Below are 54,252 nucleotides of genomic sequence, written 5' to 3' on the forward strand. Positions count from 1 at the left end.
CGGGTTGCTGGCCGCGATATGCTGTTTCAGCAGATTGTCGGCATACGCTTTCACCTCAATGACGGCATTATCAACATATTGCCGTGTCGCCAGTACGACCGACGGGTCGATTTTCAGCGTGACGGCAGCGGTCGAGGACACAATCAGCACCATGCGGATGGTCTGCGTGCGCCCGCTCCCCTCCTGCAACTGCGGCTTATAGGTCTCCGGGCAGTTGGCAACGGCAATCAGTACGCCATTATCGTCATAAAGCCCGATTTCACGTATCCAGAAACCACCCTCATTTTCCGGGATAACCTGCTCGGCGATAATCTGACTGGCGTTGTTCGCGTCAACGCTCAGCATATTCAGCGGCGCAATGCGTTTCTGGTTAACCAGCTTCGTTTGCGTGGCGTCCGGTGTTGGCAACGTGCCGTTGCCGTCCCCCACGGCCATTTGCGTGATGTTGAGCTTTGTCCCCAGCGCGGTGGCGTTTGCCAGCAGTGCCGCGCCCTGACTGGTCAGAATGGCAAAGAATTTCGCGGTCATGCGATTACTCTCATGTTATCGATGAAATGAATGGCTGAGGCCGGGAAGTATTCCCCGCCGCCGGTAATGTCTTCGGGCAGATACGGATAAACGACCAGGTCGTCACCGGCATAGCTTCCCGCTTCGACGTAACACTCGCCCGATGTGCTCAGGCTGATGGCGAGGCCGGTCAGATGGCGGCTGGCGGGTCTGGCGTCATTGATGAGTCGCTCAAGCTCCTGATACATCTCATCGGTGATGCCGCCATCCAGCACCCCCACCACCAGGCGAAACGTGCCGGGCTCCTCGTTGAACTCCCACCATTCGCGCACCTCGATAAGAAAACCGAGCGGCTCCACCACACGGCGTAATGCGCTGATGGTGCCCTTGTGCTGATGGACGAAAAACGCGGAGGCAATCACCCGGCGTTTGGTGGCTTCCGGCCAGTCAGCATCCCACCGGTCAACAGACAGCGCCCACGCCAGATAGGGCAGCAGGTCAACCGGGCAGGACTGCGGGTTCCATAACGTGCGCAGCGGAACCGGGACGCGGATAATCTCCGCCGCTGCCTGCGCGGCGGCCACCTCCAGCGGCGACGAACCGACGGGTAACAGCCGGTCACTATTCATCATTCCCCCCGACAGTGATGCTGTATCCGGTGCAGAAAGAGGCCTGATGTTTGCCGAGCACGATGTCGCCCTGCGGGGCGCTCAGCTCCACGCGCTGGACACCTTCAACATGGAGCGCGGCATAAATGGCCGACTGGCGAACGTCACGACCAAGCCGGTGCTGGGCGGTGATATAGGCTTTGAGTTTCTCTTCGGCAGCGGCGCGGATGGGCTCCGCTTCGGGGCCAGGGTAAAAATACAGGGTGGCGGCCACCTCATACGGCATAATTTCAGCCGCCTGCACCGTCACACGGTCGCCCACCGGGCGCACGTCCTCAGCGTTGAGCGCCTTTTCCACCACAGCGAGCAGGTCACCGGCTGCGGTGCCGTCACCCTCGCGGGCAAGCACGGTGATGGTCACACAGGCCGGTGTCGGGCTCTCGACAGAAATATCCGCGACACGCCCGTCGGCGCTGCGTCCGTGGTATTCATAGGCACCGACCGGCCCGGCCACGCTCAGCCCCTCAAACGCCTGTTGCGCGCGCAGGCGTAAATCGGCATCGGACTCCATCACCGCCGCTACCGGCGGGATGGCGGTATCGTCTGCCGGGGTGATGGTCAGCCGTGTGGTGTTGTTATTCGCGGCAATAACATCGAGGTCAGTCCCGGCAGCGCTTGCCAGCGTCACCGCGCGGGCGGCTTCATTCACCCGCTGGCGCCACAGCACCTCACGATACGCGTTCTCCTCAAGGAACCTGGTCAGCGGCTCGGATTCCAGCGCCAGCGTGCGGGCAACGGCATCCTGCTCATCAGCAGGGAACAGCGAAACCAGTGTCGCCTTGCGCTCAGCGAGGATGCTCTCGTAATCGAGCTCCTCAACCACATCCGGGGCGGGTAACTCGCTCAGGTCAACAATCGGCATGGGTTCAACTCACAGGAATGGTTAACGAAAGGGTTTCACCGGTGCTGACGAGCTGGCCGGTCACATTGACAGTCATCCGGCCTTCGCTTTGCTCCGTGGTGATTTCACTCAGCGTGATGCGCGGCTCCCACTTCAGCAGCGCCATATAACAGGCCACGCGGATTTGCAGCGTGAGCGCCGGTGTCTGCGGCTGGTCAATCAGCGTGGAGAGCAGCGAGCCATATTCCCGGCGCATGACGCGGGAGCCGACCGGCGTGCGCAGAATGTCGCCCATGCTCTGACTGACGTGCTGTGAATCGGTAAGCGTGCGGCCATTTACACGGTTCATGCCTGTATAGTTCACTGTCACAGGGGGGCTCCTGTTGTGCCGCCGCTGTCGCCGGGGTGCTGATGGGTGTGAAGCACCTTGCCGTTGGACGACAACGCGCCGCCGCTGTGCTCGATATCGCCGCGCATCGTGCCGCCTTTCTGCACCTCCAGCGTGCCGGTAATGAGCCTGTTAGTGCAGATCACTTCCGGCGTATCAAGGGTGATACGCGAAGACGCTTTAACCAGCACCAACGGCACGGTGGCGGTGAGGGATTCCGATGCGGTAACGTCGGCGGTTTTGATGCCGCTGACGGTCAGCGCGCTGGCCGCCGGTTCGTATTCGATAACCGCGCCATCCGGGAATGCAATATGCAGGGCATCAGCCGAGGCTGACGGCGCAGGATGGTCATCGGAGAAAATACCGGGCAGCACAAACGCGGTATCGAGCTCGCCGCCCACGGCCAGAATTAACACCTGTTCACCGACAGAGGGAGCCCACCATGTACGGGAGTGACCGGCGCGCTGCGTCAGCCACTGGAGCCAGTCGGTGATATTGCCGCCGGTCTGCACGCGACAGCGCCCCGCGTCCAGGTCAGTTTCGACAATGACGCCGGTGCGAATCATGTTGCGCAGCGTGCGTGCGAGATCATTAATGTTTGCGAGTGTGTTCATGAACAAAAGACTGCCTAAAACATTAAAGATATGGTATCGAAAGCCGTTATATGGATAACTACACATCATCTGGAGGGGAATTATGTTTGCGGCATTAATTGAAAAAAAAGAAACAATTATTGATATCCTTTGCATCGGATTATTCCTTTTCGTAATGAGCCGGGCTTACGGAATAGCTAATTTGTTAAGATTTTTATTTCGCTACCTGAATATTGGTTATTCAGATAAAAAACTGAAATCTCTCGATGAAAAATGGTTTGACATTCAGCTTTTCAAAATAATAAACAGAATAAATGTCACAAAAATAGAGGATGCAAGGATAATTCAAAAAGGTTTAAACGACGGAGTCTTAAAAACATCAAGCTTTCATTTCACAAGTTCATGGGGAGAGATAACCACTCCAATGTCTTTACCGAGAAAAATCTGTGCTTTTATGATGGGATTAACTCTGATTATTCTTGGTTCTGTGGCATGGTATGCACAAGAACCTATTATTGAAGGCTATGCCAAATTTAATTATAAAGAGTTCAGTTATTATATATCAAAAGATAGATTTTTTATCACCGATGAACATTCCAAAAACGTCCCTCCAATGATTCACAGCAAAGAAGATTGCAGAAACACATTAAACCTCATTGATAAGACATCAATCTTTGCGATAGTCTGCACGAAATTTCTTGATGAAAGCGAATCATATCAATGGTGGCTTGCTGATGAAATAAGATCCGTTAACGAAGCCAAGTACTCTTTAACGATACTGATGTATGTTTATCTTATACTTGGTGCAACATGGCTGCTTTCATTACTACAGTTTATACAGGCAGGAAAAAAAGTGCGGGAATATAAATCATCGATTGAAAACATCTGAATAATTTGAAAACAAAAACTGCGTAGCCTTTGATTTCTTAGGCTACACAGGACATCAAGGGGGGCGACAATAACGCCAGTTCAAATCATTCTGCTCATTTGTATGCGCGAGAGTATTAGTGTTTGCAAAGACATGCGTTACAACAGAATGAAGGTTTGGATCACTTAATTCCAACAATTCTTATTCTGCCGTATTTCATACAGCCTGAAATCAGGATCTCAACCAGACTTGTAGTCGACGGAATTCTTGCTTTTTATCCATAAACTCCAAATCCTTCAACTCCTCATCTACAGCCTGAAAAATACTTTTCCTTTCTTCCTCTGTAACCCCATCAATATTATTGATTGCATCGACCGCTATTTCATAAAGTCCGGTCACATTAGGGTCATAAAGCCGTGACCGAATTTTCCCTCCCGCATAAGAGTATTTATTTAAATAATTATCAAATTGATAATCAGTCATTTCAGGAAAGCCATTCCCATTAGTTTCTCGCTCGTGACGTAATTGCTTTATTTTATTCCCGAACCACTCTTCTATTTTTCTCTCAACCTCGGCAGCCATCATAACAGACACTATATAATAGTAATCTTTCTTTGCGACTTCTATTTGTATTTGGTCGATCCCGAGATCTTTCAGTTGCTCCGTTATTCGTGTTATATACTCATATTGCCCCACACGTGATAATAACTGATTCGTTCCAGAACGGGCCATCACAGTGAAAAGCATTTCAGTAAGTGGCAAAGATATTTTTCTAAGGCGCTCAATCAAATCATTAGCTTCAACAAGTTTGGAATGAAGCTCTGCTTTTAATCCAAGAGCAGAAATACTTTTGAGATATTCAATCTTAGTAAATAACAATAAAAAGAAACCAGCGACAAAACTTATGGTTGCATCAGCAGATTGTCCATTTATTATTTTAATAAACCCCAACACCATTAAAATAACCGCTCCCCCGAATGCAAATTTTTTTGCGCGCTCATCAAACCTCTTAGAAGCATCATCTTTTTCATTCGAACTTTTATTGACTGACATATGTCTCTCACAATTATTAGTTTGATGACAAATGTTCTATAACCAACTTTTCAATTTGTCTAAGGTTTTCTTGCACGAAACCCAGAAGCTGGCGAGCGGGGTATTCTATTGCAACACTGTTGCGCCCCGGTCTGTCTTTTAATCCCAACTGGTGAACCTGCGCGATGCGCTGCACCTTCCCGGTAAATTCGACTACGGCCGAGCTGTCATTACCGCTCGCTTTCATATAGCGGTTGGTGCGCAGCTTCGTGAACATTTCCCGCTTAATCCGGCCTTTCTTTGCGCGCAGTGGCTGCGGTTTTCGTTTTGCGTATGGCGAGCCATCCGGGTTTTTCTGAGCATTAATGCGCTGTTGTTGCTGCTGGCGCAGCTTCTTCGCAATATCGACAGTAAGACGCCGACGGCCAGCGGGGGACAGCGCCGCCAGCAGCCCGGCAAGCTCATTCTCAAACGGTTTAAATTCAGTCATCCCATTTACTCACCAGTTCGCCATTGATGTACATCTCCACCGGACGCGTGACCGGCTCCGGCAGAGGCGGTTCCGGGAGGCTCCGGACGTGAAGCGCTGAGCCGACCTCGTTAACCAGCGTCCGCTCGGTCAGGGCAAGACTGATGCTGATATCAAAACTGCTGTCATTGTTGAGATCGGCCTCAAAGGTGAAGCCTTTCGCCCGGCCTGCGTCGGTTTCCATAATGTCGGGCTGGTTCTCGCGCAGCCATGCCAGCACCGGCACAAGCAGTAAATCCGCGTCGCCGGTGAAGTCGGTCACCACCACATTCAGCGTGTAACGCTTTTCGAATGACAGCGAGGCGGCGAGCGTGGCGACAAGGTTGCCGCTGTCCACAAACAACCGCAGCATCTCAGGATTGGTTTTCAGCACCGGCACGGCATCAGCCAGGGCTTTTCTCAGGCTTTCGGGCTTCAGCATCTGTATCATCCTGGCATTGTTTAACGGCTTCGACCTGGAGCGCACAGCTTTCTAACGCGCGCTCAAGGTTGCGGATATCGGCACTTAAATCACCGTTCGTGTGCGGATCGCTGCCCGGCATCGGGCAAAGGCTGACTTTCGGGCAACCGTTGTAAACAGTCACCGGCACTGGCGCAGGCGGCGCGTTTGTGCAACCGGCGCACAGCATCAGGCAGATCAGCGCTGTACCAGCGGCGAAAGGCGTCATTTTCATTGAGTAACCTCGTTATGGTTTGTTCCCGCCGGGCTTCCCGCTCACCGGCGGCATTCAGCTTCTGGCGCAAATCCACCTGCGCCCGTTCGTTTTTATCTGCCCGGTAGCGGGCAACAATGAGCTGGTTTTTCAGCATGCCGATCGTCAGCTTTTGCTCGCCCGCGACACGGTTCGCTTTCTCAAAAGATTCGCGCAGGGTGCCATTCTCATGACGCAGCCACAGCAGCCCCACCACCGCAAGCGCCAGCACCACCATTAACGTTTTCATCGCGCCCCCTTCAGGCAGTAATCCCGCTCACGCTTGCGCCGGTTTTCGAGCCCGGCATTTCTGGCACCGTTGACGTAAACCCAGCGCGGGAGCTGGTCACAGGCCTGTTGCCACTTTTTCTGGTTCAGGAAATAAACCAGTGTCGATTGACAGGCCGCACCGGTGCCAACATTAAAGGCGAAACTGACCACCGCATCGTAAACGGCGGGCGGCATCGCAACCGGCGCGCAGACCGCAAGACGACGCTCAACCGTCAGCACGTCGGAAACCAGATTTTGTGCCGCGTCCCGCTCCGTGATATCGCGTTTCGGCACCACCCCGGCAGTGTGGCCGATACCTGATGTCCATACGCCCGCGCTGCACTGGTAGGGACGCAGGCGGCACCCTTCGAGGTCGGCAATCAGCGCGAGCCCCTGTTGCGAGGTATGGAGTAAACGAAAATCAGGCACCAGTGCCGCCAGCGCCAGCACGGCGGCCACACTGCAACGTTTAACGATTGATGACATTGCTCATTGCCTCCCCGGAAAGACGGCTCTGCTCAAGCTGGAGCGCCAGCAGGGCGTAGCTTTTGCGCCGGTAATACCAGTTAACGCCGACCGTCAGCACCACGCCCAGCGCGCCAAAGTACGCGGCGAAATCCTGCGGTGTCATTGCCCCGAAAAAGGTCAGCGCGACGCTAATCCAGTAGGCCAGCGATGAGGTGATTTTCTCCATGCTCAGTCCCATAAGTTCACCGTTTCGGCAGCGGGTGCGGTGTCAGTGTCCGGCAGCTCAATCGCCGTGCCATAGGGCAGCACCGCGCCGAGTTCGGCCAGCCCCGGATTGGCAGCGAGCACCGTTTCGACCACGCCCTCTGTGCGCCCGTAATAGCGGGCGCAAATCACATCCAGCGTGTCGCCCTGATGCGCATAAACCTTCATCAGATTTGCCCCACGATGCAGCGCGGTTTGTCCTGAATACGGGCGACCGACCAGCGCATGTCCCGCCACAGGTCATCGACCGTGGTGTCGATGCTGTCCGCTTTTTTGTCGCCTTTCGCGCTGGCATCCACACCGCGATAGCGCTCATAAAGCGTGGCGGCCGTCATCGCACACACCGCGCTCAGATAGTGAAAAATACGCATGCTCTCGCCGTCGATATCATCCGCCGGCACATCAGCGAGGCGCGCAAAACCGGCTTTCATCTGGCTTGCGCGCCAGTCGAAAAGCTCCGCGTTGGTTTCGGCTATCCCGGCTTTGATGGCATGGCGCAGCCGCGCCGGGGCGATGGTCTGCTCAAGGCGCATCAGCTCGCGCACGCGCTTCGGCTCGATGTCAGGAAAGAAAAAGGTGTTTTTAATCACCGGCTCGTCACTGACAGGCGGCGGAATGACCACCGTGCCGCGCTCCGGCTGCTCGTTATTTTTTTCAATAATCAGTGTCGTCATGACTGCCTCTGAAAAAGGGTGGGCGGTGGACGCCGGTCGCAGATACGGTGAAACACCCTCATTGACCGGCGTGCCGCCCTGGCGCGGGGCGCATTCGGTTAACCGGCAGCTTTACGGGGGCGACCCCGCCCGCGTTTCGCCGGTGTGGCTGTTTTTTTCTGCTGTGCGGTTTTCGCGGGTGTCTTTGGCGCAGGCTTCGCGACAACATGCTTCGGATTCAGTTCGCGGGTAAGGCGCTCAATGTCCTTGCGTACCCCCGCGTTACGGTCGAGCTGGTTCGCACGTTGCAGATGCGTCATGGCGTCAGCAGGCTGACCGGCATCACGCAGCGTCAGGCCAGCGACCTTATGCAGCCGGGCGCGTACCTCGTCGGGCATGTCGGCAGTACGGGTCAGGGCGAGGGTCTCCAGAATGCCTGCCATATCAACCGGCTCACCGGCATCACGGGCGCGCAGCACAGCAAGTGCCACCTCTTCGGCCAGCATGTAAGGCGCAGTGCGGGTGTGGGGCTCCGGCATCGCGAGGTTGTGGCGCAGGGCGTAGCGGGCAATCTCCAGCGCGCCGGGAATATCGCCCGCATCGAGACGCCACAGCATCACGGTCATCAGGATGTCATCCTGCGTGCCGGTGCCGTTTTCCAGTGCGCCCGCCACCCACGGCAGGTACAGCGGCAGCAGCTCACGCTTTTTCTCTGCCTTGCGCTCTTTTGAGTGGATACCTTTCAGCGTCCGGCGGTCTGCGGCCAGCTTAACGAGCATCTGCTCATAAGCGGTGGCATGGCGCAGCGGGGCGTTATCCCGCTGCGCGGCCAGCATGGCCGAGACCCGCATCGCGTGACGCTGTGCGGGGCTCGTCATCGGTTACGCTCCTTCGCCGGTGCTGGCCGGGGTTGTGGAGGCGGTTGCCAGTGTTTTCATGGCTTCAGCCAGTTCAGCGGCGAACACTTTCGCGATATCCGCTTCCGGGGTATCGCCCTCAGCCTGTTCAAGGATCTCGATGTTTTCAATCAGGCAACCGGCTTCGTAATCTTCAATCACGAAATCGACTTTCACCTGTTCGTAGTTTTCCACCTGGTCGAGCTTCGGATTTTCGATGATGTGGCGGCGGTGGCCGTCTTCGTAGAGATAAATCGAGATGTTATCGAGCGTGGTGATGAAAATACTGTTGGCCGGGAAGAACGGCGCGCGCACCGCCTGCAACTGGCCGATGGTTTTCTGGCTGATAATCAGCTCACCGGCGAGCTGTTCACTGTTCGCCTGGAATTTGTTGATCATCGGGAAATATTTGTCGGTCAGAATACGGCGACCACAAATCACCACCATTTCCGGGTTTTCGCGGTGAATCTCTTCAATCAGGGACTCATGCGCATCCATGACCAGCGCGTCGAGGTTTTTGTAAACGCCGTTTTTACCGACGGTGATTTTCTCCGAAACCACGTTTCCGTCTTCGTCGACAACCCTGCTCATGACGCGCTCCGGCGCGTCGTTGCGGTATTTCTGCAACCAGCCGACAGCGACATCCTGCAACAGGGGATTGGCCTTGCGGTCAGAGGTGGCCGCACGGCTCACGCCGTTAAAGCCAATAGTGATGTAGTCCAGCGCCTGGCGTTTGATGATCGCGTTACGGATGCGGATCTGAAAATCCTGAAAACGCGCCCACAAATCGAGTTTGTTATAGCTCAGGTGATAATCGAAGTTCACCGGATGGCAGAAATAGCGGTACGCGTCCAGCTTCGAGAAATCAGCGGTTTTACGCTCGACGCCGTTGGCCGTGTCGGCAGTGCTGGCAATGGTGCCGTTGACGTCGATACCGACTTTTTCCTCGGTCAGCTCGCGTACCACGACCATATTAATCTGTTGCAGGAAGGAGGAAGACTGCTGGACTTTGTCGAACAGCGTCTGAGTGACCGACGGCTCGACACTGAATTTCTTGCTCAGGTCTTCCACGCCGACGCCGTTCAGCTCTGCGAGGCGGCTCAGGTAGGCATTAAATTTAAAACGGGTTTCTTTACGCATTGTCTTTATGTTCCTGTTCTGAAAAGGGAGGCCGGTCAGCAGTCGGTCAGGGCTGCACCCGCGCCATCGCCGCCGGTGCTCAGTTTCCGGCGCGGCTGCGTCTCGCTGGGGGTTTTGTCCAGGGTGGCGGTGATCGCGCTGAATTGCTCAGTCGTGGACAGGGTTTGCGCTTCAAGCCCCTGTTTAACCTCCGCAAGCTGGCTTTCGAGTGCGCTGAAACGGGTATCAATGCCGTCACCGCTGGTCTGGACACGTTCAGCAATCGCCGTCACGGCTTCATGCACATCGTTAAAACGCGCGTCGGTGCTGGTCTGCTGACGGCTGAAAATGGCCTTAACAGAGTCGGTCAGCCGGTTAAGCAGGGTGTCGGGCTCCTCTTCAAACTCAATTTCCGCCAGCGTGGCCGCCGAGAAGAAATTCTCGGGGCTGGCTTTACGGGAGCTCAGCGGGTTGTGTTTTGCGGTGCGGCAGAATTCCAGATATTCGGTGCCGAGGCTTGCCGGATCATCGGTCACGGCCAGGCCGGTGAGGTAGCACTTGCCGCTGTTGCCAAAATTCGGCTGGATCTCCATCGAGGTGTAAACCTTCTGAAGCGCCTTATTCATGGCGACCAGTTCATCGGTCGGGGTGATTTTCGCGAACAGCGCCAGCTTGCCCTTCAGCGCGGAATCGTCTTCGATTTTCTCCGCTTTCAGCTCCACCACATCGCCATAGCGTTTAAACGGACTGTCCGGCATAAGTCCCTTGATGTGCTCAAGGTTGATGCGGCAACCATAGACACGCGGATCAAACGTGTCGGCCATTTCCTGAATTTCCGTCGCGCCAATAATGCGACCGTCGCAGGTGTCACCCTCGACGCCGATGCGAAACCATTTTGAAACTACTTTTTTTGCCATCGTCAGGAGTCCTGATTGTCTGTGAAGGATTCACGGTTTTGTCAGGAGGTAGTTTCCCGGCTCGTCCGTTGCTTCGCCATCAGTCACGGATGGCTTGACCCCGACACATCAGTACTTTAGCGAATCGCTGACCGCGCTTAAGTAGCCTTGCCCTGTATCCATCACGGCGAGGTATGCATGACCATCACCACCGACACCACACTTTTAAACGACCCGCGACGACAGGCGGCGCTGTTGTACTGGCAGGGCTTTTCCGTGCCGCAAATCGCGGAAATGTTGCAGACCAGACGCCCGACAGTGCAGAGCTGGAAACAGCGCGACGGCTGGGACGAAACCGCCCCGTTAGACCGTGTGGGAAACACACTGGAAGCGCGTTTAATCCAGCTTTACGCCAAGCCGGAACTGACCGCGCACGACTTCAAGGTCGCTGACTTTCTGGCGCGCCAGATGGAGCGCTTTGCGCGTATTAACCGCTACAGCCAGACCGGCAACGAGGCCGATCTCAATCCGAACGTGGCGAACCGCAACAAAGGCGATCGCAAAAAGCCGAAAAAGAATTTTTTCAGCGAGGAGGCGGTCGAAAAACTGGAAGAGATTTTCTTTGACCAGTCATTCGCCTATCAGCTCGGCTGGCATAAAGCCGGGCTTGAACACCGCATCCGGCACATTCTCAAATCCCGCCAGATTGGCGCGACGTTTTATTTCGCCCGCGAGGCGCTGTTACGCGCCCTGAAAACCGGCCATAACCAGATATTTTTGTCTGCCTCAAAAACGCAGGCGTATGTGTTCCGCAAATACATCATCGCGTTTGCCCGGCTGGTTGATGTTGACCTCACCGGCGATCCGATTGTCATCGGCAACAACGGTGCTGAATTGCTGTTTCTTGGCACCAACTCCAACACCGCGCAGAGCCATAACGGCGACCTGTATGTCGATGAGATTTTCTGGATACCCAACTTCCAGCGGCTGCGCAAAGTGGCATCGGGCATGGCCTCACAAAAACACCTGCGCACGACCTATTTTTCGACGCCCTCCTCGCTCGGGCATGGCGCGTATCCGTTCTGGTCAGGCGAACTGTTTAACCGGGGGCGCGCCAGTGCCAGCGAACGGGTTGATATTGATATCAGCCATGCGGCATTAGCGCGCGGCGTGGCCTGCGCGGACGGGCAGTGGCGGCAGATTGTCACCATTGAGGACGCACTCGCCGGGGGCTGTACCCTGTTTGACCTTGACGCGCTGCGACAGGAGAACAGCGCGGACGACTTCCGCAACCTGTTTATGTGTGAGTTCGTCGATGATAAAGCGTCGGTATTCCCGTTCGAGGAGCTGCAGCGCTGCATGGTTGACAGCATGGAGGAGTGGGAGGATTACGCGCCGTTCGCCGACCGGCCATTCGGTCAGCGCGTGGTGTGGATTGGTTACGATCCGTCGCACCGTGGCGACAGCGCCGGTTGCGTGGTGATCGCGCCGCCGCTGGTTGCCGGGGGGAAATTTCGCATTCTGGAGCGCCATCAGTGGAAAGGGATGGATTTTGCGACACAGGCCGAATCCATTCGCGCTCTCACGCAAAAATATAACGTCGAATACATCGGGATTGATGCGACCGGACTCGGTCAGGGCGTGTTTCAGCTTGTGCGTTCGTTTTACCCGGCAGCGCGCGACATCCGCTACACCCCGGAAATGAAAACCGCAATGGTGCTCAAGGCAAAGGACACCATCACGCGCGGTTGCCTTGAATATGACGTCAGCGCAACCGACATCACACAGTCGTTTATGTCCATTCGCAAAACCATGACCAGCAGCGGGCGCAGCGCCACCTATGAGGCCAGCCGCACCGAAGAAGCCAGTCACGCCGATCTCGCCTGGGCGACCATGCACGTACTGATTAACGAACCGCTGACCGCCGCGAGCGGCCAGCCTTCATCCTCAATTCTGGAGTTTTATTAATGGCAAAACGCAACAAACGCCACCACACCCAACCGCGCCAGCATACCGCCGCACCCGCGCAGAGCATGGAGGCATTTACCTTCGGCGAGCCGGTGCCGGTGCTCGATAAACGCGACATTCTGGATTACGTGGAGTGCATCGATAACGGCCAGTGGTACGAGCCGCCGGTCAGCTTTTCCGGGCTGGCGAAAAGCATGCGCGCCGCCGTTCACCACAGCTCGCCGATTTACGTCAAACGTAACATTCTGGTATCGACCTACATCCCGCACCCGCTGTTATCGCGGCAGGATTTTACCCGCTTCGCGCTGGATTACATGGTGTTCGGCAATGCGTTTATTGAGCTGCGCCGGAGCGTGACAGACAGGCCGCTAAAATATGAAACCTCTCCGGCCAAATACACGCGTCGCGGGGTGGAGCAGGACACCTACTGGTATATTCAGAACTACACGAAGCCACATCAGTTTGCGCCCGGCTCGGTGTTCCATCTGCTGGAGCCCGATATCAACCAGGAGCTTTACGGGATGCCGGAATATCTGAGCGCGCTTAACTCGGCCTGGCTGAATGAGTCGGCGACGCTGTTTCGCCGCAAGTATTACCAGAACGGCGCGCACGCGGGTTACATCATGTATGTAACCGACGCGGCACAGAGCAGCACCGATGTTGAGGCGCTGCGCAAGGCGATGCGGGATTCGAAAGGACTCGGCAATTTTAAAAACCTGTTTTTCTATGCGCCGAACGGAAAAGCTGACGGCATTAAAATTGTGCCACTGAGCGAGGTCGCCACCAAAGACGATTTTTTCAATATCAAGAAAGTCAGTGCCACCGACCTGCTGGACGCGCACCGCATCCCGTTCCAGCTCATGGGCGGCAAACCGGAAAATGCGGGCTCGATCGGCGACGTTGAGAAGGTGGCAAAAGTGTTTGTGCGTAACGAGCTGATGCCGCTACAGGCCCGCTTTCTTGAGCTCAATGAATGGGCGGGAGAGGAAATCGTAAGATTTAAAAGTTATTCACTTGATACCGATAATTGATAGAGGCCGCCAGCTAGGCGGCCTTTTTTCTTTAACCTTTAGATTTTTTAGGGTCATCTTTGCGAGGGTAAGTACGTTCCTCCTGGAACTTACCATCTTCGGTATGAATTTTAACTGACCCTTTCTTATCGGCCATATAATCACGCATTAATTCAATGATTTCAGCTTTAGTGTCCGCCGTTTTACTGGGGCGCTCATTCCCTTCTTTTTGAAACTTCCACTTATCGCCATCTTTCGTAATGTGATAATTGTCCATTGAAAGTCCTGTGTTCAAAAAAAGCGACATTGCTTCAAGTAAATCCTAACTTAAGCGAAACCGCTGAATTGTGCTGATGGTCTATATTTTTGCATAAATCACCCCGCTCAGCGCGCAGTGCTTTCCCCGCCTCGCCTGCCCGCTTCATAAGTCGGTTTTAATGCAGTTGCATGACCGTTCTGGATCCGCACCAGCTCTGGCGGCGCACGGCCAGAACGGGCAAACCTGATGCAGGCAAAACCATGCACGTGATGCATGCACAGCTAAAAAACGGGAAAATCTCGGGAAAATGGCATAAAAAAACCGGCATCTAGGGAGCCTGATTTGGCTCCGATTTTATTGAGGTTACGGGCTAAGCAATGTGCCAACAATGCTGTTGAGTCACATGCTGGTAACAATCAGAAGAAAAATCGTCGTCTACAGATTTTCATAACCGAGAGATAATGTATTGATATAGACACTATTATTTGTGCATTCTGATGTGATTCAACAGGTGTTTGATAACGACATTGAGCTCATCCTTGCTGGCTTGTTCGACTATTTTGGCAGTGTAGCTTTCCACCTCGCGAGAGCTCAGGTCGTTATTTAAGGCCATTACTGTCAGGTTCTTTGCCCAATCGGCAAATGGGTCTTTACTCGATGAAAGGGAATTATGCATGTCCAAAAACCTCGAATTATTTAACCAGCAGACCGCGGAAATCTTTGCGGTGCTATGGGATAACTTTCCGGTACCACAGGTCATTACCTACGGGAAATTTAACGCCGCGCTACCCGATGACTACTTTGACAAAGTTAACTCACCGGAAATGAAAGCATTAAATCAATTACGTAGTGTGGTTGAGGGTACATTCACTTTTCTCAGCGAAAACGGCTACATCCAGTACGAAACAGATTACCAAACATATTTCCGTGATGTACGCCTGACCGAGAAAGCACTCGCGGTACTCAACAAAAAGCCCGAGGCACTTGGCGGCAATGAAACAATGGGCGATAAAATTATCAGTGCAGTGAAAGACGGGACGCCGGGAATCATTGCCAGTGCGGTGACGAACCTGCTGACCCTCGGTGTTAATCTTATGACGTCAGCAGCATAGCTAACTCCCCGAAGGACTAACAGTTCAATCCCGCCAGCACCAAAAGCACGCTTCAGCACTGACGGGATTAAGACAAAAATGTTAAACGCACTGATTTCATGTTACATTTATGAACTTCGTTTACTCTGACCTTAGAAAATGAAACATAAAAAAGTCAACATCGTAAAGAAAAGAGGTGACTTTTCCCTGAGCCTGCTCAGCTTCGATATTGTTCACATAAAAAAAACCAAAGAGCACAAAAGAAGCATCAATTATTACTGGAACACCCGTACTCAGGAAATCATTGCTGGCTCTGGAACCCTTCGCAAGCGACAAAACATCCCATCAGTGGCGCATCTCTTTAACTACAAAAAAAAGACGTGTGACTTAAGCAGAGAAGAAATTCAATTAGGTGATTCAGTCTGTGTACTCCTTAATACTACAGCCGCGCTTTTTCTCTTTGGCTCGATCGTTGGTGTTGACAAGTCCAATAAAGGGACCTACTTTCACATTCTCCCACATGATAAAGCCTTTCCCTTTCAGCTAAACAGAGTCATTAAAGTTAAACATCAAAAAAGCAATATCTTCCTTCTAAGGGATGGTGTAAATGAACGATACGAATATATGGCAACCAAAAACCTTGCATTCGCCAAATATAAATACCAAGTTGAATTTGCCGAATTTATCATGTCGTATATTAAAAGTTCGCACTTGATAATCAGTTATGCTTCGGACAAAAATAAAACCATAAATGAAAAAACGGTATTACAATGCCATAACGTTCTTTTTGAACACATTTATGAATGGGCAGGGAAATACAGAACTCACCCCGTTGTTGTGGGGGATAAAGAACGACCAACAATGGAGCACGAAGAAGTACGTAAATCGCTAAAAGCGAGCCTGAGAGGCTGTACAAAAAAAGAATTAGAGAAAATACAGACCAAAGAACAACTTGTGATTAAATTAGCAACTCTTCACGCAGAACTGGCATGGATTCACCCATTTGAAGACGGTAACGGCCGTTCAATACGGTTATTCCTTCAAATTTTAGCGGCTACAATGGGATATGAATTCGATATGGAAAAACTTGATGGAAGTGTGAAGAATAAACGTGCATATCACTACGCTGTACGCCGTGCAATTCACCAGAATAAACGAAACTTGATTGCCCTTATGTCAAGGGCAATCAAGGAGCTTTAAGCCACTGCAACTCTTGTCAGAAATCGAGCTGCCTGCTCCATTTTTGACCATGATGTGTCGGTAATACGGTTACCTTCCAGAGAAAACGAAGCACGCAGGGAACGATTAACACTTTGTTCAAGCCTTGAACGACGTACAGGCTTTGCATCACTATGCTCGCCTCTTACTTGTATCGTGATAATCTTTTTGCTCATTTTAGTCTCTCTAGTCTTTCAGGAACATCACAAATCACCTCGGCAATGATAGTCATTATCAACTAAAAACCATAAAGCCGGATGGCGATTCTACGCCCAATTGGTCACATCTACAACAGTTTCTTCCCGTCATCCTTTTGAGCTTTAAATCGAGTATAGAATGACTCAACATTAGATACTATCAATTATAGCCCGCTCATAAGCCACCGGATATAAGGAACTTTTATCGCTCAAGCAAATGTTAGTACCCCCATATCAGCACTTCATACTCCCATCACTTCAGCGTAACGCCATTGTGTGCGAGCTTAGAGTGGATACGGGGGACTTGCGCGCATTCGAATATTCCCAGCCAACCTGATGGTGTGACATCATTTGGTTTGTGCAGTTCACTGCTTCTTTGTTGTCTATTTTTTTGCTGCGGCGCATCGTATTTTAGCGCATGCCTGAGGGCCGTCACGACCTCAACATCATTCCAACCGATAACCCTGCTATCAACCAGATTTAACACCGCTGCGGCATGCTCAGACGGTGTGGGGGTCATAACTAGATCGCCACCGCCGGTGAGCTTTCCACAGTTATTGACAGGACTCCGAGGCGCGGCGATGCCGCTTTTTAAAGTCAAAGGCTCAACGGCCAAAAGTTTTGGAACAATGCGCCATTCCGATGATCGGGTGACGTGGACATGACGCGCGCCGAGATGTGGCGCGTAAATTCCCACCACCCGCTCAATATCTTCCTCGTATGCGTTGACCACATTAGTCACACTACGGGCTACGCGCACAGTCTGACTATCTCGCGGGATATTTGCCCCACCCTGTGCGGCGATATATAAATCAAAATCACCACTATCCGCAGCAGCGCGAGCCGCTTCGACACGCTCATCAAATTCATCAGCAACGCTAACGCCGCGAGGTAATTTTCTCAGCTCGCGATACGCGCCCATTGTCGGCAGGCCAATCGGTTTAAATTGAGGAATACGCCATGTAGACGCCCAGGCTGTTACAGCGGCAGCCGTATCTTTTAACGGCTTTCCAGTATCATGATCGAGCTCGCCATCAAGCGCGTAACCATCGATATTTTTAGCAATGTATTTTGCAATGTAGCCCGCTGCGCCGCCTTTATTCAGGTGTTTAGACTGAAAGCGGTTACGCTCTGCTCCGCGTTCGTCGCCATCCTCTTTGAGAGCGTAGCGGCGCATAATTTCAGTAATTTCTTTGCGTTGTTCTTGTTTGCAAAAAAGCATCATATGCCAGTGCGGCGTGCCATCATGATGCGGTTCGACGACGCGCATACCGTAAACCTGCAAATCGTTATCTTTGAAAGCGGTACGCATCAGGCTCCATATACGGCATAGGTAGCGCTGCCCATCTTTCGGGGTAAAAGCCTCATCATTCCAGCCGTGATTAAGCTGCACGGTCTTATCTTTACCCTTACCGACCTGACGCGTCGGGTGATATTTCGACGGTGCGGTCAATGTAATAAACATCCCGACATCGCCTTCGCCAGCGGCGTAACGCTCAATTCCGGCAATAGTATTCATCAGCTCCATGCGTCGTATCTCAGGGTTAGAAATACTCCCCATGACTTTGCTAATGAGATCGATACGCTCGCCCGTCACCTTATTTTCCAGATCACAGGATTTGAGGTATTCAAGGTTAGCCAGGCGGCGTGTATGTACATCGCGGATTGCGTTTTTGCTGGCATACGGCGAACGGTCTTTATTAACCTCACCGGCAGCAATTAAAAGAGCTTCATGCCAGCGCATACGTTGCGCTTTGAGTTGGTTAATCCACCATTCATCGTTAATCAGCCGAGACACAGCGGAAAAAGCCTGGCGGATTGTCATCTGACCTTTGCGGTACTTCTTCCAAAAAAGCGGGGAGATATTGAAAGCACGAGCTGCCCCAGCAACATGACCATAAAGATGCGCCTGCGCCTCATCGGTAAAAAGCGATTCTTTACCACCGTGCGCCTCCGCCCATGCATCGCTTAACTCCTCGTACATAACGAAAAAATGCGAGGCGATACGCGCCGCGAATTTTTTCAGCTCCTTATCGTTCATTCCCGGCAAGCGCGCATAATTTTCGCTTTCCGCCAGAAATAATAGAGACGCCTGAGTGTTCATTTCGTTGCGCTGGTTTACTCGCTCAATGCGCGGCCATAAACGGCGTAAAAATGTCGACTTGAGAAAATAGAGCCCGTGAACCGGGCTTTTGTTGCGCCTGATGTATTCATAGCGCGATGTGAAAAGGGAGCGTAAAAAATAAGGCAGGCGGTCAATCCTGGATAAAACGCCTTGCACCTGACGCAACTCGTCACGTGTAAGGGGTCTATCGCGCCCAATAGCATCACGCGGCGCGTTCCATGAGTAAGCACCGGCAAACTCTTTAGCGGTGCCTTTTGCGAATGGTGGTGGCGGTGTAGGGGCGTAACGCCCCCGAACTTCAACGCCCATTTGAGCCAAAAGCCGTTAAGCATTGCTGACTGAGGCGCTCAACCTGCGTACTTAGTGCCTCAAACGAGCTGGCGTCACCAGTCAAGAGATCGTGGTGCACCAAGCCGGAAACGAGCTGGTTTAATTTGGGGTAATAGCCGACAACATCGAGCCACTCCTTACCGGCATTCTTGCCTATTTCAGCGGTCTTTTTTTCCTGCAAAATAAATTGAAAGCGATCACTGGTGACGACATAACGCTCGCCAATATCGATACGAATGCTCATGCGCGCCCCCGATAGTGCTTTGCTTTCGCCTCATGCGCTGACTGACAGTAAACACAGCGAGTAGCAGATGGATAAACTGCACGGCGATCAGCAGGAATCGGAGCGTCACATTCTTCACAAACCAACGCAGCAGCGCCGCAGGGTTTTACCCGCGCGGCGTTGACCTGGCGAGCCAGTGACTCGGACTGCCGTTCTTGAATGTGATCCATATAATCTGGCATTGATTTAGCTCCTCTATCTGTTCAATTTTTTAAACTCACTGGCGCAATAACCAGTTAGCTCGATGGTTAATTTCGATAATTCATCAACGGTGGTGATTTGCTTATGAAAAACGGCGCGTTTCACAAGCAAACTGACCACATCCGTCAGGAGGTTTAATTCACTCGAATAAATAGCGATAATTGACTCTGTCATCGCTCCGGTTTTTTTATCGCGCTTAAGATCGGTAAGCGATAATTCACCGTTTTTCATAACCGCAATCTTTAGCCAGTTATTAAGTAATACGGAGTGCATCAGAGACATTAAAGAGACTCTCCGCGAGAAAGGCCGATATTATGAAACTTGATAGATTCCTGACTGAGTAACTCAACAATCTCAACGCGCGATAACTCAGCGCCAGCTATATGACGGATTAAGCCGTCAAGGTGAGAGGAAAAGCGCGTAGCCGCATCGGCCTGTGCTTCGGCTCTGGCCTGCTGCAACATTAATGAAAATTTACCGCACTGCTTTCCTATTACTGTATGCATGACTTTCTCCAGACAAAAAGAAGCCCCGCACAATTAAGTGCGTTAAAATTTAACCGTTAATTATTTAATGCAGATATTGCTCGGGTTTTACCGAGGTTAAAATTGTTGGCGCATATTCGAATAAATTAAATAGTTCACGCAACGCGCGAAACAATGCATCACGCCAATAACAGGAGTCTTCATTAATACGCCAGTAAGGTTGATTAAATTCTTCCTCTGTTAATCCCGCATGCATAAACAATGTGCGACGCTGACTAATGGTTAATCGGCCAATATATTTAACCAGGCTAATCCCAACCTGACGGAATCTTGAAAATGCAGAGCGTAATTCATCAATAGCAGTTATCAGACGTTCACGATCAACATCGTTCATTTCTTCAAAACGCATCGTAGCGTGATGCTGTTTTAACTGAGCATGGAAGCAGACTGTTAAGCGCTCACGCTCCATCATCTGATTATAAAAATCACAAGAATCCTGCCAGCGAGGTGCGGCCAGATATTTGCTGACCAGACTGCGCAAACCGGCAGGCTGTGCGGACACGATACCGAGTGTCATTACAGGCATTTCCAGAACCTCCACGATTTCAGGAAAGCAAAAATAGCGCTTAAGGCACTCGTTTTTTTAGTGCGAATGATGATGCCCTTTCGCCCTCTGCCGTGGGTTATAGTGAAATCTATCGCCCCTGTGCTTTCATTACGCAATAACTGAGCTATGCAACTTGGTTCGTTCATAATCAAAGCCCCATCCATAACAGCCAAGCATCACGTTGCTCAACCGGTCGGTTGTAAAAAGCTTCGCGTACTGCTCGGTTAAACTCAGGGATAAAAACCCACTTTTCACCGGCACGGGCATTCGGTTTATTCGGATCCCGAAGCTCGATAACCGGCAACTTGTTAGCCTTAACCATTTCGGCAACTGCCGTTTTAGGTTTGCCAATCAACTCAGCGAATTTCTCGGTATGTACCGCATCAAGCGGGTACTGAATCACGTAATCATGAATTTCCATCTATGGTACCCTTATAGGATCCAGCCCCTTTTAAACCGTTCTAAAACGCTTAAAGCGGCTGGTAGCTATTGTCTTGTTGGTTCCCAAATAGGCACCAACAAACGCATCCTAGTTCCTAAATAGAGTCCAGTCAAATGAAATTAAGTGAGAAAGTTAGGGCTATACGAGAGGCCGAAGGGTTAAGTCAAACCCAGTTTTGCAAGGTATTAGATCTATCCATCAGTACATTAAAGAAATATGAATCAGGAGCTTACGAGCCGAGCGGTCTTAACTTGGTTAAGCTCACTCAACACCCGCTGTTCTATAAGTACACTCTGTGGCTTATGACCGACAAGATATCCCCGCAAGCTGGTCAAATAGCACCGGCTATCGCACACAATGGGCAAGAATCAGCAACCTCGACCCCCTCAGAGAAACAGACTGGCTAACTATTTATAAACATTACATTTTCACTATCTGTTTTCAGGACAGTGAAAATCGCGCCGGAGGGCTTTCTTATGGCAATTAAGAAGCTCGATGATGGTCGCTATGAAGTGGACATTAGGCCGCGCGGGCGCGAAGGACGTCGCATTCGCCGGAAGTTTGAAAGAAAAGCAGAAGCTATCGCATTTGAGCGCTACACGCTTGCGAACGCTTCCCAAAAGGAATGGGCAACCCAACGGACTGACAGACGCACTCTAACCGAGCTGTTAGAGGTATGGTGGCAATACCACGGGCAGAACCACGAACACGGAAAAAAAGAGCAAGGGCATTTGCTCAAAACTATTAATGGGCTGGGAGATCTGCCAGTCAGCAGGTTAAGCAAGAAATGCCTAATGGATTACCGCTCATTGCGTTTACGGGAAGGTATCAGCGCGGCAACGATAAATCGTGACATGTATCGGCTATCGGGCATGTTTACTAAGCTGATCCAGTTAGAGGAATTTGCCGGGCAACACCCCATTCATGGTTTGCCGCCACTGGCAGAAGCTAACCCGGAAATGACGTTTCTGGACAAGTCAGAAATTGAAAGGCTGTTAGGAGTATTGACCGGAGATGCTTTGCTCGTTGCTCTCCTCTGCCTTAGCACTGGCGGAAGATGGACAGAGGTAGCCACTCTAAAACCGGCGCAGATAGCCAGTTGCAGGGTTACCTTTTTGAAAACTAAAAACGGCAAAAAACGAACCGTGCCTATCTCAGCGCAGCTTGAAAAGAAAGTGAAAGAGGAAGCCAGCGGGAAGCTGTTCAAAGTTGATTATGAAAAATTTTGCGGAGTCTTACGCAACGTGAAACCTGATATTCCACCCAATCAGGCAACACATATTCTGCGTCACACTTTCGCAAGCCATTTCATGATGAACGGGGGAAATATTATTGCCCTGCAACAGATTCTCGGGCATGCAAGCATTCAGCAGACAATGGCCTATGCGCACCTTGCTCCTGACTACCTGCAAAATGCTGTCGCATTGAATCCTCTTAACGGAGGAGTGACGGTATAAATCATATCTCTGAGTGTCCACATTGTGTCCACACTCAGAGGGTTTTAAAACCGTTCCATACCGTTACAGCTTTTTCTAAGTTGCTGTTTTATTTAGAATGATGCGTAAGTGATTGATAAAAAAAACCCCCACGTCATGTGGGGGAAGACAGGGATGGTGTCTATGGCAAGGAAAAACAGGGTTTGTTACCTGGTACTACTGCTACTTAACTCGGTCACCGGTGAACTTTGCTGCATTTGCGCTACGCTGCGTAACTGGTTCATCCGTTGTTGATGTTTCTGGTTCAAAACCGCTTGCTGCTCCGGCGTGAGCAGGTTGTACATCTGGTTGCGCACTCTGGCCATTTCAACCTGACGAGCTACCTGTTCCTGCGCCATTTTTTCTGCCTGAGCGCGCACAGCGTTTTCATCAAATTTTTCTGCGATGACAAGGCGATGCATTGTCTCCATTTCGCTAACATTAACAGGAGGCTGATCGTGCCGTGCCTGTCGCATGAGATCCCGCATCTGTTGACGCTGGTGTTCCGTTAAATTAATACCGTCGAACATATGGCTCTGAACACTGCGCTGCGCGAATCCCTCAGTCGGGTGCCAGTTATCGCCTGTTTCAACGTCAGCAGCACGACTAACCGTGCTTAACGCCAGCGTTGAGGCCATGACGGCAGCGGTAACGATGCGCATCATTTGCTCCAGTAACCTTTTCATCTCTCGATTCAACGATAATCAGTCTACGATTCAGGCTGCAAACATGCGTCAGGGGGTGTAAAACAACGTAAAGTCATGGATTAGCGACTCTTGATGACGTAATTTCTGCCTCGGAGGTAGTTAAACAATGAATAAAATCCTTTTAGTAGATGATGACCGAGAGCTTACTTCCTTGTTAAAGGAGCTACTCGACATGGAAGGTTTTAACGTGCTCGTTGCCCATGACGGAGAGCAGGCGCTCGACCTCCTCGACGACAGCATCGACTTGCTTTTACTTGATGTCATGATGCCGAAGAAAAACGGCATTGACACACTTAAAGAGCTACGCCAGACACACCAGACACCGGTAATTATGTTAACTGCGCGCGGCAGCGAGCTCGATCGCGTCCTTGGCCTTGAGCTGGGCGCGGACGACTATCTGCCGAAACCCTTTAACGATCGTGAACTGGTCGCACGTATTCGTGCGATCCTGCGCCGTTCCCACTGGAGCGAGCAACAACAAAGCAGCGACAACGGTTCACCCACGCTGGAAGTGGATGCCCTGAGCCTCAATCCGGGCCGCCAGGAAGCCAGTTTTGATGGGCAATCACTGGAACTTACAGGCACTGAATTCACCCTGCTCTATCTGCTGGCTCAGCATTTAGGCCAGGTGGTTTCACGTGAACATCTGAGCCAGGAAGTGCTGGGTAAACGCCTGACGCCATTCGATCGCGCCATCGACATGCACATCTCTAACCTGCGCCGCAAATTGCCGGATCGCAAAGATGGGCATCCGTGGTTTAAAACCCTGCGTGGTCGCGGTTATCTGATGGTCTCTGCTTCATGATTGGAAGTTTGACCGCCCGCATCTTTGCCATTTTCTGGTTAACGCTGGCGCTGGTACTGATGCTGGTGCTGATGGTGCCAAAGCTGGATTCCCGTCAAATGACGGAGCTTCTGGACAGCGAACAGCGCCAGGGCGTGATGATTGAACAGCATGTTGAAGCGGAGCTGGCAAATGACCCGCCGAACGACCTGATGTGGTGGCGCAGGCTGTTTCGCGCTATCGACAAATGGGCGCCGCCGGGTCAACGCCTGCTGCTGGTCACCAGCGAAGGGCGCGTCATTGGCGCCGAACGCAACGAAATGCAGATTATCCGCAACTTTATAGGCCAGGCGGATAACTCAGACCATCCGCAGAAGAAAAAGTATGGCCGGGTTGAGATGGTAGGGCCGTTCTCCGTTCGCGACGGAGAAGATAACTATCAGCTCTATCTCATCCGTCCTGCCAGCAACTCACAATCTGACTTTATCAATTTGCTGTTTGACCGCCCGTTACTGCTGCTGATCGTCACCATGCTTATCAGTTCGCCGCTGCTGCTGTGGCTGGCATGGAGCCTGGCGAAACCCGCACGTAAACTGAAAAACGCGGCGGATGAGGTTGCACAGGGCAACCTGCGACAGCATCCGGAGCTGGAAGCCGGGCCGCAGGAATTCCTTGCCGCCGGGGCCAGTTTTAACCAGATGGTGACCGCGCTGGAACGCATGATGACCGCCCAGCAGCGCCTGCTATCTGACATCTCCCATGAGTTGCGTACGCCGCTGACGCGTTTACAGCTTGGTACTGCGCTGCTGCGTCGTCGCAGCGGTGAAAGTAAAGAACTGGAACGTATCGAAACGGAAGCTCAGCGGCTGGACAGCATGATCAACGATCTGCTGGTGATGTCGCGCAATCAGCAGAAAAACGCGCTGGTCAGTGAAACCGTGAAAGCCAATCAGATGTGGAATGAAGTGCTGGATAACGCCGCCTTCGAAGCTGAGCAGATGGGCAAATCGTTCACGGTGAATTTCCCGCCAGGTCCGTGGCCGCTGTACGGTAACCCCAGCGCGCTGGAAAGCGCGGTGGAGAACATCGTGCGTAACGCGCTGCGCTATTCGCACAGTAAAATCGAAGTAAGCTTTGCGGTGGATAAAGACGGCATCACCATTAACGTGGACGATGACGGCCCCGGCGTCAGTCCGGAAGATCGGGAACAGATTTTCCGCCCGTTCTACCGCACCGACGAAGCGCGCGATCGTGAATCCGGCGGCACGGGCCTCGGGCTGGCGATTGTCGAAACGGCTATTCAGCAGCATCGCGGCTGGGTGAAAGCGGACGACAGCCCGCTTGGCGGGTTACGCTTAACGCTCTGGCTACCGCTGTACAAACGCGCCTGATAAACGCCCTCTCATCGCAGAGGGCGTTTTTTTATTTTCCCCACAGTCGGCGCGACTGATCCTCAATCTTGCCGTGAGTGCGTCGATTCTGCATAGTGCGCGTCCAGCTTGCCGACAGCCCCGCAGCCGAAAGCAGACGGTGATATTGTTCATCATCAAACGGCTGAAACCACGCAATCGCCGCCGCGTCATACACGCTGACATCGCTGACCCGGGAGAGCAGTTCAAGCGGCGCTTCTGCCGATACTTTCCCCGCAGCAACCATGCGATAAAGCCAGCCGACGCGGCCGCTGGCCTGCATCTGCGCGGAGATGTCGCCAATGCCGAAATGGAAGTTAAGTTTGAAGCAGGGCGAGCGCGGTTGCGTCACCTGAATCAGCGTATCGCCCCAGCGAAAAATATCGCCGATAAACACGTTCTGCTCGGTCAGCCCTTCCGTTGAGAGATTCTCGCCAAACGCTGGCGCGCAAAACAGCGCGGCCTGCTCCGGGAACATCTGCGCCCAGTGAGCATAGTGTTCACGAGGATAGTGGCACAACGCGCGATCAGTGCCGCCGTGGTAACTTTTTTCCGCCTGCTCGTCACCCGCGATGCCCAATTCCGTGAGGATTAGCTCGCCTTCCACCTGCAATTTAGCAATCGCGCTTGGCCGACTGCCGTCATAATCCCTTATTTTTCCAGTAAAAACGTCTACCTGATATTGCATGTTCCCTCCGGCCGCTCGTCGTCATCACGCTATTACATCACATTTGTTTGCTGACCTAACCTGCAAAAATGCGACATTCATGCCGATCCGCACCGGTCGGGCGTGCTATCACTTAACACAGTATTTGAAACGCAATTTCATTAATCAAGGAGGTTACAACGTGATCCGCGAAACATCTTTCTCCGGTGTCTGGTGCCCTTCCATCACGCCAATGAACAACGAAGGGAAACCTGACCTTAGCGCGCTGAGCCAGCATATCGCCCGGCTGGCAGCGGCGAAAATCGATGTGGTCTTGCTGATGGGCAGTATCGGCGAGTTTGCCTCCTTCTCGCTGGAAGAGCGGCTACTGTTGATTCGTGAAGCGCGCGGCATGTCGCCGATAACCATGGTGGCCAACGTCTCTTCAACCTGCTTTAACGACATTCTGTGGATGGCTGATGAAGCCTGGCGTACCGGCTATGACGCGGTCATGGTGCTGCCGCCTTACTATTACGGACAAACGCAAAATCAATTGTTGAGCTACTTCCGCGCCCTGGGCAAAGCGATAAGCGGCAAATGGTTCGCCTATAACTTTCCGGCGCGTACCGGCTGCGATCTGACGCCGGAGCTGGTCGCCACGCTGGCCGCCGAATTCCCGGATTTTGCTGGCATCAAAGAGACTGTCGATTGCCAGTCGCATACCCGTAATATGATTCAGGCCACCGCACAAGTGCGTGAGGATTTTGCCGTGCTGTGCGGCTACGACGAGTACTTTATCCCCACTCTGCTGGCAGGCGGCGCGGGCGTTATTTCCGGGTTGAATAATGTGATGCCAGAACTGTTTGTCCAGGCGCGGGAGGCGTGGCGACAGGGCGATTTGCCGACGTTGCATGCAACCCAGCAGGAAATTGGCAAATTTATGGCGATCTACGCGATTGGCGACGACTTCGTTACCACCATCAAAACAGTGGTTTCACGCAAGTTTGGCTACTGCACGCCCGTATCACGTAACTTTGGCGGCACGCTGAATGAAGCGCAGTGCCAAATTATCGATCGGGTATTTGGAATTCAATAATTGCCGGATAGCGCTACGCTTATCGGGCCTGCAAAACGAACATGCCCGGTAAGCATTTCGCCACCGGGCAAACCGTTATTTCACCGCATTACGCATCACCACTTCCGCCTCTGCCGTTTTCACCTTGCGCGACCAGACGGACGTTAAAATCGGCACCAGAATTGACGTGACAATCACCGAGGTCGCCACCAGCGCAGTTGCGGCTGGCGCCATCGGTTTAAAGTCCGGCACCATTTCGGCGATCAGCACCGGCGTTGCCACTGCCGCGCCCGCAGAACTGGAGGCCGCCAGCCCTGCTGTACCATCACCGCCGCCAATCAGTTTATCGGCGATAATCAGCGGAATACCGGTAATCACAATCACCGCCACCCCCAGCAAAATCCCCAACAAGCCGGTCTGCGCAATCACGCTTAAATCAATCGTGTTACCCAGTGCGAAAGCAAAGAACGGAATCAGGGTTTGCACCGCTTTGCTGAAAAACTCCCGTAATTCCGGGTCCAGATTCCCCAGCGCGAACCCGACCAGGAACGGCAGCACCGCACCAACAAACACGTGCGGCTCGAACGAGGCAATTCCCGCTGTGCCGAGGATAATCATCGTCATCAGCGGGCCGGATTCCAGCGACATCAACACGAACGCACCGGCTTCCTCTTTGGTGCCGTACTGCTGCATGATTGACGCATACAGCCCGCCGTTAGTCATATCCATCGATGCTACCAGCGCCAGCGTCGATAACCCGGCGAAAAAACCCGCCTCCACACCGTGTTCAGGGATCAGCCGTGAGGCCACGGCCGCCACCACCCAGGCAACCGCAATTTTGGTCACCACCAGCGTGCCGGACTTACGCAACACCGTGCCGGTGGCGCTCAGTTTGATGGAAGCGCCCATACAGAAAAACCACACCGCCAGAATCGGCACCGTGCCAGTAATCATGCCGTTAGTGAACGAGCCAAAGTACTTTCCCGCGCCGGGCGCAAAAGTATGGCAGAGAGCGCCGATGAACAAAGGAACCAGCATCATCCCGCCAGGGATTTTTTCGATTGCACGCTTGATTTGCATATCTTCACCTGTCAAAAAACGTCCGATTTTTTGAGCGCCGACCCGCTATGTTTTCGGGACAACAGCAGCGCGGATGAAGAGAGGGTAGACCGGGTTTCGCGGAAGAAAAGTGATCAGACAATCATAACAAAACAATATTTCATTATTTTTAGATCATCGTTCCTGTTAGTTTTTATCTGAAGAAAGGATATAAAAAACCCCCGCAGACTAAGCCTGCCGGGGGTTCTGGCTCACGCTAACGCGCGGGGGAAAGCAAACTTATTTTTTCGCAGCGAAACGAGCCGCTGCTTCGTCCCAGTTCACCACGTTCCAGAACTCTTTGATGTAGTCCGGGCGGCGGTTCTGGAATTTCAGGTAGTAAGCGTGTTCCCACACGTCCAGACCCAGGATCGGGAAACCGGACGCGCCAGAGATCGCTTCACCCATCAGCGGGGAATCCTGGTTAGCAGTAGAAACCACAGCCAGTTTGTCGCCTTTCAGCACCAACCAAGCCCAACCGGAACCAAAACGCGTGGCGGCTGCTTTTTCGAATTCAGCTTTGAAGTTGTCTACGGAACCGAAATCACGCTCGATAGCCGCTTTCAGATCGCCCTGCAGGGTGGTGCCTTTTTTCAGGCCTTTCCAGAACAGGCTGTGGTTAGCGTGACCGCCTGCGTTGTTACGCAGAACGGTTTTTTTGTCTGCCGGCAGTTGATCCAGTTTGGTGATCAGTTCTTCAGCTGACAGGCTGGCGAACTCCGGCAGGCTTTCCAGCGCGGCATTCGCGTTATTTACGTAAGTCTGGTGATGTTTAGTGTGATGGATTTCCATCGTCTGCTTGTCGAAATGAGGCTCAAGGGCATCATACGCGTACGGCAGAGCGGGCAGTGTATAGCTCATTTTCATCTCCATTATTGTCTGGCGGCATATATGTTAATGCCGCGTAAGCAGTCGGATCATTATAGTTAATTAAATGATATTGAAAATGTTTATCAATGCCGTAGTTTTAATAAGGTTATAACTTTTGGTTATGTTATTGAAATTGTGAAGCTGCTCACCTCCATCACGCGCTCATTGCCAGTTCGCCATCTATCGCGGCAAACGCCTCAAGGTTAATCTCCTGACTGATTTTTACACTCCTCAGGTCGGCTGCTCGTATTCCGACGATAAAAACAAAGAGGATGAGAAAATGAGTAACGCGATTACGATGGGTATTCTTTGGCATTTGATAGGTGCGGCCAGTGCAGCCTGTTTCTATGCCCCGTTCAAGAAGGTTAAAAATTGGTCCTGGGAGACCATGTGGTCAATCGGCGGCATCGTCTCCTGGTTGATTCTCCCCTGGACCATCAGCGCGCTGTTACTGCCTGATTTTTGGGCCTATTACAGCTCGTTCAGCGCTTCCACCCTGCTACCGGTCTTTCTCTTCGGCGCAATGTGGGGCATCGGTAACATCAACTACGGCCTCACCATGCGCTACCTCGGCATGTCGATGGGCATTGGCATCGCTATCGGCATTACGCTGATTGTCGGTACGCTTATGACGCCAATTATCAACGGTAATTTTGACGTTCTGATCAACACCGATGGCGGTCGAATGACGCTGCTTGGCGTGCTGGTTGCGCTTATAGGTGTCGGGATTGTGACCCGCGCAGGCCAGTTGAAAGAGCGCAAAATGGGCATTAAAGCCGAAGAGTTCAACCTGAAAAAGGGGCTGACGCTGGCGGTGATGTGCGGCGTATTCTCCGCCGGCATGTCCTTTGCCATGAACGCCGCCAAACCGATGCACGAAGCCGCTGCGGCGCTGGGCATCGATCCGCTCTACACCGCCTTGCCAAGTTATGTGGTGATTATGGGCGGCGGCGCGCTGATTAACCTTGGCTTCTGCTTTATTCGGCTGGTAAAACTGAAAAACTTGTCGGTAAAAGCCGATTTCTCGCTGGCAAAACCGCTGATCATCAGCAATATCCTGCTTTCGGCGCTGGGCGGTTTGATGTGGTATCTGCAATTCTTCTTCTACGCCTGGGGCCATGCCCGCATTCCGGCGCAGTACGACTACATCAGTTGGATGCTACACATGAGCTTCTACGTGCTGTGCGGCGGCATTGTCGGGCTGATCCTGAAAGAGTGGAAGAACGCGGGTCGCCAGCCGGTGAGCGTGCTGAGCCTTGGTTGCGTGGTGATCATTGTTGCCGCCAATATCGTCGGCCTCGGTATGGCGAACTAATCAGGCAGCAACCCGGCTACGATGACGCCACTGACCTGGCGTCATCCCCACTTCGCGGCTAAACACCACCGAAAAATAGTTACTGTCCTCAAACCCGCACTGCATGGCGATTTCGCCGATCATCTGCTCGGAATGCTGAAGCAAATACTGCGCATGGCAGATGCGCAACTGGCGCAGATAGTGGTTGATGGTCATCCCGGTCTGGGTGCGGAATTGCTGGCGCAGCGCGCGCTCGCTGCACTGTTCCTGCTCGCAAAACTGCTCCAGCGCAAAGCTGCGATTCAGGCTGCCGGAGAGCGCGGTAATCAGCTTATCGAGCAGCGTCTCACTGTGCGTCGCCGCCAGGTTATCGGCAGCAAAACGGTGTCGTTTGAGCGTCATTACCAGTTGGGCAAACAGCGTTTCTGCCATGATATTGGCCAGCGGATCGGCTTTGGTGCTCTCATGCTCCAGCTGCGCAATCACCTGCCGTGCCTGCGCCATACCGGTGCTGCCAATCCGCCAGTGCGGCGTTCTTGTCGTGCCGTTAAGTCCGGGAATATGCGCCGCCCAGTCGAGGTTAAGCGTCAATCGATCCGGGCAGTAGATGATATTTTGCAACACCAGATCGTTAACTGAAGCGTAAGAGTGGCAATCTTCGGCGCGGATATAAAACAGGTCGCCGCGCGTAATGCGGTAAGGACGGTCATTCAGCACATGCAGGCCGTTGCCGCGCCACACCACCACCAGTTCGCAAAATTCATGGGTGTGTTCAGCAAAGACATTTTGCGGATAGCGATCGGCCACCGCTACCGCTTGCCCGGCACGGGGAAAGAAATCCGCTTTGCGAAGAATCAGTTGGCCTGCCACACACTCACCTCTGCCTTGAACAACCTGAAATTATTAGCGGATCTTCGGCGACAAATCGGTGACAGCCTTCGCGTTACTGAAGCTGCGTATCGCGCCCCTGGCGGATATCGCGGGGCGACCAGTTGAATTCCCGGCGAAACAGGGTTGAGAAGTGATTGCTGTCGCCAAACCCGCAACGGAAAGCGATATCGGTGACGCTCTCGTCGCTGTGGCGCAACATGTGCCGCGCTTTGGTCAGCCTTAACCGGTTGAGATAGCGCTGCGGCGTCAGGCCCGTTGAATGCTTCAACTGGCGATGCAGCGTGCGCAAAGAGAGTGTGAACTGGCCGGCCAGCGTTTCCCAACAGACATCCTCGGCGAAGTGATCTTCCAGCCATAACATCAGTTGATTGAGGCGGGCATCGCTGCTGACAGCGCCCTCCTGCTGGCTCCCTTTACGCAGCATCACCAGCAGTTGCATAAACAGGATCTCGCGGTTCGCAATACCGTGGGTATCCATTTCGGGATCCAGTTTTTCCATCTGCCCGATGATCTCCCGTACCTGCGCCAGCGTCTGCTGGCTCACCCGCCAGTGCGATGGATAGTGACCATCCTGCTCCTGCGGCAGTAACTGGTTCAAACCGGCAAGAAACTGGAAAGCCTCCGGCGAACGGTACAGCACATTGGTCAGGCACAGGTTATCGGTATGCTCATATAAGTGCCGATCATGATCACGGACAAAACAGACGGTGCCGCCGCTGATAGTGAAAGGCTGACCATTAAAAACGTGGATCCCGGTGCCGTGTTCAACGATCACAATTTCATGAAAATCATGATGATGTTCAGGGAAAGCCGCCTGGGGAAGCCGGGGTTCAATGGCAACAGGTGATTGACCTGCCGGGAAAAAATCCACGCTATGAAGTACGGTCATGATTGCCCCACTAATGAGAAACTTTCTCAAAATAGTAATTAAGGGTTATCAACCTCACCTTAAATTTTCGACAGCTTTTCGCGCATAGCCTGCCGTTTTTTCAAGAAACGACCGGAAAGATCGGGAAATGTGGCAACGGTCACAATGGCTTAAATCCCCGTCATTACTGGAAACTGTGAACTTTCTCACGTTCACCTTTGCTTTCTTGCCAGCGGCAATTGGCGGCTGTCAGTAGCAAGAAGGTACGCCTTACCCCTCTTTTTTAGACTGTCTGCAATGACTCTAAGAAGGACCCAATCATGACTTTTCGCCACTGTGTCGCAGTTGATTTAGGCGCCTCAAGCGGACGCGTCATGCTGGCGCGTTATGACAGCCAGCAGCGCATCCTTTCGCTTCGCGAAATCTACCGTTTTAGTAACTGTCTGCAAAAAGTGGACGGCTTTGATTGCTGGGATATCGACAGCCTGGAAAGCGAAATTCGCCGCGGCCTGCTGAAGGTCTGCGAAGAAGGCATTCAGCCCGACAGCATCGGCATCGATACCTGGGGCGTCGATTACATTCTGATTAACCGCGACGGCCAGCGCGTCGGTCTGCCGATTGCTTACCGCGATGATCGCACCGATGGCGTGATGCAGCGTGCGATGCAGAATCCCGGCAAAGCCGATATTTATCGCCGCAGCGGCATCCAGTTTTTACCTTTCAACACGCTGTATCAGTTACGCGCGCTGACGGAACAACAGCCGGAGCTGATTGACCAGGTCGCGCATGCGCTGCTGATCCCTGATTACTTTAGCTACCGTCTGACCGGCCAATTGAACTGGGAATACACCAATGCCACCACCACGCAACTGGTCAATATCAACACCGATAACTGGGACGATACGCTGCTGGCGTGGGCGGGCGTTCCGGCCAGTTGGTTTGGCACGGCCACACATCCCGGCAATGTGATTGGTCACTGGATCTGCCCGCAGGGCAACGCGATTCCGGTGGTCGCCGTCGCCAGCCACGATACCGCCAGCGCGGTGATCGCCTCGCCGCTGGCGGATAAAGACGCGGCCTATTTGTCCTCTGGTACCTGGTCGTTAGTGGGTTTTGAGAGCAAAACCCCTTACACCAGCGATGACGCGCTGGCGGCGAATATCACCAACGAAGGCGGCGCGGAAGGGCGCTACCGCGTGCTGAAAAACATTATGGGGTTGTGGCTGCTGCAACGGGTGCTGAGAGAACAACAGATAAGCGATCTGCCCGCGCTGATTGCCGCCACCGAACAGCTTGCGCCCTGCCGCTTTGTTATCAACCCAAACGACGATCGTTTTATTAACCCGCAGAACATGAGCGCCGAGCTTCAGGCCGCCTGCCGGGAAGCGGGCCAGCCTGTGCCGCAAAACGCTGCCGAACTGGCGCGCTGCATCTTCGACAGCCTCGCCCTGCTGTATGCCGACATCCTTGCCGAGCTGGCCTTTCTGCGCGGTAAGCCTTTCAGCCGCCTGCATATCGTCGGAGGCGGTTGCCAGAACCAGCTACTGAATCAGCTCTGCGCCGATGCCTGCGGGCTGCCGGTGGTGGCCGGTCCGGTGGAAGCCTCCACGCTCGGCAACATCGGCATTCAGCTTATGACGCTGGATGAACTGAGCAACGTCGATGATTTCCGTCAGGTGGTGGCGAGCAACCATAACCTGATCACTTTTACCCCTAATCCTGACCATGAAATCGCCCGTTACGTCGCGCGCTTTCAGCAAAAACGACAGACAAAGGAGCTTTGCGCATGACCACTCAACTTAAACACGCCTGGGAAATTGCCAAACAGCGCTTCGCCGCTGTGGGGATTGATGTCGAGGAGGCGCTGCGACAGCTCGATCGCCTGCCGGTTTCCATGCACTGCTGGCAGGGCGATGACGTCGCCGGTTTCGAAAACCCGCAAGGCAGCCTGACGGGCGGCATTCAGGCCACCGGCAACTATCCGGGCAAAGCGCGCAATGCCAGCGAACTGCGCGCCGATCTGGAGCAGGCGCTGAGCCTGATCCCCGGCCCGAAACGCCTTAACCTGCACGCCATTTACCTCGAAGCCGACGGCCCGGTTGGTCGCGATGAGATCAAACCGGAACACTTCACGAATTGGGTACAGTGGGCGAAAGCGAACAAACTGGGGCTGGATTTTAACCCTTCCTGCTTCTCGCACCCGCTAAGCGCCGACGGTTTTACCCTCTCCCACGCTGACGATGAGATCCGCCAGTTCTGGATTGACCACGTCAAAGCCAGCCGCCGCGTGTCGGCCTGGTTCGGCGAACAACTCGGCACACCGTCGGTAATGAATATCTGGATCCCGGACGGCATGAAAGATGTCACCGTTGACCGCCTGGCGCCGCGCCAGCGTCTGCTGAGTGCGCTGGACGAAGCGCTCAGCGAAAAACTCAACCCGGCGCACCATATCGACGCCGTCGAAAGCAAGCTGTTCGGTATTGGCGCAGAGAGCTACACCGTCGGCTCCAACGAGTTTTACATGGGCTATGCCACCAGCCGCCAGACCGCGCTGTGCCTCGATGCAGGTCACTTCCACCCGACAGAGGTGATCTCCGACAAAATCTCCGCCGCCATGCTTTATGTGCCGCGCCTGCTGCTGCACGTCAGCCGTCCGGTGCGCTGGGACAGCGATCACGTAGTGCTATTGGATGACGAAACCCAGGCCATCGCCAGCGAGATCGTGCGCCACCAGTTGTTTGACCGCGTGCACATCGGTCTCGACTTCTTCGACGCCTCGATCAACCGCATCGCCGCGTGGGTCATCGGCACCCGCAACATGAAAAAAGCCCTGCTGCGCGCGCTGCTGGAGCCAGTTGAAACGCTGCGCAAACTGGAAGCCGACGGCGATTACACCGCCCGCCTGGCGCTGCTGGAAGAGCAGAAATCCCTGCCATGGCAGGCCGTATGGGAGATGTATTGCCAGCGCCATGACACGCCAGCCAGCAGCCAGTGGCTGGACAGCGTGCGGGCATATGAAAAAGAGATTTTGAGTACACGTCGTTAACCGGAAGCCAGGGTGCGGGCCGGATAAGCGCAGCGCCATCCGGCAAGCAACGTTATTAAGAAAAAATGCCGGATGGCGAGGCCATCGCAGCTTATCCGGCCTACGTGAGACCCGAGAGATGTCGGGCACTAAACAGGACAGAAAGACTATGCAGACCATTATTAATTCCTGGTTCGTCCAGGGGATGATCAAAGCCACCTCCGATGCCTGGCTGAAGGGCTGGGACGAACGTAACGGCGGCAACCTGACGCTGCGCCTGGATGATGCGGATATCGCGCCGTATGAAGCCGATTTTCACCAGAAACCGCGCTATATCGCGCTCAGCCAGCCGATGCCGCTGCTGGCGAACACGCCGTTTATCGTCACCGGCTCCGGCAAATTCTTCCGCAACGTGCAGCTCGATCCGGCCGCGAACTTAGGCGTGGTGAAAGTGGACAGCGATGGCGCGGGCTACCACATTCTGTGGGGATTGACGTCTGAAGCGGTACCGACCTCGGAACTGCCCGCTCACTTCCTGTCTCACTGCCAGCGCATCCAGCTCACCGGCGGAAAAGATCGCGTGATCATGCACTGCCACGCCACCAACCTGATAGCGCTCACTTATGTGCTGGAAAACATGTCCGATCTGATGACCCGCAAACTGTGGGAAGGCAGCACCGAATGTCTGGTGGTGTTCCCGGATGGCGTTGGCATTCTGCCGTGGATGGTGCCCGGCACCGATGAAATCGGCCAGGCGACCGCCGAAGAAATGCAGAAACATTCACTGGTGCTGTGGCCATTCCACGGCGTTTTCGGCAGCGGCCCGACGCTCGACGAAACCTTTGGCCTGATTGACACCGCCGAGAAGTCGGCGGAGGTGCTGGTGAAAATCTATTCCATGGGCGGAATGAAGCAAACCATTAGTCAGCAAGAACTGATTGCGCTGGGCAAACGCTTTGGCGTTACTCCGCTGCAATCGGCACTGGATTTGTACAAATAACAACATCGCGCCTCGCACAAAGACGGGGCGAACTCTGTCACCTGCAAAACAACTCTTCCCTGAAGATTTCGCGGTGCGCTGCAACGCGAAAGACAACGGGAATATAACTCGTGGAGTAAAAGCAATGAAAACAAAAGCTAGCTTGATCCTCACCGTGGCCCTCATGGCGTTGTCCGGTTCCGCTGTCGCTGAAGTAAAAATCGCCCTCGTGGCGAAATCTTTAGGCAATGGCTTTTTTGAAGCAGCAAACACCGGCGCGCAGGAGGCGGCCAAAGAGTTAGGCGATGTCAAAGTGATCTATACCGGCCCGACCACCACCACGGCTGAAGCGCAGATCGAAGTGCTGAATGGCTTGATCGCCCAGGGGGTGGATGCGATCGCCATTTCAGCCAATGATCCGGACGCCGTGGTGCCAGTGCTGAAAAAAGCGATGCAGCGCGGCATCAAAGTGGTTTCATGGGATTCCGGCGTGGCGAAAGCGGGCCGCCAGATCCACCTGAATCCTTCCAATAATGCGCTGATCGGCGAAACCAACGTCAAACTCGCCGCCGATGCGCTGAAAGCGCTGAATGTGGATAAAGGCGACGTTGCCATCCTCAGCGCCACACCGACCTCCACCAACCAGAACATCTGGATTGCGGAGATGAAAAAAGTGCTGCCGAAATACCCGTCCGTCAATCTGGTGACCGTCGCCTATGGCGATGACTTATCGGATAAAAGTTACCGCGAAGCGGTCGGTTTGCTGAAGTCATACCCCGATCTGAAAGTGATCGTATCGCCGTCGTCAGTCGGCATTGTCGCCGCGGCGCAGGCGGTAAAAGACCAGGGCAAGATCGGCAAAGTGTATGTCACCGGTCTGGGCCTGCCGTCAGAAATGGCAGGTGCGATTAAATCCGGCGCCAGCAAAAGTTTCGCCATCTGGAACCCGATCGATCTCGGTTATGCCGCCACATATCTGGCGGATGATTTAGTGAAAGGCACGGCGACCAAAGAGGAAGCCAGCATGGGCAAACTGGGCAAAGTGAAGCTCGATGCTGACGGCAGCGGCGCGATGGCTGAGCCGTTTGTCTACGATGCCAGCAACATTGATAAGTTCTCGAAGATTTTCTGATCCCTTACCTGCCCTTTCCCGGCGGGAGAGGGCAAAAACTGGAGAACGATCATGACGGCATCCCCCCCTCTGCTGTCGCTTAAGGGCATCACCAAGGTTTTCCCCGGTGTGCGTGCTCTTGAGAATGTGCAGCTTGATCTCTGGCCCGGCAAAGTCACCGCGTTGATCGGTGAAAACGGCGCAGGGAAATCGACGCTGGTCAAAGTGATGACCGGCATTTATCAACCGGACGAAGGTGAAATCCTCTATAAAGCGATCCCTATTGCGCTGCCGACGCCGGAATCCGCCCATAAAGTGGGGATCACCGCTATCCATCAGGAGACGGTTCTGTTTGATGAGCTGTCGGTGACCGAGAACATTTTTGTCGGCCAGTATCTTTATAAAGGACTGCTGAAAAAACTCGACTGGCCCGCCATGCACCAGCAGGCGCGGGATATTCTTGCCCGGCTGGAAGTGCAAATCGATCCGCGCGCCACGCTGAAAACCCTGAGCATCGCCCAGCGCCATATGGTGGCGATTGCCCGCGCACTCTCTTTTGACGCGCAGGTAGTGATTCTGGATGAGCCCACGGCCGCGCTTTCGCAGCATGAGATTCTGGAGTTTTACCAAATCGTCGAACGCCTGAAACAGGAAGGTAAAGCGATCCTGTTTATCTCGCACAAGTTCGATGAAATCTTTGAACTGGCCGATCACTACACCATTTTGCGCGACGGCGTTTATGTTGATTCCGGCGCGATAAAGGCGATCACCGAAGAGCGCATGGTGGCGATGATGGTTGGCCGCACGCTGAGCCAGAGCTGGCCGAAAGTGGCCTGCGAACCGGGTGAAACGGTACTGGAAGTGCGCGATCTGTGTCATCCCACCGAGTTTGCCCATATCAACTTTTCCCTGCGTAAAGGCGAGATCCTCGGCTTTTACGGCCTGGTTGGCGCCGGGCGCACCGAACTGATGCAGGCGCTTTCCGGCGTTTCACGCCCCTCATCCGGCGAGATCATTCTCAACGGCAAATCCGTGCAGTTCCGCCAGCCAGCGGATGCCATCCAGGCCGGTATTGTCTGCGTGCCGGAAGAGCGGCAAAAGCAGGGAGCGATTATCGAGCTGTCGATTGCGCAGAACATCAGCCTGCCGCAGCTTAGCAAGCTGAACTGCAACGGCGTGCTGAATGAGGCGAAAGAGTGGGCGCTGGCCGATGAGTACGCGCGACGTTTGCAGGTAAAAGCCTTTAGCTGGAGACAAGCGGTAGAAACGCTCTCCGGCGGCAATCAGCAAAAAGTGGTGATCGGTAAATGGCTCGCCACGCATCCGGAGGTGATCATCCTCGACGAACCGACCAAAGGAATCGATATCGGCTCAAAAGCGGCAGTGCACCAGTTGATGTCGGAACTGGTGGCGCACGGGCTGGCAGTGATTATGGTCTCCTCGGAGTTGCCGGAAGTGATGGGCATGGCCGATCGGGTGATTGTGATGCATGAAGGACTGATGGTGGCGCAGTACAACGCAGGCGACGCCACGGCGGAAACTATTGTCAGCGCGGCCAGCGGCGCCGGGAAGGAGGCAGCATAATGTGGCAACAACTGCTTAAACACCGCGAAGCGCTGCTCGGCGGCGTGATTGTACTGCTGGTACTGAGTATCGGCAGCCGTGTTCCTTCGTTTATCAGCCCCGGCAATCTGGTGGAGATGTTCAACGATACCGCCATTCTGATCATTCTTGCGCTCGGGCAGATGATGGTGCTGCTGACCAAAGGCATCGATCTGTCGATGGCGGCAAACCTCGCGCTGACCGGCATGATTGTCGCACTGATCAACTTCCATCACCCTGACGTTCCGATCTGGTCGTTGTTGCTGCTGGCCACGCTGCTTGGTCTGCTGATGGGCATGATCAACGGCCTGCTGGTATGGAAACTGGGAATTCCGGCCATTGTGGTAACGCTCGGCACCATGAGCATCTACCGCGGCATTATCTTCTTACTTTCCGGCGGCGGCTGGGTGAATTCCAATCAGATGGGTGCGGATTTTCTCGGCCTGCCGCGCGCGTCGGTGCTGGGTTTACCGGTGCTGAGCTGGTGCGCTGTCGCCGCGCTACTGCTGGTGGGATATTTCCTGCGTTACAGCCGTACCGGGCGGGCGCTCTATACCGCAGGCGGCAACGCGACGGCAGCGTATTACACCGGAATCAACGCTGGCAAGATGCAGTTTGTCAGTTTCTGCCTCTCCGGCGCGCTGGCGGGCTTTTGCGGCTATTTGTGGATCTCGCGCTTTGCCGTGGCGTATGTCGATGTGGCTAACGGTTTTGAGCTGCAGGTGGTGGCAGCCTGTGTGATTGGCGGCATCAGCACCATGGGCGGCACCGGGCGCGTGCTCGGCTGTCTGTTCGGCGCATTATTCCTCGGGGTGATCAATAACGCGCTGCCGGTCATCGGTATTTCTCCCTTCTGGCAGATGGCTATCTCCGGCACGGTGATTGTCATTGCGGTTCTGCTGAATGAACGCGCCAACAAGCGCAAAGGCCGCTTGATCCTGCGTGATGCGGCGCTGGCACGACAAAAACAGGCGGTGAAATCATGAGCAAAATATTGACCTCCGATGCCGTGAAAAACGCACCAGCCACCTCACCTTTCCTCCAGCGCCTGCTGTGCTGGGAAGGTTTTTTGCTGGCCGTGACCCTGGCGGTATTTGTGGCGAATGCCATCGCGTCACCCTACTTCCTCAATATCTGGAACCTCTCTGACGCGACGTTCAACTTTACCGAAAAAGCGATCATCGTCCTGCCAATGGCAATGCTGATCATCGCCCGCGAGATCGATTTATCCGTCGCCGCCAACATGGCGCTTAGCTCCACGGTAATGGGGTTTTGCGCGCAGGCAGGAATGGATACGCCGCTGCTGGTCGCGGTGGGCCTTGGCGTCGGGCTGCTGTGCGGATTGTTCAACGGCATTCTCGTCACCTGTTTCAATCTGTCATCGATAGTGATCACCATCGGCACCATGAGCCTCTTTCGCGGCATCACTTACATTCTGCTTGGCGATCAGGCGCTGAACCGCTGGCCAGAGAGCTTCGCATGGTTTGGCCAGGGCTACGTCTGGGGCGCTCTGTCATTTGAGTTTGCCCTGTTTATGGTGCTGGCCGCCGCGTTTGCGTTCCTGCTCCACAAAACCAACTTTGGCCGCCGCACCTACGCGATAGGCAACAACCCGACCGGCGCGTGGTATTCCGGCATCAATGTGAAGCGTCACAACCTAATCCTCTTTGCCCTAGTCGGATTGATGGCGGGGCTGGCGTCGGTACTGCTGACATCACGCCTTGGCAGCACGCGTCCGACGCTGGCGCTCGGCTGGGAGCTTTCCGTGGTAACGATGGCCGTGCTGGGGGGCGTCAATATCCTCGGCGGCTCCGGCAGTATGGTCGGCGTCATCATCGCCGCCTTCCTGATGGGGCTGGTGACCTTTGGCCTGAGCCTGCTCAATGTACCGGGCATTGTGATGTCGATTATCGTCGGCGCGATGCTGATTGTGGTGATTTCGCTGCCGATCATTACTCGCCGCGTGATGCAGCGCAGGCGTATGTAATTGCCGGATGGCGGCTGACAAAACCGCGCCGCAGATAAATGCAGGCCCGGTAAGGCAACAAGAATTCCCCCGGCGACATGGAGTATTGCCGCCGGAAAAATCACAGCAAATTAAGGAGAGTCACGATGAGCTTTATGTTAGCCCTACCAAAAATCAGCCTGCATGGCGCAGGCGCTATCGGCGATATGGTCAATCTGGTGGCGAACAAACAGTGGGGTAAAGCGCTGATTGTCACCGATGGACAACTGGTAAAACTGGGCCTGCTGGACAGTCTGTTTACTGCGCTGAAAGCGCACAACATGGCGTATCACCTGTTTGATGACGTGTTCCCGAACCCGACGGAAGAACTGGTGCAAAAAGGGTATGCCGCATACCAGCACACCGCCTGTGATTACATCATCGCTTTCGGCGGCGGCAGCCCGATCGACACCGCCAAAGCGGTGAAAATCCTTACCGCCAACCCGGGGCCGTCCACTGCGTATTCTGGCGTTGGCAAAGTGAAAAACCCCGGCGTGCCGCTGGTCGCGATCAATACCACGGCCGGTACCGCAGCGGAAATGACCAGTAACGCCGTGATCATCGACTCGGCGCGACAAGTCAAAGAGGTGATTATCGACCCCAATATTATCCCCGACATCGCCGTGGACGACGCCAGCGTAATGCTGGAAATCCCCGCATCGGTAACCGCCGCCACCGGGATGGATGCGCTGACGCACGCGGTAGAAGCCTATGTTTCTGTCGGCGCGCATCCATTAACCGACGCCAACGCGCTGGAAGCGATTCGCCTGATCAACCTGTGGCTGCCGAAAGCGGTGGACGACGGGCATAACCTCGAAGCGCGTGAGCAGATGGCTTACGGCCAGTATCTTGCCGGGATGGCCTTTAACAGCGCCGGTCTTGGCCTGGTGCATGCGCTGGCGCATCAACCGGGGGCGACCCACAACCTGCCGCACGGCGTGTGCAACGCTATTCTGCTGCCGATCATCGAAAACTTTAACCGCCCGAATGCCGTTTCCCGTTTTGCCCGCGTTGCGCAGGCGATGGGCGTTGATACCAAAGGGATGAGCGATGAAGCCGCCAGTATGGAGGCGATCAACGCTATTCGCCGCCTCAGCGTACGCGTGGGCATTCCTTCCGGTTTTAGCAAACTGGGCGTGACCAAAGCGGATATCGAAGGCTGGCTGGATAAAGCGCTGGCCGATCCCTGCGCCCCGTGCAACCCGCGTACCGCCAGCCGCGATGAAGTCCGCGAGCTGTATCTGGAGGCGTTATGATCCGTAAAGCCTTTGTGATGCAGGTCAATCCTGAGGCCCATGAAGAGTATGAACGTCGCCATAATCCCATCTGGCCGGAGCTGGAAGCGGCGCTGAAAGAGGGTGGCGCGCACCATTACGCGATTTATCTCGATAAAGCGCGCCATCTGCTGTTCGCCACCGTGGAAATTGAGTCTGAAGAGCGCTGGAATGCGGTCGCCAGCACCGAAGTTTGCCAGCGCTGGTGGAAATATATGCGCGACGTAATGCCCGCCAACCCGGATAACAGCCCGGTCAGCGCGGAGCTGAAAGAAGTGTTTTACCAGGCCTGAGCCCTGTTCCCCCTCTCTGTCACGGAGAGGGGATCACTGAAGCGGGAACTCCATGGCCGTCACCTGGCCGAGATCGTCTATCAGTTCAGCTTTTACGCGCAGCGGTAAATTTCTCGCCAGGTTTGCCGCTTCAACGAAATAACGCTTTTCGCTGAAGGGCGAAACCATCATGTCCGGCTGCTGCCCGGCGGCATAAGTTTTGTCACCAGCGAGTAGCGAAATACCGGCAAATGAGACGTGCCACGGCGAAGTGTTATGGCACACGATCTCAATATCTTTGCCGCTTTTTTCCCGATGAAAGCTGATTTTTTCCGCAATGTTATCGGGATCGCCAATTTTTTTCGGCCGCCAGAAGATTTTCATCTGCGTATTCATGGTCAGTACCACGCTCTGCGCCTGCGGCGAAATCGTGGAGGATTTGGGCGGGATCTCATACAGATTCAGCCAGAAAACGGATTCGCGATCCTCGGGCAATGCCTGCTGGTTATAGATCAGCCGTAGCCCCTGCATCGCCTGCGGTTCTAATTTGAACAACGCCGGAACTGCAACAAATGGCGTTTTAATGCGATCGGGCATCGCCACGCTCGTGTTGCCGTTATCCACCCAGCTTTGCGCCATTACTGGCCAGCTATTGGTGTTCACCAGCATCAGACTCTGTTGCGTCTGCCCCTCTTTAAAAATCACCCGCGTTGAGGATGCGATGAGTCCGGCATGAGAGCAAAATGCGGCTGCCCACAGCGCCGCTAACACCATCGTTTTAACATGCTTTCTCATTGGACTTTCACCACAACATAAGCACTGGCATCCACTTTGCCCGGAGTGACCGTCTGGCCCGGAAGACGTGTCAGGAACGCATTGAAATGGACAATATATTCACTCAGTCCCGATGCGCCGCCATTGGAGATTTGTGTCGCTCCATCCCGCACAGAGTACCAGCCGCTGCTATTACCGAAGCGGCAGTCGCTTAGCGAACACCAGTACCAGCCGAGCAGATTGCGTGGTACGCCATCGCTGGAGTTCGCTATCTGGATACCGACACCCGTGGCAATGCCTGGGTAGCCATAGCGATCGGACAACAAATGACTTACACCGCCCAATGGATTCACCAGATTCAGCAGCTCGGCCATCGTGTAACTGTAATATGAGGTTTGAAATGCCAGCGCCGTCATACCCTGAGACGTCCCGCTTTGCGCCGCCCCCTCGCAGAGAATATTGACGTTGAAATTCGCCTGCGCCTTTTGCCCATTGTTCAAATCCGCGACGGAAATCGTTGGAAACAGCACGACAGGCGTGGTGCTTTTTGCCACACAGGTTGGCGTCGATACCAGTATTGAACCAGGCGTGGTAGCCGAGCCCATGGTTAGCGCCATCCAGTTATCCAGATACCAGCCAGTGTAATCCAGGGAAGCATCCCCGCTATCACAGTAAGCATCCGGGCTGCCGGGCGAGCAAAAAGAGACGTAACCATTAGGCTGGTTACAACTATAGAGACCCGAACTGAGCTGCGTTGAACGGCCACAATAGTCTGTAGGAGCCTGCCCTCTGGACGTGGTGGAACTCACACGAATCAGATCGGCGCGGATGGGGCTAAAATCTTTGACGCGAATATAAATTTGCTTGCCATCCGGTGAAACCGCGTAATTTTTCATCGGGATACGCTGATAATTACGGGTAAATACCGTGCCCGAATTCATGTGCGTCAGACGTATCGCCACATGGCTAAATAGCGTGCCGTAGTAGTTGGGATAACCATCGGCAGCGCCCAAATCAAAAAAGCCCCCGTTACGGTCATCGCCATTGGTGGCAATGATTTCGAAGATATTATTTTTATCCGCAATATCGCAGACCCACAGAACACTGTCCGGGCCTTTGTAACGCGGGTTACTCGCGAATGACACAATGCTTGAGCCAAGCGGCGAACCGATGGGATGGATCGCCAGGCTGGAGACGTTAACCGTTCCCAGCGATAAGCCAAGGCCAAAGGCATCTTCCTCGGTGCGGACGAAATCCGGCCCTTTATTACACACTGCGCCTGCGGAGAGGCTCGCGATTAAAAGGACGTTAAGTAAAATAGCGCGCAGTAAATTCATAAACAGCTCCGTCAATTAACGACAAGGCAGATCCATCAAAAGCAGCGGTTTTCGGGGCGATGTGGCATGCCACGTAAGCTGGCAGCTTTCCTTAGCGCCTTCACCCCAGCGCAGCCGCAGCTCCCCTTTTTTCTCGCTGGAACGCAGGTAGATCTGGTTAGCCTGCCCCACCATGCCGATATAGTTGTCATAGCCGTCATACACTGAGGTGCCCATCGGGATCGGCTCATTCGCCTGACGTTGTGCCGTGATCAACATCGCCTGGCCATTCAGGGTGTTAAAACGCACCCGAACCGTCGCGCCAGCATAGGGCGCAATGCGCTGCTGCGAGGTTTGCAGCTCGGCGTCATCGTTCATATTGCGGGGATCGAGGCCAATGCTATTGAACTGGTACGCGCCGAGCGTTGGCGCAATGGCGTAGCCAAATGCATCAATGCGTGCGCCCTGGCCGCCGATCACTTCAGCGCCGCTTGCGCCAGGCGCATCAATCAGGGCAAAACTGTCTCCTACCCAGTGTCCAAGCGTGATGCCGCCTTTATGCGCAACCGCCGACCCCTGTAGTGAAGCTGAGGCCTGCCAGTAATTTTTTGACGATGACCAGGAGAGTCCGGCATTGGCAAAAGAGAAATTTTGCTGCAAACCACCGCCCCACACCGACTGCTCTCCTTTGTCATCGGTAGAGTAATTCAGGCTGTAGTTCAGTGGATTTTTGTCGCCATACATACCGCTCAGCGTGGATTGATAACCGCCATCTGAATCGCTGCGGTGTGCGCTGGTCGAAAGAACAGGTGAGAGCGGCTGAGTTCCAAGCGGTACAGAGACCGAAAGCGACCACAGGGTTTGTATCTGGTCACGCAATGCAATCGTGTGTTCGTTACCGCTATCCTGCCAGGTATTGCTGGCGCTGGCGGGCGCAACGTTATAAGTACGCGCCACGCCAAGATTCAACGCGATGCCATAATCGAAGGTTTTATTCCAGTTGAACTGAAGTTGCTTATCGCGCTTTTTGTTATCGCGATAATCCTGCGTTGAGGCGGAGAGGTTAATGTTGCCGTAATCGCCTAATGTCTGGCCCGCCGAGATCTCAAGGCGATTGCGCTGTTTCCAGCTATGCGATTGCCACTGGGCACCATGTTTATAGGCCTCACGAGCCCCTAACGCGTCATACAATTCAGAGTATCCGGCCGTTGAATAGCGATAGCCTGCGAGCGTAAATGACGTTCCAGATTGCGGAATAAATTTGCTGTAGTTCGCCCGTAACGTCCAGCCGCTTCGGGTTCCTTCATCCGCCAGAGAGGCGCGGGAAAACAGGCTGGTCAAACCAAATGCGCCTGCGGAGGTAGTGTATACGCCTCCCAGCGAATAGCTCATATAGTCGGTTGCCAGCTGGTTGCCGAGGCTCAAAGTAAACGCATTCGTTAACCCTTGCCGCCAGACCACTTCGCTGAACACGTCCTTATCGCCGACATCCCGCGCCTGAGCCAGCGTGAAAACGTAATCTGAGGAGCCTGGTCGCATGGATTCAGACAGCGCGGAAAAAGGCACCGTAAAGGTATTAACGCTGCCATCGGCCTCATTGACGACAACGGTCAGGTCACCGGCGAAATTTGTCGGATAGAGATCGTCAATAATGAACGGGCCTGCCGCAACTGTCGTTTCATACAGCGTGGCTTTACCCTGCAAGATAGTGACGTTAGCGTTAGTGTTAGCAATACCCCGCACAACGGGTGCATAGCCCCGGCGCGAATTGGGCAGCATACGCGTATCCGATGAAAGCTGGAGCCCGCGAAAACTCATCCCGGAGAAAAATTGTCCGTTCGTAAAGCCTTCACCCACCATTAATTCGCTGCGCAGCGGGTAAATGGCGCGCTGAAGATAACGACGGTTCGTATTCCAGCGGCTGCCTTCTTCGTTGCTATAGCTCAGGCTTGACTGCTGGCGGTAGCGCCACAGCCCAAGGTTAAAACCACCATTGAAATTCAGCCAGCTGGAATCCATGCTCTCTGCGCCGCCCTGGCGCGACGTCACATGATATTGGTTGGCGATATAGTTCAGAAAGAGCATGCTTTCCCCGGCATCCAGGCTTGCTTCGCTGACGCTGCCGCGGGGAACGGATTTCAACAATGCCTGCGGCACACTAAAATCCATACGCAATTGTGCAAGATCATCTTTGATGATGACGCCCTTCATCACCTCATCATCATTCCAGTAGCAGGATGATTTCATCTCTGGCGTTAAGGCCTTCAGACCTAACGTTGTTAATAATTCAGATGGCAGGCAGGGGCTAATATTCTCTCCCCGGCGGGAATACTCTATTTCACTGTGCGTGATAAACTTACCGTTAAGATAAATATCCAGCGAGTGACGTCCTGGCGTTATCATTTCGCCTTTATTTAAACGATGCAGATCCTCAACCGATAACCCGCTGCCTCTTAATAATGAGGCATCAAAATAGAACCCCTCATCTTCCGCCGACGCTGAAAAAGACAAAACAGAAATCAGCCCCATAAAAATACGAAAGCAGGTTGAATGCAGATGCATTATAGTCACCAGAGTTGAGCAATATATTTATATCATCAAGCAGAAGTTTTACCGAACCAATGAATAGGTCTTGCTAAATACGCCGCCGTAATCATTTATTGCATTAATTGTTAATTTATCACCTGTGCCTTTCGGCAATACCCATTGAGCAGAAGAATATGGCGCAATCATTCCCGTCGACTTAACCGCTATATTTTTCTTTCCATTGTCTATAAAAGCACTAACAACGGATATATGCCACGGGCTGGTATTTTTAATATCAATCTTTTGAGCATGCAGGCTGACATTCAACTTATCGAGTGATTTATTTGCATCACCAACGAGACCGGCAGGCCGGTAAAATATTTTCATCCGGCTTTTTACCAGCATGATTAAAGAGTTTTTACCCTGTGCAGCGGCACTTTTTGCGGGGTATTGCAGGAAATTCAACCAGAAAAGAGATTCTCTGTCCTGTGGCAGCGCTATTCCCGTAAATTTCAGCCGCAGGCTATGCTGCGCGTGCGGATTAACGCGGAAAATAGAGGGCATTGCGATAAAAGGTGCGTCTGCCGTTGCTGCTGTTGAATTTGGATTATTTTTGTCAGTCCACACTTGCACTAAAAAAGGGGTGTCGCCAGCATTAGTGAAATCAAGAGATTTTTCTTTAATATCTGCTTCGTAAATAATACGAGTTCCGAGCATCGTCACGCTGGCAGAAGCATTGCCAATAACTGAAGAGAACAGGAAGACAGAGAAAAAAGCAGAGAATAATTTATGTTTTGACATGCTCATTTTAACTCCATAAAAAGCGCTGCATGAAGCAGCGCCTTAGAGGGTGTTACATGTAAGTTACGGCAAACTGCACCTGCGCTTCTACAGTACCCGCCGTAGATACACCGGTTGCAAAATAACGCGCAGTCAGGTCGTAGGTTGCGCTGGTATTCGCGCCACCAACAGACTGGGAGGCGGTCTGGGCTTTATTTCCCACAAAATCCAGTGCGGTAGTGCCTTCCATTAATTGGATCGCAACATTTGATGCCGGAGAAGTTGTCGCAGTATTTTTCAAATTCATACCATCAACATCATTAGCAACAAAAAGAACGCTTGCGTTAGAGGTTTGCGCTCCGCAACCAGACAGCATTACAGTGAATGGAGTTTCACCGGTAGTATCTCCTGCATTAGCCAATTGCGCTTTTGCAGCGGTCGGCAGAAGAATAACCGGAGCAGAGCTGCTGCCATTTACAGTAATATTACAGGTTTGTTCACTTACTTCACCCATAAAACGCACAGTATTATTTGACATTGCAGCAAAAGAAGCAGTACTTACACCAAAAGCAAAAACAGCGGTTGCCGCACAAATAGCTTTCATACGATTCATAAAAAACCTTAATTCAAAATTGACATTCCATATCAAGATGATTTACCAGGCGGTAAACGTCTTAAATCCGAAAACAAAAATACACCTGCAACCATATGCTGTAAATGCAGATAAAAAAGCAAAATTAAAACAATAATTGAATTAGCATCCACTCAGAAAATAAAACAAGGAATATTATTCACATCAATAACAATTTAAAAACAAAAACATCATTACAACAAAGAGTTAAAGTGGTAAGAGGTGTATGCGCATCCGCATAAAAACAAAAATATAGAATAAAATATTAGGAATACATCTATATTAAAAGACGTTGTCACGCGCCCACAAAAACATGCCAGAAATAGATTATTAAGAACAGGAAGGATTGTTAGCATTAATGCGTACATCTCCTTCCCGATATAAGAAATCCTTTAGGATCAGAATATATAATTAACTCTGCTCTGCCACTAAAATAGCCTGTGTATCAGGTTCCAGCGCTTTAAAAATATGCTCCTGATCCGCCGGGTAGCAGATGTAATCCCCTTCACCTAACTCCTCTGGTGCTTCGGTTAGCCCCACCAGCGCGCGCCCCTGCGTCACGATAATATGCTCGACAGAACCCTGCGGATGAGGATGCGAAATACGGTCCGCGCCCGGCTGCGTCAGCAGCAGGTAGATATCGCGCCGCGCGCCTGGCGGGCAGGCAGCCAGTAAAATCGCCTGATAATTAGCCTGTTCAGCAATCACTTTGGTGCCTTCACCGCGGCGAATCACCTGTGTTTTCGGGCTTTGCGGTTCCAGCAGTCGGGCAAAGGGGATATCCAGCGCCACGCACAACGCCCACAAGGTTTCCAGGCTGGGATTGCCATTCCCGGCTTCCAGTTGAGACAGCGTGGATTTGGCGATCCCGGCGCGGCGGGCAATTTCTGCCAGCGAAAGGCCGGTTCGCTGACGCTCGCGCACCAGACTTTTGGCTATGATGCTAATTGGTTGTGTCATACACGACCCCAAACGTTCATTTAATCGAACGAATCGTTCTTATTGAAAAACGATTCAGATGTGTTCATTATAATGGATAAACGTTCGATATGGCTAAAATGAGATGTTTACACAACACTTCGCATCGCTAAAAGGCGATACCATCAAAGCAATATTCCTTGTTTGCCTGGCGGTCGGCGTCGTCGGCGTCTCCTACGGATCGCTGGCCATGGCGTACGGCTTTCCCTTGTGGGTACCGCTTGCGCTCTCCACGCTGGTACTGGCGGGTGCCAGCGAGTTTATGTTTATCGGCATTGTTGCCAGCGGTGGTAATCCACTGGCAGCCGCCATTGCTGGCTTACTGGTTAATGCCCGACACATACCTTTTGGCGTCACGGTGCGTGAACTGGTCGGTCAGCGGGCGGCGGGTTTTCTCGGCTGCCACATTATGAATGACGAAAGCGTGGTGTTCGGTTTGTCGCAGCCTACGCCGGAACAGCGTAAAGCCGCTTACTGGTTGTGCGGATTGGGCGTCGCGCTGCTGTGGCCTGCGGGTGTGCTGATCGGCGCGGCGGTCGGTACGCTGTTACCGGCACCGGAAACCATCGGGCTCGACGCAGTATTCCCGGCGATCCTGCTGGCGCTGGTGTTACCGGCGCTGAAAAAACGCACCACGCTGATCCGCGCTTCCAGCGGTGCGCTGTTATCACTGGCAACCGTTCCCTTCGCCCCGGTTGGCTTACCGGTGCTGCTCTCTTTACTGGGTTTACTGACGAGGAAGAAATAATGGTCAGCGTTTCCTTAATTATCGGCGGCATCGCGGTTCTTTCCGTTGGCACTTATTTGATGCGCTTCGGCGGCGCAAAACCCGGCAGCAGGCTGGCGCTCTCAGAGCACTCACAGGCACTACTTTCCGACGCAGCAACGACGTTGTTATTCGCGGTCGCGCTGGCGGCCATGCTCTACGAAGGGGATCATTTTGCCGGAATGGCACGTGTGCTGGGCGTGGTGTTTGCCCTTTTCCTGGCCTGGCGAAAGATGCCGCTCATTGTGGTGATCATCTCGGCGGCCGTGGTGACGGCGCTGTTGCGCCTGGCGGGAATGCATTAAAAAAAAAGCGCCCGCAGGCGCTCTTTCGACAATATTGCAATTTATTTGGTCAGTTCGGCAGTCATATGAACCTGGTTGCCGTTGTACGCTTCGGTGATGTGGTAAGAAGAAGCGCCTGCCTGCTGAGTCTGAGCGGCGATTTGTGCTTCTGCACCGCTGAGAGTGGTGTCAGTTACGCTTACAGACTGGGCAGCGAAAGAACCGAAAGAAGCAGACAGAGCGATAACAGCGACAAAAGTTTTGATGCTTTTCATGATATAAACCCTTACGTTAATTTGTTGGAGTGAGGCACCGTGCCTCGATGAAATAAATACTAGACCTGTTCACTCACAACAAAAAGCGGAAGGATTTGCTCTCATCATTCAAAATTACTGATTAACAATTAACCGCTGTGGATGGGTATAGATCGTCGCCCTGCCCGGCTTACAAAAACCGACCAGCGTCAGGTTGCAGCGTTCCGCCACTTCCACGGCCAGCGTTGTCGCCGCCGATACCGCAAACAGAATTTCAACGCCGCACATCGCCGATTTTTGCACCATTTCATAGCTGGCGCGGCTGGACACCAGCACCGCTCCTTGCGCCCACGCTTCACCTTCACGCGCGCGATGGCCAAGCAGCTTATCCAGCGCTACATGACGCCCGACATCTTCATGGCCGCCCGTCAGTTCGCCGGATGGCAACATCCACGCGGCCGCATGCGTACAACCGGTTAACTGCCCGACCGGCTGAAAATCGGTTAAATGCGCCAGTGCGTTATCCAGTAACGCCAAATCAAAGCGCTGCGTGAACGGCAGCGGCGCTATCGGCTTGCCGATATCGTTGAGCTGCTCCACACCGCACACGCCACAGCCGGTTCGCCCGGCCAGCGCGCGCCGCCGCTCTTTTAACCCCATAAAACGGCGGCTGGAGAGTTCGATTTGCACTTCGAGACCGTTACATGAAGGCACCACATCCATGCCGTAAATTTCCGCCGGGTTTTCGATAATCCCTTCGGATAAGGAGAAGCCAATCGCGAACCATTCGAGATCTTTTGGCGAGGCCATCATCACTACATGGGAGATGCCGTTGTAGACCAGCGCGACAGGAACTTCTTCCGCCAGCATATCCGGCTGCGTCTGCTGTAAATCGGCGCGTTTCCACAGGGAAACCTCGCGGGCCCCTGTGACGGATGTTGCATTTTCGTGCTTTTTAGGGTGCAAATCGTTCACTTTGTCTTAACCGTTATCAAACAAGCGTACCAACAATATGGTATTCTTCGCGTATATCCCTTGGGGAAAAGAGGGAATAGCAGCGATTCTGAGGACTTACGACAGAATTGACCTACCTATATTGTAGTAATCTTCGTTGCTAATCCCCCCAGGATGAGGGATTACCAGCAATTCTGAACCTTTGCGAAAACCACCGCAAAGAAAAAACGATAAGAGTAATGTCGAACCAGGAGCAAACCATGCAGGTCAGCAGAAGGCAGTTCTTTAAGATCTGCGCTGGCGGTATGGCAGGAACAACGGCTGCGGCATTGGGCTTTGCCCCCAATATCGCACTTGCGGAAACACGGCAGTATAAGCTGCTGCGCACCCGTGAAACCCGTAATACCTGCACATATTGTTCCGTCGGCTGTGGGCTGTTGATGTACAGCCTCGGCGACGGTGCCAAGAACGCCAAAGCGTCAATCTTTCATATCGAGGGTGACCCGGATCATCCGGTAAACCGTGGCGCGCTGTGCCCGAAAGGCGCAGGTCTGGTGGATTTCATCCACTCGGAAAGCCGCCTGAAATACCCGGAATACCGTGCGCCAGGCTCTGATAAATGGCAGCGCATCACGTGGGATGATGCGTTTGACCGCATCGCGAAGCTGATTAAAGCCGACCGCGACGCCAACTTTATCGCGCAAAATGCCGCAGGCACCACCGTCAACCGCTGGCTGAGCACCGGGATGCTGTGCGCATCCGCGTCCAGCAATGAAACTGGCTATTTAACGCAAAAATTCACCCGCGCACTCGGCATGTTAGCCGTCGACAACCAGGCGCGTGTCTGACACGGACCAACGGTAGCAAGTCTTGCTCCAACATTTGGTCGCGGTGCGATGACCAACCACTGGGTCGACATGAAGAACGCCAACCTTATCATTGTGATGGGTGGGAACGCGGCTGAAGCACATCCGGTGGGATTCCGCTGGGCGATGGAAGCCAAGATCCATAATGGCGCGAAGCTGATTGTTATCGATCCGCGCTTTACGCGTACCGCCTCTGTTGCGGATTTCTATACGCCGATTCGTTCCGGTACTGACATTGCCTTCCTGTCAGGCGTGTTGCTGTACCTGATGACCAACGAAAAATATAACCGCGAATATACCGAAGCCTATACCAACGCCAGCCTGATCGTGCGGGAAGATTATGGTTTCGAAGATGGCCTGTTTACCGGCTATGACGCGGATAAACGTAAATACGACAAAACCAGCTGGAACTACGAACTGGATGAGAAAGGTTTCGCCAAACGCGATACCACGCTCACCCATCCGCGCTGCGTATGGAACCTGCTGAAACAGCACGTTTCTCGCTATACGCCGGACGTGGTTGAAAACATCTGCGGGACGCCAAAAGCGGATTTCCTGAAGGTGTGCGAATACATCGCCGAAACCAGTGTGCATGATAAAACGGCCTCGTTCCTCTATGCGCTGGGCTGGACGCAGCACTCTGTCGGTGCGCAAAACATTCGCACCATGGCGATGATCCAGCTGCTGCTGGGGAACATGGGGATGGCTGGTGGCGGCGTAAACGCCCTGCGCGGTCACTCCAACATTCAGGGACTGACGGACCTTGGTTTGCTGTCACAAAGCCTGCCGGGCTATATGACGCTGCCGAGTGAGAAACAGGCCGATCTCCAGACCTATCTTGCCGCCAATACGCCGAAACCGCTGCTTGAAGGCCAGGTAAACTACTGGGGTAACTACCCGAAATTCTTCGTTTCGATGATGAAAGCCTTCTTTGGCGACAAAGCCACGGCGGAAAATAGCTGGGGCTTTGACTGGTTGCCGAAGTGGGACAAAGGTTACGACGTTCTGCAGTACTTCGACATGATGTACAAAGGCCAGGTAAACGGCTATCTGTGCCAGGGCTTTAACCCGGTGGCCTCGTTCCCGAACAAGAACAAGGTTGTGGCATCGCTGTCGAAACTGAAATTCCTGGTGACCATCGATCCGCTGAACACCGAAACCTCGACTTTCTGGCAAAACCACGGCGAGTCGAACGATGTCGATCCGGCGAAAATCCAGACCGAAGTGTTCCGTCTGCCTTCAACCTGCTTCGCCGAAGAGAACGGCTCGATCGTGAACTCCGGCCGCTGGCTGCAATGGCACTGGAAAGGCGCTGACGGCCCGGGTGAAGCTGTGACCGATGGCGAGATCCTCGCCGGTATCTTTACGCGCCTGCGTAAGATGTATGCCGAAGAGGGTGGCGCGTGCCCGGAACCGGTGCTGAATATGACCTGGAACTACTCCACCCCGCATGAACCGGCATCGGAAGAAGTGGCGATGGAGAGCAACGGTAAAGCACTGGCAGACATTATCGATCCGGCGACGGGCGCAGTAATCGTCAAAAAAGGCCAGCAGCTTAGCTCGTTTGCTCAACTGCGCGATGACGGCACTACCTCCAGCGGTTGCTGGATCTTCGCCGGTAGCTGGACGCCGGATGGCAACCAGATGGCACGTCGCGATAACGCCGATCCGTCAGGCCTTGGCAATACGCTGGGCTGGGCGTGGGCGTGGCCGCTTAACCGCCGCATTCTTTACAACCGTGCTTCTGCCGATCCGCAGGGTAAACCGTGGGATCCGAAGCGTCAGTTGCTGAAGTGGGACGGCGCGAAGTGGGGCGGCGTGGATATTCCGGACTACAG

The 54,252-nt window shown here is 53.5% G+C and carries 64 protein-coding genes (2 of these 64 running past the window's edge); 23 read left to right on the forward strand and 41 right to left on the reverse strand.

Annotated features, from left to right (window positions below; translation table 11 throughout):
* The 5 genes in view from CWM66_RS24665 to CWM66_RS24685 are tightly spaced (at most 4 nt apart) and all read right to left on the reverse strand, a layout consistent with a single transcriptional unit that may run on beyond the window.
* Nucleotides 1-528, reverse strand: the beginning of a protein-coding gene (locus CWM66_RS24665) for a phage tail protein (RefSeq protein ID WP_007369259.1). The gene continues 858 nt to the left of window position 1, outside the view; the window shows 528 of its 1,386 coding nt (coding positions 1-528); the start codon lies at nt 526-528; its stop codon lies beyond the left edge, outside the window.
* Nucleotides 525-1,136 (reverse strand): phage tail protein I, encoded by a 612-nt coding sequence (locus CWM66_RS24670; protein WP_107147452.1) that lies wholly within the window; start codon nt 1,134-1,136, stop codon nt 525-527. The genes CWM66_RS24665 and CWM66_RS24670 overlap by 4 nt, the downstream gene beginning before the upstream one ends.
* Nucleotides 1,129-2,037, reverse strand: a complete 909-nt coding sequence (locus CWM66_RS24675) for a baseplate assembly protein (RefSeq protein ID WP_107147454.1) — start codon at nt 2,035-2,037, stop codon at nt 1,129-1,131. The genes CWM66_RS24670 and CWM66_RS24675 overlap by 8 nt, the downstream gene beginning before the upstream one ends.
* Before the next feature lie 4 nt (nt 2,038-2,041).
* Nucleotides 2,042-2,386, reverse strand: coding sequence for a GPW/gp25 family protein (locus CWM66_RS24680; RefSeq protein ID WP_107147456.1), 345 nt, complete (start codon nt 2,384-2,386; stop codon nt 2,042-2,044).
* Nucleotides 2,383-3,018 carry a phage baseplate assembly protein V gene (locus CWM66_RS24685; RefSeq protein ID WP_107147457.1) on the reverse strand — a complete coding sequence of 212 codons (636 nt, stop codon included), beginning with the start codon at nt 3,016-3,018 and terminating at the stop codon, nt 2,383-2,385. Before CWM66_RS24685 ends, CWM66_RS24680 begins: the two co-directional genes overlap by 4 nt.
* 82 nt (nt 3,019-3,100) lie before the next feature.
* Between CWM66_RS24685 and CWM66_RS24690 the strand changes: the two genes are divergently transcribed.
* A complete protein-coding gene (locus CWM66_RS24690; protein ID WP_107147459.1) occupies nt 3,101-3,886 on the forward strand; it encodes a hypothetical protein in 786 nt (261 codons plus the stop codon).
* A 210-nt stretch (nt 3,887-4,096) separates the two neighbouring features.
* Here CWM66_RS24690 and CWM66_RS24695 read toward each other — a convergent pair whose 3' ends face one another.
* The 12 genes from CWM66_RS24695 to CWM66_RS24750 all read right to left on the reverse strand — a co-directional run bounded on the left by CWM66_RS24695 (nt 4,097) and on the right by CWM66_RS24750 (nt 10,705).
* Nucleotides 4,097-4,918, reverse strand: coding sequence for a hypothetical protein (locus CWM66_RS24695; RefSeq protein ID WP_107147461.1), 822 nt, complete (start codon nt 4,916-4,918; stop codon nt 4,097-4,099).
* A 16-nt stretch (nt 4,919-4,934) separates the two neighbouring features.
* Complete coding sequence (locus CWM66_RS24700; RefSeq protein ID WP_107147463.1) at nt 4,935-5,387, reverse strand: phage virion morphogenesis protein; 453 nt, start codon at nt 5,385-5,387, stop codon at nt 4,935-4,937.
* Nucleotides 5,380-5,847, reverse strand: coding sequence for a phage tail protein (locus CWM66_RS24705; RefSeq protein ID WP_107147465.1), 468 nt, complete (start codon nt 5,845-5,847; stop codon nt 5,380-5,382). Before CWM66_RS24705 ends, CWM66_RS24700 begins: the two co-directional genes overlap by 8 nt.
* Complete coding sequence (gene lysC / locus CWM66_RS29335; protein ID WP_233218425.1) at nt 5,810-6,055, reverse strand: Rz1-like lysis system protein LysC; 246 nt, start codon at nt 6,053-6,055, stop codon at nt 5,810-5,812. The genes CWM66_RS24705 and lysC overlap by 38 nt, the downstream gene beginning before the upstream one ends.
* Nucleotides 5,937-6,368, reverse strand: a complete 432-nt coding sequence (gene lysB / locus CWM66_RS24715; protein WP_107147466.1) for an Rz-like lysis system protein LysB — start codon at nt 6,366-6,368, stop codon at nt 5,937-5,939. The genes lysC and lysB overlap by 119 nt, the downstream gene beginning before the upstream one ends.
* Complete coding sequence (locus CWM66_RS24720; RefSeq protein ID WP_107147468.1) at nt 6,365-6,874, reverse strand: lysozyme; 510 nt, start codon at nt 6,872-6,874, stop codon at nt 6,365-6,367. Before CWM66_RS24720 ends, lysB begins: the two co-directional genes overlap by 4 nt.
* Entirely contained in the window at nt 6,858-7,094 is a 237-nt protein-coding gene (locus tag CWM66_RS24725) for an HP1 family phage holin (RefSeq protein ID WP_007369270.1), read from the reverse strand. The genes CWM66_RS24720 and CWM66_RS24725 overlap by 17 nt, the downstream gene beginning before the upstream one ends.
* Nucleotides 7,085-7,288: a tail protein X gene (locus tag CWM66_RS24730; protein WP_107147469.1), complete on the reverse strand. Its 204-nt coding sequence runs from the start codon at nt 7,286-7,288 to the stop codon at nt 7,085-7,087. Before CWM66_RS24730 ends, CWM66_RS24725 begins: the two co-directional genes overlap by 10 nt.
* Complete coding sequence (locus CWM66_RS24735; RefSeq protein ID WP_035889146.1) at nt 7,288-7,794, reverse strand: head completion/stabilization protein; 507 nt, start codon at nt 7,792-7,794, stop codon at nt 7,288-7,290. The genes CWM66_RS24730 and CWM66_RS24735 overlap by 1 nt, the downstream gene beginning before the upstream one ends.
* A gap of 98 nt (nt 7,795-7,892) precedes the next feature.
* The gene (locus CWM66_RS24740; protein WP_107147470.1) at nt 7,893-8,651 is read right to left on the reverse strand and encodes a terminase endonuclease subunit; all 759 of its coding nucleotides are present in this window, start codon (nt 8,649-8,651) and stop codon (nt 7,893-7,895) included.
* 3 nt (nt 8,652-8,654) lie between these two features.
* The gene (locus CWM66_RS24745; protein ID WP_107147472.1) at nt 8,655-9,809 is read right to left on the reverse strand and encodes a phage major capsid protein, P2 family; all 1,155 of its coding nucleotides are present in this window, start codon (nt 9,807-9,809) and stop codon (nt 8,655-8,657) included.
* 35 nt (nt 9,810-9,844) lie between these two features.
* Nucleotides 9,845-10,705 carry a GPO family capsid scaffolding protein gene (locus CWM66_RS24750; protein ID WP_107147473.1) on the reverse strand — a complete coding sequence of 287 codons (861 nt, stop codon included), beginning with the start codon at nt 10,703-10,705 and terminating at the stop codon, nt 9,845-9,847.
* Nucleotides 10,706-10,882: 177 nt separating this feature from the next.
* Here CWM66_RS24750 and CWM66_RS24755 point away from each other — a divergent pair, with 177 nt between their 5' ends.
* Both CWM66_RS24755 and CWM66_RS24760 read left to right on the forward strand, forming a co-directional pair.
* Nucleotides 10,883-12,652: a terminase ATPase subunit family protein gene (locus CWM66_RS24755; protein WP_107147475.1), complete on the forward strand. Its 1,770-nt coding sequence runs from the start codon at nt 10,883-10,885 to the stop codon at nt 12,650-12,652.
* Nucleotides 12,652-13,683: a phage portal protein gene (locus CWM66_RS24760; RefSeq protein WP_107147478.1), complete on the forward strand. Its 1,032-nt coding sequence runs from the start codon at nt 12,652-12,654 to the stop codon at nt 13,681-13,683. Before CWM66_RS24755 ends, CWM66_RS24760 begins: the two co-directional genes overlap by 1 nt.
* A 31-nt stretch (nt 13,684-13,714) precedes the next feature.
* Here the strand turns inward: CWM66_RS24760 and CWM66_RS24765 are convergent, their stop codons facing one another.
* A complete protein-coding gene (locus CWM66_RS24765) occupies nt 13,715-13,939 on the reverse strand; it encodes a DUF2188 domain-containing protein (protein WP_107147479.1) in 225 nt (74 codons plus the stop codon).
* Between the two features lie 463 nt (nt 13,940-14,402).
* Nucleotides 14,403-14,597: a hypothetical protein gene (locus tag CWM66_RS29595; RefSeq protein ID WP_107147481.1), complete on the reverse strand. Its 195-nt coding sequence runs from the start codon at nt 14,595-14,597 to the stop codon at nt 14,403-14,405.
* On the opposite strand from CWM66_RS29595, the gene CWM66_RS24780 reads away from it, so the two are divergent.
* Together CWM66_RS24780 and CWM66_RS24785 are read left to right on the forward strand one after the other, a co-directional pair.
* Entirely contained in the window at nt 14,596-15,033 is a 438-nt protein-coding gene (locus CWM66_RS24780) for a hypothetical protein (RefSeq protein ID WP_107147483.1), read from the forward strand. The two genes, CWM66_RS29595 and CWM66_RS24780, sit on opposite strands and share 2 nt — an antisense overlap.
* A 138-nt stretch (nt 15,034-15,171) precedes the next feature.
* Nucleotides 15,172-16,212, forward strand: a complete 1,041-nt coding sequence (locus CWM66_RS24785) for a Fic family protein (RefSeq protein WP_107147485.1) — start codon at nt 15,172-15,174, stop codon at nt 16,210-16,212.
* Here the strand turns inward: CWM66_RS24785 and CWM66_RS24790 are convergent.
* From CWM66_RS24790 to CWM66_RS24825, 8 genes are all read right to left on the reverse strand, one after another.
* Nucleotides 16,209-16,406 carry a hypothetical protein gene (locus tag CWM66_RS24790; RefSeq protein WP_107147487.1) on the reverse strand — a complete coding sequence of 66 codons (198 nt, stop codon included), beginning with the start codon at nt 16,404-16,406 and terminating at the stop codon, nt 16,209-16,211. The two genes, CWM66_RS24785 and CWM66_RS24790, sit on opposite strands and share 4 nt — an antisense overlap.
* Nucleotides 16,407-16,680: 274 nt before the next feature.
* Entirely contained in the window at nt 16,681-18,861 is a 2,181-nt protein-coding gene (locus CWM66_RS24795) for a replication endonuclease (RefSeq protein ID WP_107147489.1), read from the reverse strand.
* Complete coding sequence (locus CWM66_RS24800; protein ID WP_107147491.1) at nt 18,851-19,126, reverse strand: DUF5405 family protein; 276 nt, start codon at nt 19,124-19,126, stop codon at nt 18,851-18,853. Before CWM66_RS24800 ends, CWM66_RS24795 begins: the two co-directional genes overlap by 11 nt.
* Nucleotides 19,123-19,347: a TraR/DksA C4-type zinc finger protein gene (locus CWM66_RS24805; RefSeq protein WP_090126120.1), complete on the reverse strand. Its 225-nt coding sequence runs from the start codon at nt 19,345-19,347 to the stop codon at nt 19,123-19,125. Before CWM66_RS24805 ends, CWM66_RS24800 begins: the two co-directional genes overlap by 4 nt.
* Nucleotides 19,348-19,360: 13 nt before the next feature.
* A complete protein-coding gene (locus tag CWM66_RS24810) occupies nt 19,361-19,648 on the reverse strand; it encodes a DUF5405 family protein (RefSeq protein ID WP_107147493.1) in 288 nt (95 codons plus the stop codon).
* A complete protein-coding gene (locus CWM66_RS24815) occupies nt 19,648-19,872 on the reverse strand; it encodes a DUF2732 family protein (RefSeq protein ID WP_107147494.1) in 225 nt (74 codons plus the stop codon). Before CWM66_RS24815 ends, CWM66_RS24810 begins: the two co-directional genes overlap by 1 nt.
* Before the next feature lie 64 nt (nt 19,873-19,936).
* Nucleotides 19,937-20,437, reverse strand: a complete 501-nt coding sequence (locus tag CWM66_RS24820; protein WP_107147496.1) for a replication protein B — start codon at nt 20,435-20,437, stop codon at nt 19,937-19,939.
* Nucleotides 20,438-20,606: 169 nt separating this feature from the next.
* Nucleotides 20,607-20,879 (reverse strand): Cox family DNA-binding protein, encoded by a 273-nt coding sequence (locus CWM66_RS24825; RefSeq protein WP_107147498.1) that lies wholly within the window; start codon nt 20,877-20,879, stop codon nt 20,607-20,609.
* Between the two features lie 134 nt (nt 20,880-21,013).
* Here CWM66_RS24825 and CWM66_RS24830 point away from each other — a divergent pair, with 134 nt between their 5' ends.
* Entirely contained in the window at nt 21,014-21,307 is a 294-nt protein-coding gene (locus tag CWM66_RS24830) for a DNA-binding transcriptional regulator (protein ID WP_107147500.1), read from the forward strand.
* A 69-nt stretch (nt 21,308-21,376) separates the two neighbouring features.
* Nucleotides 21,377-22,357: a tyrosine-type recombinase/integrase gene (locus tag CWM66_RS24835; protein WP_107147502.1), complete on the forward strand. Its 981-nt coding sequence runs from the start codon at nt 21,377-21,379 to the stop codon at nt 22,355-22,357.
* 185 nt (nt 22,358-22,542) lie between these two features.
* On the opposite strand, the gene cpxP is transcribed toward CWM66_RS24835, so the two are convergent.
* Nucleotides 22,543-23,037: a cell-envelope stress modulator CpxP gene (gene cpxP / locus CWM66_RS24840; protein WP_035889122.1), complete on the reverse strand. Its 495-nt coding sequence runs from the start codon at nt 23,035-23,037 to the stop codon at nt 22,543-22,545.
* 151 nt (nt 23,038-23,188) lie between these two features.
* Between cpxP and cpxR the strand changes: the two genes are divergently transcribed.
* The gene (gene cpxR, locus CWM66_RS24845; protein WP_035889119.1) at nt 23,189-23,887 is read left to right on the forward strand and encodes an envelope stress response regulator transcription factor CpxR; all 699 of its coding nucleotides are present in this window, start codon (nt 23,189-23,191) and stop codon (nt 23,885-23,887) included.
* Nucleotides 23,884-25,257: an envelope stress sensor histidine kinase CpxA gene (gene cpxA / locus CWM66_RS24850; protein ID WP_007369293.1), complete on the forward strand. Its 1,374-nt coding sequence runs from the start codon at nt 23,884-23,886 to the stop codon at nt 25,255-25,257. The genes cpxR and cpxA overlap by 4 nt, the downstream gene beginning before the upstream one ends.
* 31 nt (nt 25,258-25,288) lie before the next feature.
* Here the strand turns inward: cpxA and yiiM are convergent, their stop codons facing one another.
* A complete protein-coding gene (gene yiiM / locus CWM66_RS24855; RefSeq protein WP_107147504.1) occupies nt 25,289-25,963 on the reverse strand; it encodes a 6-hydroxyaminopurine reductase in 675 nt (224 codons plus the stop codon).
* Between the two features lie 160 nt (nt 25,964-26,123).
* Here yiiM and CWM66_RS24860 point away from each other — a divergent pair, with 160 nt between their 5' ends.
* Complete coding sequence (locus CWM66_RS24860) at nt 26,124-27,017, forward strand: dihydrodipicolinate synthase family protein (protein ID WP_035889202.1); 894 nt, start codon at nt 26,124-26,126, stop codon at nt 27,015-27,017.
* Nucleotides 27,018-27,092: 75 nt separating this feature from the next.
* Here CWM66_RS24860 and kdgT read toward each other — a convergent pair whose 3' ends face one another.
* Together kdgT and sodA are read right to left on the reverse strand one after the other, a co-directional pair.
* Nucleotides 27,093-28,076, reverse strand: a complete 984-nt coding sequence (gene kdgT / locus CWM66_RS24865; RefSeq protein ID WP_007369296.1) for a 2-keto-3-deoxygluconate transporter — start codon at nt 28,074-28,076, stop codon at nt 27,093-27,095.
* Between the two features lie 258 nt (nt 28,077-28,334).
* On the reverse strand, nt 28,335-28,955 hold the full coding sequence (sodA, locus tag CWM66_RS24870; RefSeq protein ID WP_007369297.1) for a superoxide dismutase [Mn]: 621 nt from the start codon (nt 28,953-28,955) through the stop codon (nt 28,335-28,337).
* Nucleotides 28,956-29,244: 289 nt separating this feature from the next.
* Between sodA and rhaT the strand changes: the two genes are divergently transcribed.
* Nucleotides 29,245-30,279, forward strand: a complete 1,035-nt coding sequence (gene rhaT, locus CWM66_RS24875; protein WP_035889113.1) for an L-rhamnose/proton symporter RhaT — start codon at nt 29,245-29,247, stop codon at nt 30,277-30,279.
* Here rhaT and rhaR read toward each other — a convergent pair whose 3' ends face one another.
* Nucleotides 30,280-31,128, reverse strand: a complete 849-nt coding sequence (rhaR, locus tag CWM66_RS24880; RefSeq protein WP_107147506.1) for an HTH-type transcriptional activator RhaR — start codon at nt 31,126-31,128, stop codon at nt 30,280-30,282.
* A gap of 73 nt (nt 31,129-31,201) precedes the next feature.
* Nucleotides 31,202-32,038, reverse strand: coding sequence for an HTH-type transcriptional activator RhaS (gene rhaS, locus CWM66_RS24885; protein WP_072441494.1), 837 nt, complete (start codon nt 32,036-32,038; stop codon nt 31,202-31,204).
* 299 nt (nt 32,039-32,337) lie between these two features.
* Here rhaS (CWM66_RS24885) and rhaB point away from each other — a divergent pair, with 299 nt between their 5' ends.
* The 9 genes from rhaB to rhaM all read left to right on the forward strand — a co-directional run bounded on the left by rhaB (nt 32,338) and on the right by rhaM (nt 42,306).
* Nucleotides 32,338-33,807, forward strand: coding sequence for a rhamnulokinase (rhaB, locus tag CWM66_RS24895; protein WP_079517142.1), 1,470 nt, complete (start codon nt 32,338-32,340; stop codon nt 33,805-33,807).
* Nucleotides 33,804-35,063, forward strand: coding sequence for an L-rhamnose isomerase (gene rhaA / locus CWM66_RS24900; RefSeq protein WP_107147510.1), 1,260 nt, complete (start codon nt 33,804-33,806; stop codon nt 35,061-35,063). The genes rhaB and rhaA overlap by 4 nt, the downstream gene beginning before the upstream one ends.
* Before the next feature lie 148 nt (nt 35,064-35,211).
* Nucleotides 35,212-36,042 (forward strand): rhamnulose-1-phosphate aldolase, encoded by an 831-nt coding sequence (gene rhaD, locus CWM66_RS24905; protein WP_107147512.1) that lies wholly within the window; start codon nt 35,212-35,214, stop codon nt 36,040-36,042.
* Nucleotides 36,043-36,166: 124 nt separating this feature from the next.
* The gene (gene rhaS / locus CWM66_RS24910) at nt 36,167-37,153 is read left to right on the forward strand and encodes a rhamnose ABC transporter substrate-binding protein (RefSeq protein ID WP_043955948.1); all 987 of its coding nucleotides are present in this window, start codon (nt 36,167-36,169) and stop codon (nt 37,151-37,153) included.
* Nucleotides 37,154-37,204: 51 nt separating this feature from the next.
* A complete protein-coding gene (locus CWM66_RS24915; protein ID WP_107147513.1) occupies nt 37,205-38,716 on the forward strand; it encodes a sugar ABC transporter ATP-binding protein in 1,512 nt (503 codons plus the stop codon).
* On the forward strand, nt 38,716-39,720 hold the full coding sequence (locus CWM66_RS24920; RefSeq protein ID WP_107147516.1) for an ABC transporter permease: 1,005 nt from the start codon (nt 38,716-38,718) through the stop codon (nt 39,718-39,720). The genes CWM66_RS24915 and CWM66_RS24920 overlap by 1 nt, the downstream gene beginning before the upstream one ends.
* Nucleotides 39,717-40,721 (forward strand): ABC transporter permease, encoded by a 1,005-nt coding sequence (locus tag CWM66_RS24925; RefSeq protein ID WP_071921752.1) that lies wholly within the window; start codon nt 39,717-39,719, stop codon nt 40,719-40,721. Before CWM66_RS24920 ends, CWM66_RS24925 begins: the two co-directional genes overlap by 4 nt.
* A 125-nt stretch (nt 40,722-40,846) precedes the next feature.
* On the forward strand, nt 40,847-41,995 hold the full coding sequence (gene fucO, locus CWM66_RS24930) for a lactaldehyde reductase (RefSeq protein ID WP_007369309.1): 1,149 nt from the start codon (nt 40,847-40,849) through the stop codon (nt 41,993-41,995).
* A complete protein-coding gene (gene rhaM, locus CWM66_RS24935) occupies nt 41,992-42,306 on the forward strand; it encodes an L-rhamnose mutarotase (RefSeq protein WP_079517146.1) in 315 nt (104 codons plus the stop codon). Before fucO ends, rhaM begins: the two co-directional genes overlap by 4 nt.
* Nucleotides 42,307-42,339: 33 nt before the next feature.
* Here rhaM and CWM66_RS24940 read toward each other — a convergent pair whose 3' ends face one another.
* The 6 genes from CWM66_RS24940 to CWM66_RS24965 all read right to left on the reverse strand — a co-directional run bounded on the left by CWM66_RS24940 (nt 42,340) and on the right by CWM66_RS24965 (nt 49,272).
* Nucleotides 42,340-43,080 (reverse strand): molecular chaperone, encoded by a 741-nt coding sequence (locus tag CWM66_RS24940; RefSeq protein WP_107147518.1) that lies wholly within the window; start codon nt 43,078-43,080, stop codon nt 42,340-42,342.
* Nucleotides 43,077-44,396 (reverse strand): fimbrial protein, encoded by a 1,320-nt coding sequence (locus CWM66_RS24945; protein WP_107147519.1) that lies wholly within the window; start codon nt 44,394-44,396, stop codon nt 43,077-43,079. Before CWM66_RS24945 ends, CWM66_RS24940 begins: the two co-directional genes overlap by 4 nt.
* Before the next feature lie 15 nt (nt 44,397-44,411).
* Nucleotides 44,412-46,937 carry a fimbria/pilus outer membrane usher protein gene (locus CWM66_RS24950; RefSeq protein ID WP_007369313.1) on the reverse strand — a complete coding sequence of 842 codons (2,526 nt, stop codon included), beginning with the start codon at nt 46,935-46,937 and terminating at the stop codon, nt 44,412-44,414.
* Between the two features lie 48 nt (nt 46,938-46,985).
* On the reverse strand, nt 46,986-47,708 hold the full coding sequence (locus CWM66_RS24955) for a molecular chaperone (protein ID WP_107147521.1): 723 nt from the start codon (nt 47,706-47,708) through the stop codon (nt 46,986-46,988).
* 46 nt (nt 47,709-47,754) lie between these two features.
* A complete protein-coding gene (locus CWM66_RS24960) occupies nt 47,755-48,294 on the reverse strand; it encodes a fimbrial protein (protein WP_051644045.1) in 540 nt (179 codons plus the stop codon).
* 429 nt (nt 48,295-48,723) lie between these two features.
* Nucleotides 48,724-49,272, reverse strand: coding sequence for a helix-turn-helix domain-containing protein (locus CWM66_RS24965; protein WP_007369317.1), 549 nt, complete (start codon nt 49,270-49,272; stop codon nt 48,724-48,726).
* Between the two features lie 103 nt (nt 49,273-49,375).
* On the opposite strand from CWM66_RS24965, the gene CWM66_RS24970 reads away from it, so the two are divergent.
* A complete protein-coding gene (locus CWM66_RS24970; protein ID WP_035889098.1) occupies nt 49,376-50,038 on the forward strand; it encodes an AzlC family ABC transporter permease in 663 nt (220 codons plus the stop codon).
* A complete protein-coding gene (locus tag CWM66_RS24975) occupies nt 50,038-50,361 on the forward strand; it encodes an AzlD domain-containing protein (protein WP_107147523.1) in 324 nt (107 codons plus the stop codon). The genes CWM66_RS24970 and CWM66_RS24975 overlap by 1 nt, the downstream gene beginning before the upstream one ends.
* 41 nt (nt 50,362-50,402) lie before the next feature.
* On the opposite strand, the gene CWM66_RS24980 is transcribed toward CWM66_RS24975, so the two are convergent.
* Together CWM66_RS24980 and fdhD are read right to left on the reverse strand one after the other, a co-directional pair.
* A complete protein-coding gene (locus CWM66_RS24980; protein ID WP_107147525.1) occupies nt 50,403-50,615 on the reverse strand; it encodes a YdgH/BhsA/McbA-like domain containing protein in 213 nt (70 codons plus the stop codon).
* A gap of 114 nt (nt 50,616-50,729) precedes the next feature.
* Nucleotides 50,730-51,569, reverse strand: coding sequence for a formate dehydrogenase accessory sulfurtransferase FdhD (fdhD, locus tag CWM66_RS24985; RefSeq protein WP_107147527.1), 840 nt, complete (start codon nt 51,567-51,569; stop codon nt 50,730-50,732).
* A 239-nt stretch (nt 51,570-51,808) separates the two neighbouring features.
* Between fdhD and fdnG the strand changes: the two genes are divergently transcribed.
* Nucleotides 51,809-54,252: the 5' portion of a formate dehydrogenase-N subunit alpha gene (gene fdnG, locus CWM66_RS24995; protein WP_139201295.1), read on the forward strand. The gene runs 607 nt beyond the window's last position; the window shows 2,444 of its 3,051 coding nt (coding positions 1-2,444); its start codon is at nt 51,809-51,811; its stop codon lies off the right edge, out of view.

Origin of the sequence: Kosakonia sp. H7A, assembly GCF_003028445.1 — a bacterium.
Classification (GTDB): Bacteria; Pseudomonadota; Gammaproteobacteria; order Enterobacterales; family Enterobacteriaceae; genus Kosakonia; species Kosakonia radicincitans.

What these genes read in the sequence shown, in the direction of transcription:
- CWM66_RS24670 (WP_107147452.1), bottom strand. Translation starts at nt 1,136, where the DNA reads ATGAATAGTGACCGGCTGTTACCCGTCGGTTCGTCGCCGCTGGAGGTG.
- CWM66_RS24675 (WP_107147454.1), bottom strand. Translation starts at nt 2,037, where the DNA reads ATGCCGATTGTTGACCTGAGCGAGTTACCCGCCCCGGATGTGGTTGAG.
- CWM66_RS24685 (WP_107147457.1), bottom strand. Translation starts at nt 3,018, where the DNA reads ATGAACACACTCGCAAACATTAATGATCTCGCACGCACGCTGCGCAAC.
- CWM66_RS24690 (WP_107147459.1), top strand. Translation starts at nt 3,101, where the DNA reads ATGTTTGCGGCATTAATTGAAAAAAAAGAAACAATTATTGATATCCTT.
- CWM66_RS24695 (WP_107147461.1), bottom strand. Translation starts at nt 4,918, where the DNA reads ATGTCAGTCAATAAAAGTTCGAATGAAAAAGATGATGCTTCTAAGAGG.
- CWM66_RS24700 (WP_107147463.1), bottom strand. Translation starts at nt 5,387, where the DNA reads ATGACTGAATTTAAACCGTTTGAGAATGAGCTTGCCGGGCTGCTGGCG.
- CWM66_RS24705 (WP_107147465.1), bottom strand. Translation starts at nt 5,847, where the DNA reads ATGCTGAAGCCCGAAAGCCTGAGAAAAGCCCTGGCTGATGCCGTGCCG.
- lysC (WP_233218425.1), bottom strand. Translation starts at nt 6,055, where the DNA reads ATGCTGTGCGCCGGTTGCACAAACGCGCCGCCTGCGCCAGTGCCGGTG.
- lysB (WP_107147466.1), bottom strand. Translation starts at nt 6,368, where the DNA reads ATGAAAACGTTAATGGTGGTGCTGGCGCTTGCGGTGGTGGGGCTGCTG.
- CWM66_RS24720 (WP_107147468.1), bottom strand. Translation starts at nt 6,874, where the DNA reads ATGTCATCAATCGTTAAACGTTGCAGTGTGGCCGCCGTGCTGGCGCTG.
- CWM66_RS24725 (WP_007369270.1), bottom strand. Translation starts at nt 7,094, where the DNA reads ATGGGACTGAGCATGGAGAAAATCACCTCATCGCTGGCCTACTGGATT.
- CWM66_RS24730 (WP_107147469.1), bottom strand. Translation starts at nt 7,288, where the DNA reads ATGAAGGTTTATGCGCATCAGGGCGACACGCTGGATGTGATTTGCGCC.
- CWM66_RS24735 (WP_035889146.1), bottom strand. Translation starts at nt 7,794, where the DNA reads ATGACGACACTGATTATTGAAAAAAATAACGAGCAGCCGGAGCGCGGC.
- CWM66_RS24740 (WP_107147470.1), bottom strand. Translation starts at nt 8,651, where the DNA reads ATGACGAGCCCCGCACAGCGTCACGCGATGCGGGTCTCGGCCATGCTG.
- CWM66_RS24745 (WP_107147472.1), bottom strand. Translation starts at nt 9,809, where the DNA reads ATGCGTAAAGAAACCCGTTTTAAATTTAATGCCTACCTGAGCCGCCTC.
- CWM66_RS24750 (WP_107147473.1), bottom strand. Translation starts at nt 10,705, where the DNA reads ATGGCAAAAAAAGTAGTTTCAAAATGGTTTCGCATCGGCGTCGAGGGT.
- CWM66_RS24755 (WP_107147475.1), top strand. Translation starts at nt 10,883, where the DNA reads ATGACCATCACCACCGACACCACACTTTTAAACGACCCGCGACGACAG.
- CWM66_RS24760 (WP_107147478.1), top strand. Translation starts at nt 12,652, where the DNA reads ATGGCAAAACGCAACAAACGCCACCACACCCAACCGCGCCAGCATACC.
- CWM66_RS24765 (WP_107147479.1), bottom strand. Translation starts at nt 13,939, where the DNA reads ATGGACAATTATCACATTACGAAAGATGGCGATAAGTGGAAGTTTCAA.
- CWM66_RS24780 (WP_107147483.1), top strand. Translation starts at nt 14,596, where the DNA reads ATGTCCAAAAACCTCGAATTATTTAACCAGCAGACCGCGGAAATCTTT.
- CWM66_RS29595 (WP_107147481.1), bottom strand. Translation starts at nt 14,597, where the DNA reads ATGCATAATTCCCTTTCATCGAGTAAAGACCCATTTGCCGATTGGGCA.
- CWM66_RS24785 (WP_107147485.1), top strand. Translation starts at nt 15,172, where the DNA reads ATGAAACATAAAAAAGTCAACATCGTAAAGAAAAGAGGTGACTTTTCC.
- CWM66_RS24790 (WP_107147487.1), bottom strand. Translation starts at nt 16,406, where the DNA reads ATGAGCAAAAAGATTATCACGATACAAGTAAGAGGCGAGCATAGTGAT.
- CWM66_RS24795 (WP_107147489.1), bottom strand. Translation starts at nt 18,861, where the DNA reads ATGGGCGTTGAAGTTCGGGGGCGTTACGCCCCTACACCGCCACCACCA.
- CWM66_RS24800 (WP_107147491.1), bottom strand. Translation starts at nt 19,126, where the DNA reads ATGAGCATTCGTATCGATATTGGCGAGCGTTATGTCGTCACCAGTGAT.
- CWM66_RS24805 (WP_090126120.1), bottom strand. Translation starts at nt 19,347, where the DNA reads ATGCCAGATTATATGGATCACATTCAAGAACGGCAGTCCGAGTCACTG.
- CWM66_RS24810 (WP_107147493.1), bottom strand. Translation starts at nt 19,648, where the DNA reads ATGTCTCTGATGCACTCCGTATTACTTAATAACTGGCTAAAGATTGCG.
- CWM66_RS24815 (WP_107147494.1), bottom strand. Translation starts at nt 19,872, where the DNA reads ATGCATACAGTAATAGGAAAGCAGTGCGGTAAATTTTCATTAATGTTG.
- CWM66_RS24820 (WP_107147496.1), bottom strand. Translation starts at nt 20,437, where the DNA reads ATGCCTGTAATGACACTCGGTATCGTGTCCGCACAGCCTGCCGGTTTG.
- CWM66_RS24825 (WP_107147498.1), bottom strand. Translation starts at nt 20,879, where the DNA reads ATGGAAATTCATGATTACGTGATTCAGTACCCGCTTGATGCGGTACAT.
- CWM66_RS24830 (WP_107147500.1), top strand. Translation starts at nt 21,014, where the DNA reads ATGAAATTAAGTGAGAAAGTTAGGGCTATACGAGAGGCCGAAGGGTTA.
- CWM66_RS24835 (WP_107147502.1), top strand. Translation starts at nt 21,377, where the DNA reads ATGGCAATTAAGAAGCTCGATGATGGTCGCTATGAAGTGGACATTAGG.
- cpxP (WP_035889122.1), bottom strand. Translation starts at nt 23,037, where the DNA reads ATGCGCATCGTTACCGCTGCCGTCATGGCCTCAACGCTGGCGTTAAGC.
- cpxR (WP_035889119.1), top strand. Translation starts at nt 23,189, where the DNA reads ATGAATAAAATCCTTTTAGTAGATGATGACCGAGAGCTTACTTCCTTG.
- cpxA (WP_007369293.1), top strand. Translation starts at nt 23,884, where the DNA reads ATGATTGGAAGTTTGACCGCCCGCATCTTTGCCATTTTCTGGTTAACG.
- yiiM (WP_107147504.1), bottom strand. Translation starts at nt 25,963, where the DNA reads ATGCAATATCAGGTAGACGTTTTTACTGGAAAAATAAGGGATTATGAC.
- kdgT (WP_007369296.1), bottom strand. Translation starts at nt 28,076, where the DNA reads ATGCAAATCAAGCGTGCAATCGAAAAAATCCCTGGCGGGATGATGCTG.
- sodA (WP_007369297.1), bottom strand. Translation starts at nt 28,955, where the DNA reads ATGAGCTATACACTGCCCGCTCTGCCGTACGCGTATGATGCCCTTGAG.
- rhaT (WP_035889113.1), top strand. Translation starts at nt 29,245, where the DNA reads ATGAGTAACGCGATTACGATGGGTATTCTTTGGCATTTGATAGGTGCG.
- rhaS (WP_072441494.1), bottom strand. Translation starts at nt 32,038, where the DNA reads ATGACCGTACTTCATAGCGTGGATTTTTTCCCGGCAGGTCAATCACCT.
- rhaB (WP_079517142.1), top strand. Translation starts at nt 32,338, where the DNA reads ATGACTTTTCGCCACTGTGTCGCAGTTGATTTAGGCGCCTCAAGCGGA.
- rhaA (WP_107147510.1), top strand. Translation starts at nt 33,804, where the DNA reads ATGACCACTCAACTTAAACACGCCTGGGAAATTGCCAAACAGCGCTTC.
- rhaD (WP_107147512.1), top strand. Translation starts at nt 35,212, where the DNA reads ATGCAGACCATTATTAATTCCTGGTTCGTCCAGGGGATGATCAAAGCC.
- rhaS (WP_043955948.1), top strand. Translation starts at nt 36,167, where the DNA reads ATGAAAACAAAAGCTAGCTTGATCCTCACCGTGGCCCTCATGGCGTTG.
- CWM66_RS24915 (WP_107147513.1), top strand. Translation starts at nt 37,205, where the DNA reads ATGACGGCATCCCCCCCTCTGCTGTCGCTTAAGGGCATCACCAAGGTT.
- CWM66_RS24920 (WP_107147516.1), top strand. Translation starts at nt 38,716, where the DNA reads ATGTGGCAACAACTGCTTAAACACCGCGAAGCGCTGCTCGGCGGCGTG.
- CWM66_RS24925 (WP_071921752.1), top strand. Translation starts at nt 39,717, where the DNA reads ATGAGCAAAATATTGACCTCCGATGCCGTGAAAAACGCACCAGCCACC.
- fucO (WP_007369309.1), top strand. Translation starts at nt 40,847, where the DNA reads ATGAGCTTTATGTTAGCCCTACCAAAAATCAGCCTGCATGGCGCAGGC.
- rhaM (WP_079517146.1), top strand. Translation starts at nt 41,992, where the DNA reads ATGATCCGTAAAGCCTTTGTGATGCAGGTCAATCCTGAGGCCCATGAA.
- CWM66_RS24940 (WP_107147518.1), bottom strand. Translation starts at nt 43,080, where the DNA reads ATGAGAAAGCATGTTAAAACGATGGTGTTAGCGGCGCTGTGGGCAGCC.
- CWM66_RS24945 (WP_107147519.1), bottom strand. Translation starts at nt 44,396, where the DNA reads ATGAATTTACTGCGCGCTATTTTACTTAACGTCCTTTTAATCGCGAGC.
- CWM66_RS24950 (WP_007369313.1), bottom strand. Translation starts at nt 46,937, where the DNA reads ATGCATCTGCATTCAACCTGCTTTCGTATTTTTATGGGGCTGATTTCT.
- CWM66_RS24955 (WP_107147521.1), bottom strand. Translation starts at nt 47,708, where the DNA reads ATGAGCATGTCAAAACATAAATTATTCTCTGCTTTTTTCTCTGTCTTC.
- CWM66_RS24960 (WP_051644045.1), bottom strand. Translation starts at nt 48,294, where the DNA reads ATGAATCGTATGAAAGCTATTTGTGCGGCAACCGCTGTTTTTGCTTTT.
- CWM66_RS24965 (WP_007369317.1), bottom strand. Translation starts at nt 49,272, where the DNA reads ATGACACAACCAATTAGCATCATAGCCAAAAGTCTGGTGCGCGAGCGT.
- CWM66_RS24970 (WP_035889098.1), top strand. Translation starts at nt 49,376, where the DNA reads ATGTTTACACAACACTTCGCATCGCTAAAAGGCGATACCATCAAAGCA.
- CWM66_RS24975 (WP_107147523.1), top strand. Translation starts at nt 50,038, where the DNA reads ATGGTCAGCGTTTCCTTAATTATCGGCGGCATCGCGGTTCTTTCCGTT.
- CWM66_RS24980 (WP_107147525.1), bottom strand. Translation starts at nt 50,615, where the DNA reads ATGAAAAGCATCAAAACTTTTGTCGCTGTTATCGCTCTGTCTGCTTCT.